The 54,017-nt window shown below is 68.0% G+C and carries 59 protein-coding genes and 2 pseudogenes (2 of these 61 cut by a window edge); 26 read left to right on the forward strand and 35 right to left on the reverse strand.

Annotation, left to right across the window (positions count from 1 at the left end; all coding sequences use genetic code 11):
- Window positions 1-1,260, reverse strand: partial view of an amidohydrolase gene (locus C477_RS17740; protein WP_008895910.1) — the 5' portion only. Its footprint begins 330 nt before the window's first position; 1,260 of the gene's 1,590 nt are visible here — the first part of the coding sequence; the start codon lies at window positions 1,258-1,260; the stop codon falls past the left edge of the window.
- Window positions 1,261-1,641: 381 nt separating this feature from the next.
- On the opposite strand from C477_RS17740, the gene C477_RS17745 reads away from it, so the two are divergent.
- Complete coding sequence (locus C477_RS17745) at window positions 1,642-2,040, forward strand: hypothetical protein (protein ID WP_008895911.1); 399 nt, start codon at window positions 1,642-1,644, stop codon at window positions 2,038-2,040.
- Window positions 2,041-2,097: 57 nt separating this feature from the next.
- Window positions 2,098-3,324, forward strand: a complete 1,227-nt coding sequence (hmgA, locus tag C477_RS17750) for a hydroxymethylglutaryl-CoA reductase (NADPH) (protein ID WP_008895912.1) — start codon at window positions 2,098-2,100, stop codon at window positions 3,322-3,324.
- Between the two features lie 62 nt (window positions 3,325-3,386).
- Here hmgA and C477_RS17755 read toward each other — a convergent pair whose 3' ends face one another.
- Together C477_RS17755 and C477_RS17760 are read right to left on the reverse strand one after the other, a co-directional pair.
- On the reverse strand, window positions 3,387-3,761 hold the full coding sequence (locus C477_RS17755; RefSeq protein ID WP_008895913.1) for a hypothetical protein: 375 nt from the start codon (window positions 3,759-3,761) through the stop codon (window positions 3,387-3,389).
- A gap of 83 nt (window positions 3,762-3,844) precedes the next feature.
- Complete coding sequence (locus C477_RS17760) at window positions 3,845-4,369, reverse strand: DUF5817 domain-containing protein (RefSeq protein WP_008895914.1); 525 nt, start codon at window positions 4,367-4,369, stop codon at window positions 3,845-3,847.
- A 214-nt stretch (window positions 4,370-4,583) separates the two neighbouring features.
- Between C477_RS17760 and C477_RS17765 the strand changes: the two genes are divergently transcribed.
- Window positions 4,584-4,925 (forward strand): cupin domain-containing protein, encoded by a 342-nt coding sequence (locus C477_RS17765; RefSeq protein ID WP_049914656.1) that lies wholly within the window; start codon window positions 4,584-4,586, stop codon window positions 4,923-4,925.
- A 42-nt stretch (window positions 4,926-4,967) separates the two neighbouring features.
- Here C477_RS17765 and C477_RS23865 read toward each other — a convergent pair whose 3' ends face one another.
- Entirely contained in the window at window positions 4,968-5,114 is a 147-nt protein-coding gene (locus C477_RS23865; protein WP_160168026.1) for a hypothetical protein, read from the reverse strand.
- A gap of 134 nt (window positions 5,115-5,248) precedes the next feature.
- Here C477_RS23865 and C477_RS17770 point away from each other — a divergent pair, with 134 nt between their 5' ends.
- The 3 genes and pseudogenes from C477_RS17770 (at window position 5,249) to C477_RS17780 (ending at window position 8,212) form a co-directional block, all read left to right on the forward strand.
- On the forward strand, window positions 5,249-6,622 hold the full coding sequence (locus tag C477_RS17770; RefSeq protein WP_008895916.1) for an NRAMP family divalent metal transporter: 1,374 nt from the start codon (window positions 5,249-5,251) through the stop codon (window positions 6,620-6,622).
- Window positions 6,623-6,685: 63 nt separating this feature from the next.
- Window positions 6,686-7,477 (forward strand): annotated as a pseudogene (locus C477_RS17775) (SDR family oxidoreductase).
- A gap of 69 nt (window positions 7,478-7,546) precedes the next feature.
- Window positions 7,547-8,212, forward strand: coding sequence for an HD domain-containing protein (locus tag C477_RS17780; RefSeq protein ID WP_008895919.1), 666 nt, complete (start codon window positions 7,547-7,549; stop codon window positions 8,210-8,212).
- A gap of 21 nt (window positions 8,213-8,233) precedes the next feature.
- On the opposite strand, the gene C477_RS17785 is transcribed toward C477_RS17780, so the two are convergent.
- The 3 genes from C477_RS17785 to C477_RS17795 form a co-directional block, all read right to left on the reverse strand.
- A complete protein-coding gene (locus C477_RS17785) occupies window positions 8,234-8,689 on the reverse strand; it encodes a GNAT family N-acetyltransferase (protein ID WP_008895920.1) in 456 nt (151 codons plus the stop codon).
- Window positions 8,690-8,857: 168 nt separating this feature from the next.
- Window positions 8,858-9,994, reverse strand: a complete 1,137-nt coding sequence (locus C477_RS17790) for an alpha/beta hydrolase (protein ID WP_008895921.1) — start codon at window positions 9,992-9,994, stop codon at window positions 8,858-8,860.
- 160 nt (window positions 9,995-10,154) lie between these two features.
- Window positions 10,155-10,670: an NUDIX hydrolase gene (locus C477_RS17795; protein ID WP_008895922.1), complete on the reverse strand. Its 516-nt coding sequence runs from the start codon at window positions 10,668-10,670 to the stop codon at window positions 10,155-10,157.
- Between the two features lie 173 nt (window positions 10,671-10,843).
- On the opposite strand from C477_RS17795, the gene C477_RS17800 reads away from it, so the two are divergent.
- Window positions 10,844-12,574 (forward strand): sensor histidine kinase, encoded by a 1,731-nt coding sequence (locus C477_RS17800; protein WP_008895923.1) that lies wholly within the window; start codon window positions 10,844-10,846, stop codon window positions 12,572-12,574.
- A gap of 186 nt (window positions 12,575-12,760) precedes the next feature.
- Here the strand turns inward: C477_RS17800 and icd are convergent, their stop codons facing one another.
- The gene (gene icd / locus C477_RS17805) at window positions 12,761-14,038 is read right to left on the reverse strand and encodes an isocitrate dehydrogenase (NADP(+)) (RefSeq protein WP_008895924.1); all 1,278 of its coding nucleotides are present in this window, start codon (window positions 14,036-14,038) and stop codon (window positions 12,761-12,763) included.
- An 843-nt stretch (window positions 14,039-14,881) separates the two neighbouring features.
- Here icd and map point away from each other — a divergent pair.
- On the forward strand, window positions 14,882-15,784 hold the full coding sequence (gene map, locus C477_RS17810) for a type II methionyl aminopeptidase (RefSeq protein ID WP_008895926.1): 903 nt from the start codon (window positions 14,882-14,884) through the stop codon (window positions 15,782-15,784).
- 129 nt (window positions 15,785-15,913) lie between these two features.
- Here the strand turns inward: map and C477_RS17815 are convergent, their stop codons facing one another.
- Complete coding sequence (locus C477_RS17815; protein ID WP_008895927.1) at window positions 15,914-16,114, reverse strand: DUF7835 family putative zinc beta-ribbon protein; 201 nt, start codon at window positions 16,112-16,114, stop codon at window positions 15,914-15,916.
- Between the two features lie 251 nt (window positions 16,115-16,365).
- On the opposite strand from C477_RS17815, the gene C477_RS17820 reads away from it, so the two are divergent.
- From C477_RS17820 to C477_RS17830, 3 genes are all read left to right on the forward strand, one after another.
- Complete coding sequence (locus C477_RS17820; protein WP_008895928.1) at window positions 16,366-16,911, forward strand: HIT family protein; 546 nt, start codon at window positions 16,366-16,368, stop codon at window positions 16,909-16,911.
- 79 nt (window positions 16,912-16,990) lie between these two features.
- A complete protein-coding gene (locus tag C477_RS17825; RefSeq protein ID WP_008895929.1) occupies window positions 16,991-17,881 on the forward strand; it encodes a mechanosensitive ion channel family protein in 891 nt (296 codons plus the stop codon).
- Between the two features lie 59 nt (window positions 17,882-17,940).
- A complete protein-coding gene (locus C477_RS17830; protein WP_008895930.1) occupies window positions 17,941-18,351 on the forward strand; it encodes a cupin domain-containing protein in 411 nt (136 codons plus the stop codon).
- A gap of 21 nt (window positions 18,352-18,372) precedes the next feature.
- On the opposite strand, the gene C477_RS17835 is transcribed toward C477_RS17830, so the two are convergent.
- Entirely contained in the window at window positions 18,373-18,609 is a 237-nt protein-coding gene (locus tag C477_RS17835) for a glutathione S-transferase N-terminal domain-containing protein (RefSeq protein ID WP_008895931.1), read from the reverse strand.
- 127 nt (window positions 18,610-18,736) lie between these two features.
- On the opposite strand from C477_RS17835, the gene C477_RS17840 reads away from it, so the two are divergent.
- Complete coding sequence (locus C477_RS17840; RefSeq protein ID WP_008895932.1) at window positions 18,737-19,216, forward strand: redoxin domain-containing protein; 480 nt, start codon at window positions 18,737-18,739, stop codon at window positions 19,214-19,216.
- A gap of 22 nt (window positions 19,217-19,238) precedes the next feature.
- Here C477_RS17840 and C477_RS17845 read toward each other — a convergent pair whose 3' ends face one another.
- The 4 genes from C477_RS17845 to C477_RS17855 form a co-directional block, all read right to left on the reverse strand.
- Window positions 19,239-20,492, reverse strand: coding sequence for a tRNA (N(6)-L-threonylcarbamoyladenosine(37)-C(2))-methylthiotransferase (locus C477_RS17845; RefSeq protein WP_008895933.1), 1,254 nt, complete (start codon window positions 20,490-20,492; stop codon window positions 19,239-19,241).
- A gap of 153 nt (window positions 20,493-20,645) precedes the next feature.
- Entirely contained in the window at window positions 20,646-20,792 is a 147-nt protein-coding gene (locus tag C477_RS24215) for a hypothetical protein (protein WP_008895934.1), read from the reverse strand.
- Window positions 20,793-20,903: 111 nt separating this feature from the next.
- Window positions 20,904-21,224, reverse strand: a complete 321-nt coding sequence (locus C477_RS17850; protein WP_008895935.1) for a hypothetical protein — start codon at window positions 21,222-21,224, stop codon at window positions 20,904-20,906.
- A gap of 71 nt (window positions 21,225-21,295) precedes the next feature.
- Entirely contained in the window at window positions 21,296-22,315 is a 1,020-nt protein-coding gene (locus C477_RS17855; protein ID WP_008895936.1) for an AI-2E family transporter, read from the reverse strand.
- A gap of 165 nt (window positions 22,316-22,480) precedes the next feature.
- Between C477_RS17855 and C477_RS17860 the strand changes: the two genes are divergently transcribed.
- Window positions 22,481-23,218 (forward strand): DUF547 domain-containing protein, encoded by a 738-nt coding sequence (locus C477_RS17860; protein WP_008895937.1) that lies wholly within the window; start codon window positions 22,481-22,483, stop codon window positions 23,216-23,218.
- Between the two features lie 26 nt (window positions 23,219-23,244).
- Here C477_RS17860 and C477_RS17865 read toward each other — a convergent pair whose 3' ends face one another.
- Window positions 23,245-23,910 (reverse strand): amphi-Trp domain-containing protein, encoded by a 666-nt coding sequence (locus tag C477_RS17865; RefSeq protein WP_008895938.1) that lies wholly within the window; start codon window positions 23,908-23,910, stop codon window positions 23,245-23,247.
- A 99-nt stretch (window positions 23,911-24,009) separates the two neighbouring features.
- On the opposite strand from C477_RS17865, the gene C477_RS17870 reads away from it, so the two are divergent.
- Entirely contained in the window at window positions 24,010-24,852 is an 843-nt protein-coding gene (locus C477_RS17870; protein ID WP_008895939.1) for a hypothetical protein, read from the forward strand.
- Window position 24,853: 1 nt separating this feature from the next.
- Here C477_RS17870 and C477_RS17875 read toward each other — a convergent pair whose 3' ends face one another.
- Complete coding sequence (locus tag C477_RS17875; RefSeq protein ID WP_008895940.1) at window positions 24,854-25,609, reverse strand: Lrp/AsnC family transcriptional regulator; 756 nt, start codon at window positions 25,607-25,609, stop codon at window positions 24,854-24,856.
- A gap of 257 nt (window positions 25,610-25,866) precedes the next feature.
- Here C477_RS17875 and C477_RS17880 point away from each other — a divergent pair.
- Window positions 25,867-28,258, forward strand: a pseudogene (locus C477_RS17880) (amino acid permease).
- 24 nt (window positions 28,259-28,282) lie between these two features.
- On the opposite strand, the gene C477_RS17885 reads toward C477_RS17880, so the two are convergent.
- From C477_RS17885 to C477_RS17905, 5 genes are all read right to left on the reverse strand, one after another.
- The gene (locus tag C477_RS17885; RefSeq protein WP_008895941.1) at window positions 28,283-29,011 is read right to left on the reverse strand and encodes a nucleoside phosphorylase; all 729 of its coding nucleotides are present in this window, start codon (window positions 29,009-29,011) and stop codon (window positions 28,283-28,285) included.
- Between the two features lie 144 nt (window positions 29,012-29,155).
- Entirely contained in the window at window positions 29,156-29,458 is a 303-nt protein-coding gene (locus C477_RS17890; protein ID WP_008895942.1) for a HalOD1 output domain-containing protein, read from the reverse strand.
- 224 nt (window positions 29,459-29,682) lie between these two features.
- Complete coding sequence (locus tag C477_RS17895; RefSeq protein WP_008895943.1) at window positions 29,683-30,570, reverse strand: carbohydrate kinase family protein; 888 nt, start codon at window positions 30,568-30,570, stop codon at window positions 29,683-29,685.
- A 39-nt stretch (window positions 30,571-30,609) separates the two neighbouring features.
- The gene (locus tag C477_RS17900) at window positions 30,610-31,431 is read right to left on the reverse strand and encodes a DUF63 family protein (RefSeq protein ID WP_008895944.1); all 822 of its coding nucleotides are present in this window, start codon (window positions 31,429-31,431) and stop codon (window positions 30,610-30,612) included.
- Window positions 31,432-31,550: 119 nt separating this feature from the next.
- On the reverse strand, window positions 31,551-32,534 hold the full coding sequence (locus C477_RS17905) for a ribose 1,5-bisphosphate isomerase (RefSeq protein ID WP_008895945.1): 984 nt from the start codon (window positions 32,532-32,534) through the stop codon (window positions 31,551-31,553).
- Between the two features lie 73 nt (window positions 32,535-32,607).
- On the opposite strand from C477_RS17905, the gene deoC reads away from it, so the two are divergent.
- Together deoC and C477_RS17915 are read left to right on the forward strand one after the other, a co-directional pair.
- A complete protein-coding gene (gene deoC / locus C477_RS17910) occupies window positions 32,608-33,243 on the forward strand; it encodes a deoxyribose-phosphate aldolase (protein ID WP_008895946.1) in 636 nt (211 codons plus the stop codon).
- An 82-nt stretch (window positions 33,244-33,325) separates the two neighbouring features.
- Entirely contained in the window at window positions 33,326-34,714 is a 1,389-nt protein-coding gene (locus C477_RS17915; protein ID WP_008895947.1) for a universal stress protein, read from the forward strand.
- A gap of 26 nt (window positions 34,715-34,740) precedes the next feature.
- On the opposite strand, the gene C477_RS17920 is transcribed toward C477_RS17915, so the two are convergent.
- The 4 genes from C477_RS17920 to C477_RS17935 all read right to left on the reverse strand — a co-directional run bounded on the left by C477_RS17920 (window position 34,741) and on the right by C477_RS17935 (window position 37,694).
- Window positions 34,741-35,061 (reverse strand): AzlD family protein, encoded by a 321-nt coding sequence (locus C477_RS17920; protein WP_008895948.1) that lies wholly within the window; start codon window positions 35,059-35,061, stop codon window positions 34,741-34,743.
- Complete coding sequence (locus tag C477_RS17925; RefSeq protein WP_008895949.1) at window positions 35,058-35,906, reverse strand: AzlC family ABC transporter permease; 849 nt, start codon at window positions 35,904-35,906, stop codon at window positions 35,058-35,060. The genes C477_RS17920 and C477_RS17925 overlap by 4 nt, the downstream gene beginning before the upstream one ends.
- Before the next feature lie 119 nt (window positions 35,907-36,025).
- Entirely contained in the window at window positions 36,026-36,451 is a 426-nt protein-coding gene (locus C477_RS17930; protein WP_008895950.1) for a DUF7347 domain-containing protein, read from the reverse strand.
- Window positions 36,452-36,506: 55 nt separating this feature from the next.
- On the reverse strand, window positions 36,507-37,694 hold the full coding sequence (locus tag C477_RS17935) for an NAD-binding protein (protein WP_008895951.1): 1,188 nt from the start codon (window positions 37,692-37,694) through the stop codon (window positions 36,507-36,509).
- A gap of 207 nt (window positions 37,695-37,901) precedes the next feature.
- On the opposite strand from C477_RS17935, the gene C477_RS17940 reads away from it, so the two are divergent.
- Genes C477_RS17940 through C477_RS17950 form a run of 3 tightly spaced genes read left to right on the forward strand, consistent with a single transcriptional unit; the run spans window position 37,902 to window position 40,808 of the window.
- The gene (locus C477_RS17940; RefSeq protein ID WP_008895952.1) at window positions 37,902-39,158 is read left to right on the forward strand and encodes a hypothetical protein; all 1,257 of its coding nucleotides are present in this window, start codon (window positions 37,902-37,904) and stop codon (window positions 39,156-39,158) included.
- Window positions 39,155-40,495 carry a TrkA C-terminal domain-containing protein gene (locus C477_RS17945; protein ID WP_008895953.1) on the forward strand — a complete coding sequence of 447 codons (1,341 nt, stop codon included), beginning with the start codon at window positions 39,155-39,157 and terminating at the stop codon, window positions 40,493-40,495. The genes C477_RS17940 and C477_RS17945 overlap by 4 nt, the downstream gene beginning before the upstream one ends.
- Window positions 40,496-40,526: 31 nt before the next feature.
- Window positions 40,527-40,808 (forward strand): ubiquitin-like small modifier protein 1, encoded by a 282-nt coding sequence (locus tag C477_RS17950; protein WP_008895954.1) that lies wholly within the window; start codon window positions 40,527-40,529, stop codon window positions 40,806-40,808.
- A gap of 7 nt (window positions 40,809-40,815) precedes the next feature.
- On the opposite strand, the gene C477_RS17955 is transcribed toward C477_RS17950, so the two are convergent.
- The 6 genes from C477_RS17955 to C477_RS17980 form a co-directional block, all read right to left on the reverse strand.
- Complete coding sequence (locus C477_RS17955; RefSeq protein ID WP_008895955.1) at window positions 40,816-41,160, reverse strand: hypothetical protein; 345 nt, start codon at window positions 41,158-41,160, stop codon at window positions 40,816-40,818.
- 74 nt (window positions 41,161-41,234) lie between these two features.
- Entirely contained in the window at window positions 41,235-42,221 is a 987-nt protein-coding gene (locus tag C477_RS17960; protein WP_008895956.1) for a GNAT family N-acetyltransferase, read from the reverse strand.
- A gap of 131 nt (window positions 42,222-42,352) precedes the next feature.
- Window positions 42,353-42,562 carry a hypothetical protein gene (locus tag C477_RS17965; protein WP_008895957.1) on the reverse strand — a complete coding sequence of 70 codons (210 nt, stop codon included), beginning with the start codon at window positions 42,560-42,562 and terminating at the stop codon, window positions 42,353-42,355.
- 81 nt (window positions 42,563-42,643) lie between these two features.
- The gene (gene gatD, locus C477_RS17970; protein ID WP_008895958.1) at window positions 42,644-43,918 is read right to left on the reverse strand and encodes a Glu-tRNA(Gln) amidotransferase subunit GatD; all 1,275 of its coding nucleotides are present in this window, start codon (window positions 43,916-43,918) and stop codon (window positions 42,644-42,646) included.
- 389 nt (window positions 43,919-44,307) lie between these two features.
- Complete coding sequence (locus C477_RS17975) at window positions 44,308-44,505, reverse strand: hypothetical protein (RefSeq protein WP_008895959.1); 198 nt, start codon at window positions 44,503-44,505, stop codon at window positions 44,308-44,310.
- Between the two features lie 99 nt (window positions 44,506-44,604).
- Window positions 44,605-44,814 carry a hypothetical protein gene (locus C477_RS17980; protein WP_008895960.1) on the reverse strand — a complete coding sequence of 70 codons (210 nt, stop codon included), beginning with the start codon at window positions 44,812-44,814 and terminating at the stop codon, window positions 44,605-44,607.
- A 113-nt stretch (window positions 44,815-44,927) separates the two neighbouring features.
- On the opposite strand from C477_RS17980, the gene C477_RS17985 reads away from it, so the two are divergent.
- Complete coding sequence (locus tag C477_RS17985) at window positions 44,928-45,566, forward strand: YybS family protein (protein WP_008895961.1); 639 nt, start codon at window positions 44,928-44,930, stop codon at window positions 45,564-45,566.
- A gap of 41 nt (window positions 45,567-45,607) precedes the next feature.
- Here C477_RS17985 and C477_RS17990 read toward each other — a convergent pair whose 3' ends face one another.
- Both C477_RS17990 and C477_RS17995 read right to left on the reverse strand, forming a co-directional pair.
- Window positions 45,608-46,264 (reverse strand): metalloregulator ArsR/SmtB family transcription factor, encoded by a 657-nt coding sequence (locus tag C477_RS17990; protein ID WP_008895962.1) that lies wholly within the window; start codon window positions 46,262-46,264, stop codon window positions 45,608-45,610.
- 102 nt (window positions 46,265-46,366) lie between these two features.
- Window positions 46,367-47,215, reverse strand: coding sequence for a hypothetical protein (locus C477_RS17995; RefSeq protein WP_008895963.1), 849 nt, complete (start codon window positions 47,213-47,215; stop codon window positions 46,367-46,369).
- 430 nt (window positions 47,216-47,645) lie between these two features.
- On the opposite strand from C477_RS17995, the gene C477_RS18000 reads away from it, so the two are divergent.
- The 5 genes from C477_RS18000 to C477_RS18020 all read left to right on the forward strand — a co-directional run bounded on the left by C477_RS18000 (window position 47,646) and on the right by C477_RS18020 (window position 52,865).
- Window positions 47,646-48,035 (forward strand): DUF5802 family protein, encoded by a 390-nt coding sequence (locus C477_RS18000; RefSeq protein ID WP_008895964.1) that lies wholly within the window; start codon window positions 47,646-47,648, stop codon window positions 48,033-48,035.
- Between the two features lie 34 nt (window positions 48,036-48,069).
- Window positions 48,070-49,020 (forward strand): Vms1/Ankzf1 family peptidyl-tRNA hydrolase, encoded by a 951-nt coding sequence (locus tag C477_RS18005; RefSeq protein WP_008895965.1) that lies wholly within the window; start codon window positions 48,070-48,072, stop codon window positions 49,018-49,020.
- Between the two features lie 776 nt (window positions 49,021-49,796).
- Entirely contained in the window at window positions 49,797-50,819 is a 1,023-nt protein-coding gene (locus tag C477_RS18010) for a DUF1611 domain-containing protein (protein WP_008895967.1), read from the forward strand.
- Between the two features lie 6 nt (window positions 50,820-50,825).
- Window positions 50,826-51,863, forward strand: coding sequence for a dipeptide epimerase (locus tag C477_RS18015; protein WP_008895968.1), 1,038 nt, complete (start codon window positions 50,826-50,828; stop codon window positions 51,861-51,863).
- A gap of 90 nt (window positions 51,864-51,953) precedes the next feature.
- Complete coding sequence (locus tag C477_RS18020) at window positions 51,954-52,865, forward strand: hypothetical protein (RefSeq protein ID WP_008895969.1); 912 nt, start codon at window positions 51,954-51,956, stop codon at window positions 52,863-52,865.
- Window positions 52,866-52,907: 42 nt separating this feature from the next.
- On the opposite strand, the gene C477_RS18025 is transcribed toward C477_RS18020, so the two are convergent.
- Together C477_RS18025 and C477_RS18030 are read right to left on the reverse strand one after the other, a co-directional pair.
- A complete protein-coding gene (locus C477_RS18025) occupies window positions 52,908-53,573 on the reverse strand; it encodes a hypothetical protein (RefSeq protein WP_008895970.1) in 666 nt (221 codons plus the stop codon).
- 98 nt (window positions 53,574-53,671) lie between these two features.
- A protein-coding gene (locus C477_RS18030) for an ATP-binding protein (protein ID WP_008895971.1) crosses the window boundary here: on the reverse strand, window positions 53,672-54,017 show its 3' portion. 134 nt of this gene lie beyond the right edge of the window; the window shows 346 of its 480 coding nt (coding positions 135-480); its start codon lies beyond the right edge, outside the window — the gene reads right to left on this strand; the stop codon is at window positions 53,672-53,674.

Consider the following 54,017-nt stretch of genomic DNA (forward strand, 5'->3'; position numbering starts at 1 on the left):
ATTGGTCCGATTCCGCCGCTCGCGTCCCAGCCGCCGATCGTAGAGGCCGCCCTCGTCCGCCCAGCGGTGGAAGTTCGGCTGCATCGACGCGACGATCCCGGCCTCGGCCATGCGCTCGAGCTGGTCGTCGGTCGCCAGCTCCGCGTGTTCGATCCGGTGGCGCCGTCCGCCGGGGTGGGTCGTCGACTCGAGGGCCGACAGCGTCTCCTCGATCGCCGCGTCGCCGATGGCGTGGACGCAGACCTGATACCCGCCGCCGTCGGCGCGCTCGACCAGCGCGGCGAGGTCCTCGGGGTCGACGACCCACTGGCCGCGGTCGTCGCCCTCGTCCGCATCGTGTTCTGCGTCCGCTCCGTCCGCACCGGCGTCGGCGTACGGCTCCCGGAGCCGCGCCGTTCGACTCCCGAAACTCCCGTCGGAGAAGGACTTGATCGCGCCCGTCCGGACGCGGTCGCCGCCCGCGTTCGTCGCCAGCCCGACCTCCTCGAGCGCCTCGAGGTGGTCGCTCCAGTAGTCGATCCGAACGCGAAGGGGCAGGTCGCCGTCGGCGGCCATGTCGCGGTAGACCCGGGGCGCGACCGAGCCGCGGACCTTGTCGTGGACGCCGGTGACGCCCAACTCGACCGCGCGTTCGGTCGCCGCGGCGAGGACCTCGCGCATCTCCTCGCGGCCGGCCGTCAGCTCCCGGCGGACGGCCTCGGCAGCGTCCTCGACGGCGACGCCGGTCGGCTCGCCGCCCACCCGCCGCAGATCGGACGCGGGGAGGTCGTCTGCGAGCCGCTCGAGGGCGACCGAGTTCAGCGAGGCGGTGTGCAGATCGACGCGCATCGCGACGACGGGGCGGTCCCCGCTGACGCGGTCGAGTTCCGCGCTCGTGAGCGGTCGCGTCCACGAGCCGTCCCACGCGCTCTCGTCGTAGCCGAAGCCGAGGACCCACTCGCGGTCCGGTTCGGTATCGGCGTGGGCCGACAGCGTCTCGAGGCAGTCTTCGAGACTCGTCGCTGCCGAGAGATCGGCGTGGACGAGGTGCTGTCCGAGCTGTTCCATGTGCGTGTGGGCGTCGATAAAGCCCGGCAGGACGGTCCGGCCCTCGCAGTCGATCACGTCGGTCTCGACCCCCTCGAGGAACGAGACCTCGTAGGTGTCGCCGAGTCGAACGATCTCGCCGTCGCGGACGGCGACCGCCTCGTGGACGAGGTCGGGCTCCTCGAGGGTGTGGACCGCCGCGTTCACGAGCAGGCGGTCGGCGGCGTCGGTCATGCTCGAGAGGGTGTCGGCGAGGGCCAAAACGGTTCGGGAGAAAGCCCCTCCCGCGCTCGAGGCGGGCCTCGAGCGCGGGAGCCCCTTTCAGTCCCACCCGAAAGCCCCGACTCGCTGGGTGCGGGCGCCCAGCGAGTCGCCCCTTTCAGTCCCGCCCGGGATCGGTTGACTGACCGGCTACTACCGTGACAGTCCCGTTCCGTTCGAACCTCTTCGGATCGTCTGCGAAGTCGGTCAGCCGACGTCCGCGGTTGGATCGAGCACCGAAATTGCGGCGGCGTGTTCGATCGGCTGTGACAGGGCGAACGGAACCGTCGGCTCCGAACCGCTGCGCGTGCAGTCCGGCGCAAGCTTAACCTGCTGGCTCGTGGATCGGCCGGTATGATCGATCGTGACGGCCGCATCGTCTTCGGCTCGCTCCTGGCGTTGATCCTCGTGCTCACCGTATCGATCGTCGTCGAGGAGCAGTTCGGCGTCGGCTTGCGGGAGTATCCGGTCCTGTCGTTTCTGGTCTTCGCCGGCCTCGCACTCGCCGTCCCGCAGCTGTATCTCGCCGCGACAGACGACGAGACCGCGGACGACGACCCGACGCGGAGCCGCGTCCAGTTCGCCGCCGTCGCGACGGCGGTCTTCGCGCTCGCCTTCGCCGACGACGCGTCGGGGATCAGCTACCTCGTGATCGCGGGCATCGGCTCCGGTGCGGTCATCGCGCTGGTCTGTTACGAGGCGCTGCGCTGGCACCACGGCTCGAGCGAGGGGAGCCTCTCGCAGGCGCGGTGATCGGCCTCGCGTACGAAATCAGCAATCCTTAGGACCGACCGCCGTTTTGGGCAACGCATGACAGACCCCGAGGACCTCGTCGAGCGAGTCCGCGACGGCGAGTTGCGCCTGCACGAACTCGAGGACCACGCCGACCACGACACCGCGGCCGAAGCGCGCCGGCTGCTCCTCGAGCGTGAGACGGCAACGGAACTCGAGGCGATCGGCGACTACGCGTTCCCCGCCGAGACCGCGGAGCCGAACATCGAGAACATGATCGGCGCCGCGCAGGTGCCGATGGGCGTCGTCGGTCCCGTGCCGGTTTCGGGCGGCGCGGCCACCGGTGATCACTACCTACCGCTGGCGACGACCGAAGGCGCTCTGCTCGCGTCGGTCAACCGCGGACTCGGCGTGATTCGCTCCGCGGGCGGCGCGGACGCCCGCGTGACGAAAAACGGAATGACTCGTGCGCCGGTGTTTCGAGTTGCCGGCGTCGCTGAGGCGGCCGAGACCGTCGAGTGGGTTGACGAGAACACCGAGGCGCTGGCCGAAGCCGCTGAGTCGACCACCAGCCACGGCGAACTGATCGACGTCGAACCGTACGTCGTCGGCGACTCCGTCTACCTGCGCTTCGCCTACGACACCAAGGACGCGATGGGGATGAACATGGCCACCATCGCGACCGGCGAGGCCTGCGAGATCGTCGAGGCAGAAACCCCGGCCGACCTCGTCGCGCTCTCGGGCAACCTCTGCTCAGACAAGAAACCCGCCGCGATCAACGCCGTCGAGGGCCGCGGGCGCTCGGTGACCGCCGACGCGGTGATCCCCGGCGAACTCGTCGAGGAACGCCTCCACACGACCCCCGAGGCCATCGCCGAGGCGAACACGCGCAAGAACCTCACGGGCAGCGCCAAGGCGGGGAGTCTGGGATTCAACGCCCACGCGGCCAACGTCGTCGCCGCGGCCTTCCTCGCGACCGGCCAGGACGAGGCCCAGGTCGTCGAGGCCGCGAACGCGATCACCACAATGGACGCTCGCGAGAACGAGGGCGGCACCACCGACCTCTACGCCAGCGTCTCGCTGGCCTCCCTCGAGGTCGGAACCGTCGGCGGCGGCACGAAACTGCCGACGCAGGCCGAGGCGCTCGAGGTGCTCGGCCTCCGCGGCGGCGGCGACCCGCCGGGCTCGAACGCCGACGCCTTAGCCGAGATCATCGCCGTCGGCGCGCTGGCCGGCGAACTCTCCCTGCTCGGCGCGCTGTCCTCGCGACACTTGGCGAGCGCACACGAGGACCTCGGTCGGTGAACTGACTCCCGACTCACACTCGTTTTCACTGCGGGTAGAATTCGACCGCCGAGACGGTCCGGCTACGCGTTCTCGGGCGCGGCCTCGCGATCCTCCGTCGCTTCGTTCCGAGCGCGAATCGTCGTTCGCGCGGTGTAACTGCCGGCGCCGACGAGTAGCACGAGTCCGACGAGCATCGGTAGCAGGCTCGAGGCCAACGTGACCAGCCCCAGCCCGACGGCCGAAACCGCGTTCGAGACCGCGAAGTCACGCCGCCCGTACGCGCCGTGGAGGAGGGCGACGGCGGCGAACGTCGCGGCGAAGGCACCCAGCCCCAGCGTCGTCGCGTCGACGCCGAACAGCGTTTCGTTGATGAACCGACCATATGCGACGAGCGCGAGCGCCGCTATCGATCCGGCACCGATCGCCTGCTCCTGGACGTCTATCGTCTCCGCCATTCACTCGCCGTTGGCGCCCGCGGTGCAAAGCAGTGCCGTTCCGGCGCGTCGCTCGTCTCTGGGTCCTCGTCGCCTGAAGGCCGCTACAGCCGTCGATACCGACCGCGGCTCTCGCTTACCTCGCCGCGGCGAACGAGCTTTTCGAGTGCGTCCTGTACGTACTCCGCGGAGACGCCGCGTTCGCCGGCGTAGTCGACGATCTCGTCTTCGGTCGGCCGCTCGAGGTCCTCGAGTGCCCGTTCGACGATCTCCTTCTTGCTGCCGCTGCGAGTCGGGCCCCGCGGGTCGCGCTCGCCGGCGGCCGAGACCTCGTCGACGTCGAGGCCGGATTCCTCGAGGTACTCGTCGTCGTCGACGACGCCGTCGGCGACCTGGTCCTCGAGGGCGTTAAAGGAGTCCAGTTCGGCGAACGCCTCGCCCTCGCCCTGCCGGTTGGCGAGCATCGACGCGCGGACGTCGCGGGCGTGGCCGGCGTCCTCGGTCTCGACGAACTTCTTGCGCTTCTCGTAGGCCTTCCGCGCGCCGCAGCGGGGACACTGGGTCGTCTCGGAGCGACCCTCGATGATCCAGAGGTTCGAACACTCGCTGCAGCCGACGACGGCGTACATGGCTCGCAGTCGGGGCGCCCGGCAGTTCAAGGTTCGGCAAGCGCGGCGGAAGTGAAACGACGAGGCGGCTTCCGATCGTCTCGAGTCGACGGTTCGAATCGACGTGCGAGCGTGGTCTCGAGCCCGTGCTCGCAGTTGACGGTCGGTAGTCGGCGTCCGGCGGCCGATCGCCGGGACCGGCGGACCTATGTGGCTCGTCGCCGGTGCTCTTCGTATGGAACGCGTGTCACTCGACGACTGCGAGCCGTCGGAAGCCGCCGACGGCGTCCACCTGGCGCTGCTGGCCGGCACCGACTCGATGAACCTCCAGCACTTCGAGATCGAACCCGGCGCGACCGTCGACGAGCACAGCCACCCCCACGACCAGACGGGCTACATCGTGCAGGGCGAACTCACGTTTCTCGTCGAAGGAGAGGAGACCGTCTGCGGGCCCGGTGACTCCTACGCAATTCCGGGCGACCAGCCCCACGCGGCCGAGAACCGCGGCGACGAGACCGTCCGCGGCGTCGACATCTTCAGCCCGCCGCGGGAGAATCCAAGCTGGCAGGAGGACTGAGCCGCTCGAGAGGGCACGCTTCGCGACCGCAGAATCCGGTGATCACCACGGCGCGGCAACGACGGTGAGCGCGACACCGACCCGAAGCGGTGTCTCCGCGAGCGGCGCGACGCTCTCCGCGAGCTGCCGCCGTCGGCTCTCGAGACCCTGTCCGAGCCCGACGGCGCGATCTGATTGCTCCGCTGTCATTTAGGCGGAGTACTCGAGCCGAACGGCCATAGTAGTAACAGGCCGGGTCCGCTCGCCGGCTATTCCCTCTCCCCTGCCGATGGTTCACTGCAGAATACCACGGAGTTATACAGTTGAACTCGCAAGGTGGGGCAATGGCAACCGAGTCGACGTCATCGAACTCTCGGGGTATCGGACGCATCGGGACGCATCTCGAGCGATTGGGGCCGACGTGGCTCGCCGGCGCGATCGCGGCGGGGCCGGCGACGATGGGCAGCCTGCTGGTCGCGGGGGCGAGTTTCGAGTACGCGCTGCTGTGGGTCGTCGTCCTCTCGGCGATCCTCGGCACCGTCGGGCAGTACCTCGCGATGCGACTGGGGCTGCTCACCGAGGCGGGGATCGTTTCGGTCGCCGAACGACACCTCGGCTCGTTCTGGGCGTGGGTGCTCGTGGTCGACGCCGTGCTCGCCGCGGGGTTGGCCCAGATCGTGATCATGAAGACGCTCGCGTCGGTCAGCGCGACGATAGCCGCCGAAGCGGGCGTCGGTGTCGCCGCGCTGACCGATCCGCGCCTCTGGGGAGTCGCGTGGGCCGTCCTCCTCGCGCTGGGACTCGCGGGCGGCGGCTACCGCTTCGCGGAGGCCGGGGCCAAGGTGCTCGTCTCGATTGTCGTCGTCGCGTTCCTCGCGGCCGCGTTCGTCGCGCCGATCGATCCCGGCGCGGCGGCGACCGGGCTCGTCCCCGCGATTCCGGCCGGTGTCGACGGCGCCCTCGTCGCCGCAGGCATCCTCGGCGGCGCGGTCCACATTACGCTGCTGACCATGCAGAGCTACACGATGCGCGCCCGCGGCTGGACCGTCCGCGACGCGGACACCGCGCTCGTCGACGTCGCGAGTTCGATGCTCCTCGCGTTCGGCGCCTTCAGCCTCGCGGTCTTTCTCGTCGCGGCGAGCGTCCTCCCGTCGGCCGGCGTCGACCCCGCGACGATCGACGGCGTGGGCGCCGCACAGACGCTGGGCCCGGTCGCCGGCGAGTACGCCACCTGGGTGTTCCTCGCCGGCCTCCTCGGGGCCGCGGTGTCGACCCTCGGCGGGAACACGATCGTCCCGCCGTACCTGCTCGCGGACAAACTCGGCTGGGAGCGCTCCACCGACGACGGCCGCTACCGGGCCGCGATCGCCGGCTTCGCGCTTATCTCCGCCGTCGGAGCCTTCCTCGGCGGGACGTTCTTCCAGCTCCTCGTGCTCACGCTGGCGTTCGGACTCGTCGGAACGCCCTTCGCCATCGCCGTGCTCCTCGTGCTCCTGAACGATCCCGACGTCGTCCCCGAGACGAACTCGCTGCCCGCGAACGTCGGCGGACTCGCGCTGTTCGCCGTCGCCGCCGTCCTCGCGGGCGAGTTCGTCCAGGGCGAACTCGAGACGATCGCCGAACCGGCCTCGGCCTTCGTCGTCGTCTTCGCCGCCGCGATGGCGCTGGCGATCGTCGGCCTGGCCGGCAAGTACGGTCGCGAGCGACTCGCGGCGTAGGACGGATCCCCGTTCGCGTTCCGCGGACCAATTTTCAAGCCGTTCGCGACCGACACTCAGCGCATGCCAGCGTTAGCAGACGACGTCATCGTCGTCACGGGCGCGAGCCGCGGCCTCGGCAGCGCGATGGTCGAACGGTTCGCCGCGGAGGGCGCCCGCGTCGTCCTCACCGCCCGCGACGAGGAGCGCATGACCGAGATCGCCGCTGACCTGTCGGTGAATCGCTCGTCGTTCCCGCGGACGTCCGCGATGCCGACGCCGTCGAACAGGTCGTCGACCGAACGATCGACGAGTTCGGCCGGGTCGACACGTTGGTCAACAACGCCGGCGTCAGCCTGCTCGGGATGTACGACGGCCGAAATCGGCTCGAGGAGATCAGCGAGGACGACTGGGACACGGTCCTCGAGGTCAACCTCAAGGGTGTGTTCCTCTTTACTCGCGCCGCGCTGTCCCACATGGACGAGCAGGGCCACGGTAACGTTATTAACATTTCCTCGGGGCTCGGTCGAAACGCCATCGTCGGCGCGGGCCCCTACGTCAGTTCGAAGTGGGGGACTCGAGGGGAGGGTTGCGGACCAGAGGTCCACAACCTTATAACGTGGCGGCGGAGCCGCCACGCTCCTGACCCGAACGACCGCGCTCGAGGGCGAAGACCGCGGTATCAACGCCAACGCGCTCGATCCGGGCGGGCGGGTCGACACCGACATCTGGGCGCACCTCCCCGACGAGGAACGCGAGGAAATCCTCGATCCCGACGTGATGAACGACGCCGCCGTGCTCCTCGCGGCGCAGGGCCCCGACGGCGTCAGCGGCGAGTCGATGCCCGCCGAGGAGTGGGAGCAGCGGCTCGGATAGCGCGTTTGGCCCTCACTCCTGTCGTCCATCCCACAACTACTATACTGAGGGTCGCTTTCTTTCCACGAGATGGAACGGGAATTAGAAGCGCTCGCTCGAGAGCTATCGATTCCGTACTACGAGGCCGCCCTCCCCGCACACGATAGCTTCCACGCCAATCGCGTCCGCGATCTCTCGCTTCGATTAGCGGACGAGTGCGGGGACGCCGTCGATCGAGACGTGCTATCGGCGGCCGCGTGGTTACACGACATCGGGCGTCCGTTGGAGCGAACGGGCGAGATCGACGATCACGACGAATGGGGTGCAGGCGAAGCGGCGGACCTGCTCGCGGCCGAAGGCGTAGCGACTGACCGAATCGCTGCTATCGAACACTGTATTCGGGCGCACAGTATCCGGGCCAGTTCCCCCGAACCCGAAACCCTCGAGGCGAAGTTGCTCTTCGACGCGGACAAGTTGGACGCGACCGGCGCGGTCGGGATCGTCCGGCTGGCCTGTATCGTCGGCGAGCGATCGGGTCGAACGGGCGAGAAACACGCGGTGATCGACGACTCGTCGGTGCAGCGGCCGGCGACGGCGGACCGTCCGGACGTCTCGCTCCTCCGCGAGTGGGCGAGAGAGCGGCTGGACGAGTTGTACACGGACCCCGGCCGTCGGCTCGGAGCGTCCCGGTGGGAGTTCACGGAGTCGTTTTTCGCCCGCTTCGCCGACGAACTCGGGGTCGAGGGAGAGCGGTAACCGGCTCGAGCGAGACGGCGTCTACTCCGACTCCTCGAGCGATTTCCGCATCTCGACGTGGGGAATCCCGGCCTCCTCGAACTCCTCGCCGTACCGTTCGTAGCCCAGACTGCGGTAGAAGCCGGCCGCCCGCGTTTGCGAGTGCAGTTTCAGCGACTCGAGGCCGTCCGCTCGAGCCCGGTCTTCGACGGCGGTCATCACCGCGCGACCGACGCCGTCCTCCCGGCGGGACTCGAGGACGGCGACGCGTTCGACCTTGCCGACGCCGTCCGCGTACTCCCGGAGGCGGGCGGCGCCGACCGGCTCGTCGCCGTCGTAGGCGACGAAGTGCGTCGCGGTCTCGTCGTGTTCGTCGTACTCGAGTTCCTCGTCGACGCCCTGTTCCTCGACGAACACCGTCTGCCGGACGGTGAAGGCGTCCTCGCGCGTGCGTTCGGTGTCGGCGACGCGCACCTCGAGGTCGTCCGTGTCGTCCATGCGGGGGCCGTAAGCGATCCGTCCGTGAAACCGTTACCGTTACGCGCCACTCGTCGTCGAAATCGCCCCCGACTCGCGTTCGAGCGGATCCTCACCGGACACGCGACGCACACCGGACGGATGCCGGGCCGGGATCCCGGAGGCCCAGCGTTCGGTGCCGTCGGCCGATCAGTACCGCGTCTGGAAGTGATGCACCGCGTCGAAGAACTCCCGGCGTTTGCGCTCGAGGAAGATGAAGTGCGTCCCGCCAGCTATCTCGACGTACCGCTTCCGGTCGTCGGTCGCGCCGACGGCGTCGTACAGGTTCAACGCGCCCTCCCGGGAGATGATGCCGTCGCTCGAGGCGCGGATCACGAGCGTCGGATCGTCGATCTGCCGCGGGTGGTACTCGCTTTCCTGGCGGACTAACGGGGCGATGATCGTCTCCTCGGAGGCGGTTTCACCGCCCTCTCGAGGCGTCTCCGACGCCTCGCCGCCGTCGATCGCCTGGTTCGTCTCGTAGATCGCCCGCCAGACCGCGGCCTGGACCTCGTCGGCGGTGTACTCCGCGCCGCCGATCCAGTAGTCGCGGTCGGCGCCGTCGGGGAGTTCCGCGTTCCACCGTTCGACGAACGCAGAGCGCTCCTGGGTCGCGTACGCGGGCCCCTCGGGATCGGCGCCGATCTCGAGCGTCCCGAACGAGCCGCCCGCGAGCGTGACCGTCGCGTAGTCGGGATCGCCGACTTCGTACACCGCGCGGCCGCGCCAGGTCCCGCCGGAGAGACCGACGTAGTGGACGCGATCGAAGCCGCGCTCGTCCCGGAGCCAGCGGGTCACCTCGAGGATGTCGAGCGCCTCGCGTTCGAACGACAGCGGCGGCGCGTTCGCCTCCGGCGGCTCGTCGTACTCCGCGGGCGGTTCGCTGTGGCCGTAGCCGCGCATATCGGGGGCGAACGTGGCCTGTCCCTGCGCCGCGACGGAGGGGAGCCATCCGAACTCGTCGCCGAGGGGCGGATCGAACATCGAGACGGCGCCGTAGGTCGAACCGTGGACGAAGATGACGGCCTCCTCGGGGTCGTCGACGGTCGTCCGTTCCCAGAGCCGAAGGCGGTGGCCGTCGTCCATCGTCAGATCGTGGGCGGTCGGCAGCCGCGCGTCGGCGCCGCTTCGCTGTCCGTTACAGCCGATACGGTGCTCCCGTTCGTTCTTGCTGGCGTCCCCGTCGTCTCCGACTGCACCCGCGGCGGTCCCGACCAGTGCCGTTCCGACGGTTCCCGCGAGAAACGCTCGTCTGGGCGTCACCGATGGATCGCGATCGTCCGTCATGTGTCAATATCCCAATCTTCCGCGGCGGCGAATAAGGATAGTTGATGGTTTCGGGAACGCCGATTTCGGGTTGTAGAACGGTACTGGTCGGTGAACTGTCTCGACCGCCGTAATCGATCCCGGGGGCCAATCGGCGACCGGGTCGTCCGCCGTCGAGACGCTACTCCGCCGACCGCTCGAGGACCGCCTCGATGTCGGCCGCGATCGCGCCGGACGCGTCCTCGGGGACGCGATCGAGCCAGACGAGGTCCGTCACGTCCTCCCCGGCGACCGTCGGCTCGTCGGCGACCGGCCGGCCCGGAACCGACGCCGTCCGGACGAGCACGTCGTAGGTCGTCCGCTGTTGATCCGCGTCGCCGTCTCGCTCGAACTCGACCCGCCGGACGCGCACCGACTCGGCGATGCCGGCGTCGGCGCCGGTCAGCGACTCGAGGGAGCGGCGGGCGACGGCGTCCCAGTCGTCGTCCGGGCCGACCGGCGCGCCGGGCAGCGTCCAGCCGCGGACGCCGTCGGCGACCAGCAGCACCTCGCCGGCGTCGTTCGCGACGCCGAGGGTCAGGTGGTCCTCGAGGTCGCGGGCGGTCTCGAACTCGGTTCGGGTGAGCGTCCGCATCTCGGTCTGGACGTCGACGTCGTCGCGCTCGCAGAGGGGTTCGGGATCGAGGGTCGGACTCATGGGTAACACGCGTCGACACCGACCCGAAAAGCTACTGATCCCGATCGAACCGGCGCTTCCGACCCGTTCCGGACGGTCGAGTCCGTTCGGTCCCCGTCGGCCGTTGTCAACGGTGGTGGGCGGCGGGCCAGTGCGTCTTTACCTCGGCGCCGTTTCGGGTAGTGTACGCAGCGATGAGCGCCGAGTCACACGCCGACGTCTCCGATCCCTCGGCCGTCGAGTCGGAACGCGGGTCGAGCGCGCCGCTCCGATTGGGACCCCGCCAGTTCCGACTGGCGTGGATCGTCGCGGGACTGTTCGTCTTCGGATCGATCGGCTTGATGCGCCTGATGGGGCCCCGTGGAACCCTCCTCTTCTCGAACGTCGTCCTCGTCGCCAGCGCGGCCGGGGCCGCCGTTGCGCTGGGGCTGCTGGCCCACCGGAGCGAGCCGCCGGACGCGCTCGGCTGGGGACTCACCGCGGTCGGTACCGGCCTGTTCGCGACCGGCGAGTTCGCGTGGATGTGCTACGAGCTGTGGCTGAGCGGCGTCCCGTTCCCCGGCGTGCCGGACCTGTTCTATCTCGCCGACTACCTCTTTCTCGGGGCCGGACTGCTGGTGCTCGCCGCGTCCCAACACCGCCTGGGTTCGATCCTCCGCATCACCCTCGACGGGTTCCTCGTCGCGGCCGCCTTGCTCGCGATCAGTTGGCAGTTCGTGCTCGCTCCGATCCTTGCCCACGGCGCCGCTGGCGGCGCGACGCTGTGGTTGTCCGCCGCGTACCCGTCGCTCGACATCGTCCTCGCCGCGGTCGCGTTCGTCGTCGCGGTCCACGCCCGCGGGTCGCGGCGCGTCCCGATCACGCTCTTCGCCGCGGGCAACCTCGTCTGGGCGTTCGCCGACAGCGCGTTCGCTTACCTGTCGATCACGGGAGGCTACATCTACAGCGAGTTCGACGTGATCTGGCTTGCCGGCAACCTGATCGTCGCGCTCGCCGCGCTCCATCCGTCGGCGGCGACGCCCCCGCCCGAGGTCGACCGACGCCGGTACGCGTTCCGAGAAACGGTCGCTCCCTACGTCCCCTTCCTGCTCGCGATGACCGTCACGGGCTACGCCGCCTCGACCGGGGCCCTCGACCCGATCGGGCTCGCGCTCGGCGCGCTCGTGTTGCTCGCGCTCGTCGCCCGGCAGACCTACGTCTTCTTCGACGCGGCGGCGTTGAGCCGGCGCCTCGAGCGCAACGAGGAAACGCTGTCCCGCCGCAACGAGGAACTGCTGCTCCTGAACCGGATCGTCCGCCACGACATCCGCAACGACATGGCGGTCGTCCTCGGCTGGGGCGAGGAACTGAACGACCGCCTCGACGACGAGGACGAGCGCGCGATGCTCGAGCGAATGCTGGGCACGACGCGACACACGATCGAACTCACCGAGACGCTCCAGGCGTTCACCGAACTCTGGGACGACGACGGCGACCACGGCGCGGAACCGGTCTCGCTCGAGGCGACGCTCGCCGAGACGCTCGAGCGGCGACGCGAGGCGTACGCCGACGCCGAGTTCGTCGTCGACGGGTCGATTCCGACGGCGCCCGTCAGCGCCGGGCCGCTCCTGTCGACCGTGTTTCGGAACCTCCTGAACAATGCGGTCCAGCACAACGACGCGACCGAGCCGCGTGTCGTCGTCACCGCCGACACCGGGCCGGAGATGGCCACCGTCCGCATCGCCGATAACGGCCCGGGCGTTCCGCCCGACCGACGCGACGCCCTCTTCGGCCGCGGCGAGAAGGGCCTCGAGAGCGAGGGTTCGGGAGTCGGTCTCTACCTCGTCGACACGCTCGTCTCGCAGTACGGCGGCGACGTGTGGATCGAATCGAGCGAGCCGGGCGGGGCCGCCGTCGTCGTCGAACTGCAGCGCTATCGGGAGTGAACGCCGAACGACGGACTCGCCGGTCGCCGTGGACTCGAGTCAGTGAAGACGGTCGGCGCGTCGCCGGTTCCGCACTCGATACAGAAGAAAATCGGAAGTGAGAGCCGCGAGAGGACGAGAACCTCGCTTACACGAGTTTCTCGATGTCGTCAGAACGCTACGCGTTCTGACTGCTCGAGAAGCTCTCTACGAGAGCTTCTCGATGGTGTCGACGATCTCGTCGGTGTACTCGCTGGTGCCGAGCTTCTCGGCGTCCTCGAGCTGGCGCTCGAGGTCGTAGGTGACCTTGCCGGAGGAGATGGTCTCCTCGACGGCGTCGCGGATCAGGTCGGCGGCGTCGTCCCAGCCGAGGTAGTCGAACATGAGGCGGCCGGAGAGAATCATCGCGGTCGGGTTGGCCATGTCCTGGCCGGCGCGCTTGGGCGCGGAGCCGTGGACGGGTTCCGCGAGCATGCGGCCCTTGCCGAAGTTGCCACCCGGAGCGATGCCGAGGCCGCCGATCTGGGCGCCGGCGGCGTCGGAGAGGTAGTCGCCGTTGAGGTTCGGCATCGCGAGGACGTCGAACTCGTCGGTGCGTAGCTGCATCCACTGGAGCATCGCGTCGGCGAGGCGCTCCTCGACCATGACGGCGTCCTCAGGGATGTCGACCTCGTCCTGGGTCTCCCACAGCGAGTCGGGCGCGGCGAAGACCTCCTCGTCGGGGTACTCCTCGTCGGCGACCTCCATGCCCCAGTCACCGAACTGCCCCTCGGTGAACTTCATGATGTTGCCCTTGTGGACGAGCGTGACCTTGTCGCGGTCGTGCTCTAAGGCGTAGTCGATGGCCTCGCGAACGAGTCGCTTCGAGCCCTTCTCGGTGATCGGCTTGAGGCCGATACCGATGGGGCCGTCGTGCATCGTCTCGTCGAAGCCCATCTCGTCCTCGACGAAGTTTCGAACCTGCTCGACCTCGTCGGTGCCGGCCTCCCACTCGATGCCGGCGTAGACGTCTTCGGTATTCTCCCGGAAGGTCACCATGTCCATCTCCTCGGGCGCCTTCATCGGCGACGGGACGCCGTCGAGGTAGTAGGTCGGACGGACGTTAGCGTAGAGGTCAAGCGTCTGTCGCAGCGCGACGTTCAGCGAGCGGAAGCCGGCGCCGACGGGGGTCGTCAGCGGACCCTTGATGGCGACGCGGTGTTCCTCGATCGCGTCGACGGTCTCGTCGGGCAGGTTGACGTCCTCACCGTACTCCTCACGGGCGCTCTCGCCGGCGTAAACGCGCATCCAGCTGATCTCGCGACCGGTCGCCTCGGCGGCGGCCTCGAGGACCTTCTGTGCGGCGGGACCGACGTCCTTCCCGATACCGTCGCCGTGGATGATCGGGATGATCGGATTGTCGGGCACCTCGATCTCGTCCTCGGAACCCTCTTTCAGCGTGATCTTCTCCCCCGCGTCAGGGACCTCGATCTTGTCGTAGCTCATCTCGTCTGTACGGTTACTCGATAGGGGTAAAAGGCCTACCATTTCCATCGACGGCCGGCAAAAATTGAACGATTCCCGACAGGGCCTTTCGGCATATCTGCCCTGAGAGACGCTGAACTGGGGGCATGTGTTCGAATCCGGAAATTCGGCGTATATAAACATTCGTCTTATGACGGGTCTATGAGTGGACAAAACGCAATTTTGTCTCGACGGCAGGGGTGACGGGTATCGACGAATGTGGAACTCTCGAGGCGAGGGCATCGCGGCGTACTGCGGATCGCTCGCGGGCGGGAAATCGAGTCGCGAACGCCCTCGAGACCGACGGGTCCACCCGCCGGGTCCGTCGCCGTCGCCTCGAGGGCAGTTCACGACGCTCGTCGACCGTTCCAGTCGACTCGCTCGGCGGTGGCGTCTCTCACGCCGGTGACACGGACGCGAGCGAGGGATAAAACGCCGATGACCGTTTCTGACAACCCACTAATGTTATCGGCGATTTCCGCCGAAATAACAGTCGAGACGGCTCGAGTAGACGGTCGGCGACCGACCGCCGGCCTGCGATCGGGATGGAGGTTCGACGATCGACGTCGAGTAGTTTTATCATCGTCGTTGCCGTGGTCGAACGTATGCTGGAAACACCACACTACGCGGCGCGACACTGCCCTCACTGTGCGACGACGCTGTCGAACGTGCAGGGGGTCGCCGCCTGTCCGGAGTGTCAGTGGATCGATAGCGACTGACGCTCGCCGGTAGCGTCGGGGTCGGCCGTCGTCGCCTCCCGGTCGCGTTCCCGAGTCCCGTCGCCGAGGCGGAACCTCTTTTTGTCGACCGGTACAACCCCGGTGCATGGCCGAATCCGAGGTGGACTTCGAGTCCGAGAAGTACGAGAAGCACCGCGAGGCGGGGAAAATCCTCGCACAGGTGCGCGAAGAGGCAGCCGAGCGCGTCGAGGTCGGCGCGAGTCACCTCGAAGTCGCCGAGTTCGCCGAGGACCGCATTCGGGAACTCGGCGGCGAACCCGCCTTCCCGGTCAACATCTCGATCGACGAGGAGGCGGCCCACGCGACGCCCTCGATCGACGACGACACAACCTTCGGCGAGGAGATGGTCAACTTGGACATCGGCGTCCACGTCGACGGCTGGCTGGCCGACACCGCCATCACCGTCGACCTCTCGGGCAACCCCGAACTCGCCGAGGCCTCTGAACAGGCCCTCGAGGCGGCCCTCGATATCATCGAACCGGGCGTCGACACGGGCGATATCGGCGCCGAGATCGAGGGCGTCATCGACGGCTACGGCTACAACCCCGTCGTCAATCTGACCGGGCACGGACTGGGCCACTGGGAGCAACACACCAGCCCGAACATCCCTAACCGCGCCGTCTCGCAGGGGACGACGCTCGAGGTCGGTGACGTCGTCGCCATCGAACCGTTCGCGACCGACGGCGGCGGCAAGGTCAGCGAGGGCGCCAGCGAGGAAATTTTCGCCCTCGAGCGCGAGGGCTCGGTGCGCAACCGGCAGGCCCGCGACGCGTTGGAACAGATCACCGAGGAGTTCCGCACGCTGCCGTTCGCGACGCGGTGGCTCGAGACCGACCGGCCGGAGATGGCGCTGCGCCGTCTCAAGCGCAACGACATCGTCCACGGCTACCCCGTGTTGAAGGAGGACGACGGCTACCTCGTCAGCCAGAAGGAGCACACGATCATTATCACCGAGGACGGCTGCGAAGTCACGACGGCGTCGGACTGATCGTCGCAGCATCGACTCGAGCGGATCGCTATCACTGACGAGCGGTCGCGTCGAAAAGGGGGGGTGTAGGGGGGTCGCGGGAGACCGGCAACGAGGGCGGTTCGTAGCGCGGTCGTCGGTCGGTCGTTCTCAGGCGTTGTTCATCCGCTGGCTCGAGCGATTACCACACCGCTGACACTCAGCCACGCGGTAGGGTTCGCGCGAGAACTGTGCGTTTTCTTTCTTGAGACTTTCGGTTCGAATCTGGACGGACACTTCGTGGAGCGTCTCGAGGTCGCAGTTGGTGCAGTGCTCGGTCATCCCGTTGAAGGAGTCGTCAGTCGTTGCCATTACCGACCCCTTTCCGTAGTACAAGCTTAAATCCCTGTTTCATTTCGAGAACTGAGTCGAAAAATCGCAAGACGGCGTTATGGTGCTGATAAAACGCTTCGAGAGCGTTCTATATCGTTTATCGGCCTCTCTCGTACGGTTGTGCTGTTCTCCGATCCCTCTTGAAACCGACACGAAGTATTAGACATGAAGATAATCCTGAATAATTGCCGGAGTGAAACCCTTTAGGCTCTCCCACTCTTGTGTCAGGTATGGATCAGGTGTTTGCACCCTGGCGGATCGACTGGATCAAGCGCGACGAGGGAAACCCCGACGTCGAGGACTGCGTCTTCTGTGAACTGCCCGCCCTTGAAACTGACAGGGAGAACCTGATCGTTGCCCGGAGCGAGCACGCGTTCGTGATGTTCAATAATTACCCGTACAACCCGGGTCACGCGATGGTTATTCCTCATATGCATACCGGCGACTACACCGACCTCGACGGCGAGCAACTGCTCGATCACGCCCGCTTGAAACAGCGCACCTTCGACGCGCTCGAGGCCGGCCTCGAGCCGGACGGCTTCAACGCCGGCTTGAACCTCGGCGACGGGGCCGGCGGCTCCATCGACGACCACCTCCACACCCACGTCGTGCCCCGCTGGGAGGGCGACACCAACTTCATGCCCGTCATCAGCGATACCACGGTGATCGTCGAGGCGCTCGAGGATACCTACGAGCGCGTTCGCGAGGCGTTCGCCGAACAGGCGGGTGCCACCGTTCCCGACCAGGACAGCGCCGTCGTCTTCGAGTTCGAGTAGCGCCGTCCGGCTCGTTTTAGGCCCTCCGGTGCGACTGCCGGCCGAATCCTTGTGCGCGTCTCCGTCGAACGTCGAACGCGTGTACGTCCTGACCCGACTCGAGGAACTGATCGCGGCGTATCTCTCCCTGCTGGACAACGTCGCGACCTTCCTGCTAACGTTCGCGCTGGTGTACGCGTTCGGTCGCGTCGTCGTCCGACCGCTCGTGAGCGCCGCGCTGGACTATCGAGACACGGAACGGACCCTCCAGCGGGGCCTCGAGCGCGTCGTGGCATTCGGCGTGATCACCGCGGCGATCGTGGTCGGTCTCTCGATCGCCGGTCTCAGCTTCGTCCTCGATCGCGCGGCGATCCTCGTTGCGGCGCTGACGGTCGCGCTCGGTTTCGCCGCGCAGAACGTCGTTGGCAACTTCGTCAGCGGCGCGTTCATCGTCACCGATCCGAGCTTCAACATCGGCGATTGGATCCGGTGGTCGGATCAGGAAGGGATCATCGAGGACATCAGCTTCCGGTCGACGCGGGTCCGAACGCTCGACAACGAGACCATCACGGTGCCGAATTCGGAACTGACCGCGAACGCGGTTACCAACGCCGTCCTCAACGACCGACTCCGGCTGACCTTCCCGATCGCGGTCAGTTACGACGACGATCTCGACGCCGTCACCCGGATTTTGACCGACGCGGCTGTCGACCACCCCGATATCCTCGCGGACCCGCAGCCGACCGCTCGAATTGCAGCCCTCGACGACGCAGTGCAGGTCGTCGCCTCGTTCTGGATCGCCGATCCCGACAGCAGTACCTACGCTCGCGTTCGCTCGGAGTACGCCCGCGAAATCGTCGATCGGCTCGAGCGCGAGGGGATCGATCTCGCCGCCGCGACCCCGCAGGCGCTCGAGCAGTCCGTCGCCGCGGGGCCGCGATCGGCGAGTCACGCGAGGACGGACGATACCGGCAGCGGAACCGACGAGTAACGGCTCGCACGGCGGGTGGACCGGACACTTTTAGTGGTCGTTGTCGTGCGTTCGGTAGCATGGAGTACGAAGTCGTTCACACCGACGACATCCCGATGACGGATCTCTCCGAGAGCAACGAGGTCCCGCCAGACCTGCGAATCCGCGCGCTCGACGAGGTTCTGGGAACCGACGACGTCCACCTCAAACTCTGGTACTTCGATCCCGGCGAGGAAATTCGGTACCACGCCCACGCCGAACAGGAGGAGCTCTACTACGTCCTCGAGGGCGAGTTCTCGCTGAAACTCGGTCGCTCGGGCGAGGAGGAGTACGTCGAGGCCGGTCCGGGAACGTTCTGGATCGCCAAACCCGAGATCGGCCACGGCCACCGCAACGTCGGCGACGAGGAGGGCGTCGTGCTCGCTATCGGCGCCCCGGCCGTCGAGGATCCGGGGGTGGATCCCCACGGACTCGACGCGGAGGACGGGTAGCAGACCTTACGCCGCGCCAGTTCAGGCGTACGTTTGCTCGAGGTAGTCGACGATCCGTTCGGATTCGGCCATCGTGACGCCGTACTCGTCGTCGACGATGACCGGCACCTGCCGCTGGCCGGAGATCCGCTTGACCTCGTTGCGCTTCGAGTGGAGTCCCTCGACCCAGACGCTGTCGTAGTCGACGTCGAGCTCGTCGAGGCGGTCGGCGACGAGTTCGCAGTACGGACAGCCCTCGAGTTGGTACAGCGTAACCATATCCGCGTATTCGGTGCGGATCGCCAAAAGGGTGGGTGGCGCTCGCTCGCGGTCGCCCCAGGGCCGCTCATCATCGCCGTTCTGCCGGGGCACGGGAACTTTTGTTGCTGCCCGAAGCAGTCCGGGTATGCCACCGACTGAGGGCGACGAACTCCCCGACTTCGAGGCACTGCTGTGCGACGGCGAGACGTTCCGTTCGACGGCGCTGTCCGCGGCGCTCGGCGAGCGCGGCGGCGTCGTGATCTGTACCGGGTTCGCGTTCAGCGCGATCGCGCAGAACTGGTGGAAACGGTTCGTCCGGGCCGGCTGGGGAGCGTTCGAGGACGTCGCGGTGGTGGGCGTCAGCCGAGACGGTCCCTACGCGCAGAACGCGTTCCTGCGCTGGCTGGACGAGCCCGCGTTTCGCTTCTTCGCAGACGTCAACGGTGAGGTGAGCGAGTCGCTCGGTTTACTGGCCGACCGTGATCACATGGCTAACGTCTCAACGCCGTGGCGTTCAGCATTCGTCGTCGACGCCGATCGAGACGTTCGGTACGCGTTCGTCGCGGACGACTGGATCTCGCCGTTACCGCGCGAGGAGATCGAGGACGCAGCCGCGAGTCTCTAGACCGGACGCCGAGGGCGAAAAATCAGACCGGCTCGCCGAACGCGTACATCGTCTCGTGGGCCGTTACCTCGAGGTCGACGAAGTCGCCGGGCTCGAGGCCGTACTCGCTCGCGTTCTGGACGATAACCTGCCGGTAGGCGGAGTCGCGACACTTCACGGAGTCGGCGGTCCCCTGCTCGACGACGAGACAGTCCTCGCGGACCTCGCCGACCATGTCGGCGTAGGCCTCGCGGACGATCTCGCGCTTGGCTTCGCTCATCTCCTTGGAGCGTTCCTTCTTGACCGTGCCGCCCAGCCCCTTCATCTCGGCGGCGTCCGTGCCGGGGCGCTTCGAGAAGCGGGTGACGTTGATCTTTTCGGGCCGGGTCTCGCGCAGCAGCGCCATCGACTGGGCGTGATCGCGGTCGGTCTCGGTGGGGAAGCCGACGATGAAGTCCGTCGAGAGCGTCCAGTAGTCCAGGGCGTCGTCAAAGGTCTCGACGACCTCGACGTACTCGTCGACCTGGTGCTGGCGGCGCATGTCCCCGAGCACGTCGTTCGAGCCGGACTGGACGGGCGCGTGCAGGAAGTCGTAGAGCTCCTCGTTTTCGGCGAAGACCTCGGCGAGTTCCTCGCGGATGCCGTGGACGCCCTTCGGATTGGCCATCCCCACGCGCACGCGGAAGTCGCCCTCGATCTCGCAGATTTCAGAGAGCAGTCGGTGGAGCTTCCGATCGCCCTCGTCCCAGCCGTAGACGCCGGTGTCCTGACCCGTAATCCGAATTTCCTTCGCGCCGGCGTGGATCAGCGCACGGGCCTTCTCGACGTTCTCCTCGATCGGGGGCGAGTCGATCTTGCCCGTCGCTTGCTTGGTGATGCAGTACGAACAGTCGGACATGCAGCCCCGGGCGATGGGGAGAATGCCGACGACGCCGTCCAGAATCGGCTCGGCGTCGGGGGTCGTCGTCGGACACTCGCCGTTGGTGACCGCCTCCGGCACCTCGTCCCAGTGGAGCACCTGACCGTCGACGTCGGCCGCGCGGAACTCCTCGCCCTGCGCGAGGGCCATACAGCCGGTGATAAAGAGGTCCGCGGTCTCCTCGGAGAGCTCCTCGGCCCGCCGGAGCATGTTCCGCTCGGTCTTCTCGACGACGGTACAGGTGTTGAGGATGGCGACGTCGGCTTCGTCCGCACCGTCGACGCGGTAATGGCCCGCATCGCGGAGCCGGCGCTCGATCTCGCGGCTTTCCCCGCGGTTGGACGTACAGCCGTAGGTTTCGATGTGATACCGGGCCATTCGCTTGCACGTGTTTCGGGCCTGGGACGGCAAAAGCGCGACGAATCCGGCCCGTCCCGTTCGTGCCATTCGCTCTCGAGGCTCGGTCGCGAACGGCGTCTCCCAGTAGCGCGGGGCGAATCGCGTCGTTTCCGAGGAGCGAACGTCCGCTGTTTACAGCCGTCGGCGGCGCAGACTGTCGATCGCGAGTTCGACGTACTCGGTGAACGAGACGGTGGGCGTTCCGGGCAGGTAGACCGGGAGGTCGGGCTCCTCGAGTCGAACGTCGGTGATGGGGTCTCTGGGTTCGGTTGCGTCCATGTCTCGGTTTCGAGTCGAAGCGGTTTAACGAATTCGAAAATATTGTTCTCCTCTCCCTGAATAACGATCGTTATTGAGCAACCATCGCACGGTAGCGGACGCCGCGGAATCTCAGGGCTCGTCCTCGGCGAGCGCCTCGAGCGCCTCCCGGCCGACGTGAATCGTCCGGCGGCCGGTCGGCGCCGCCGTGATGAGGACGCCGGGAGCAAAGTCGGGCTCGCCGTTGTCGTCGTAGAGTTCGTCGGGAGCCGTCCCGATCCGAACCGACTCACGGATCGCGAACATCGCCTCCCGGACGGCGTCGCTCCGATCGTCCGCGTCGGCGACGTCTAGGGACTCGAACTCCTCGTCGCGGGTCGCGAGTCGCTCGCGGACGCGGTCGACGTGGTCGGCGGGAGCCGCGGAATCGTAGATGTAGGATTGGACGCGCATACTCGCGGTACGGCCCGGACGGCCTTGAACGCTGGCGAACGCCCGGACGCAGCCGCGAAGGTCGAGCCGACTCAGCCGCCGAACCGCTCTCTCTCGAGGCGTTCGTAATTGTCGTGGAAGACGGTCAGCGTGGCCCGGAGCGCGCCGAGGATCACCGGCCCGAAGAACAGCCCCATGAAGCCGAAGGCGTAGGCGCCGCCGAGAACGCCGACGATGATGACCGCGGGGTTCAGTTCGGCGTAGCGGTCGACGACGACCGGCCGCAGGTAGTCGTCCGAGAGGCCGACGATGACGGTGCTGTAGACGAACAGCCCCACGGCCAGCAGCGGTTCGCCGGTCGCCAGTAGGAAGACGACGGCGGGCCCCCAGACGAGGAAGGTGCCGATGATCGGAATCAGCGCGAGGACGACCATGATGACCGTCCAGAACGCGGCGTTCGGGATTCCGGTGGCGATCAGCCCGATCCCCGCGAGCAGTCCCTGCACGAGGGCGATGAGGACGTGGCCGATGAGGACGGCCTGCATGACCTCGTCGAGTTCTTCGTAGAGGTCGTCCTGTACGTCGTCCGGGAGCGGCGTCCGCTTCCGGATCCAGCCGATGAGATTGTTCCCGTCCTTGAGCAGGTAGTACAGCAGGAACAGCGCCAGTCCGAAGCCGATCAGCGCGTGGGTGAGCGCGCTCAACCACGCGGTCGACTGCTCGAGTACCATCTGTCCGCCCTGCCGGGCCGCGTCCATCAGCGAGGACATCAGATCGACGCTCACCCCCGTCTGCTCCTGGATGAACGATTCGACCTCCGTGAGGCTGACGGAGTCGGTGTTGAGGTTTTCCACGATCCTCGTGGCGTCCTGGATGACGACCGTGAGGACGATCGCGAGCGGGATCACGAAGCCGGTGATCGTCAGTAAGACGAGCGCCATCGCGGCGATCGTCGGCGAGGTCCGCTGCTCGAGGCGGCGCTGGAGCGGGCGGAGAATGTACGCGAGGAGCACGGCGATGAGGGCGTACTGGAGAAACGGCGCGATGAGCAGCCACGAGAGGAAGGCCAAAACCGCGACGAGTGCCAGGAGAAATCCCTTACTGATGTTCACATGAATAGTTTCCGCGAACGCCGAAATAAAGGTAGGGGCAAATCACTGGCACGCGCAACGGACTCTGCCGTTCGCGCGAGGGACCGAGCCGACCTATTCGCGCCGCGGACAGTCGCGCTCGCTCTCACACGGCTTCAAGGTGCTGGTTCGCTTACGTCGGAGGGAATGTCGACCCAGCTCGATCCCCTCTCCCTCTCTGCCGATCTGCTCTACGCGGTCAAGACCGAGGGCGATACCGACTGGTTGCGAGACCACCTCGCGACGCTCGAGCGATCGCGCCTCGACCGGGCCCTCGAGCGCCGGACCGCGAAATTGGCGTTCTGGCTCAACTGTTACAACGCCTACACCCAGTTGCTCCTCGAGGAGGGGGACGAACTCGACGGCGAGGCGGGTCGCCTCGAGCGCTGGAAGTTCGTCTCCCGGGATCGGATCCCGATCAGCGGCGTTCGCCTCAGCCTCGCGGACATCGAACACGGCATGCTTCGGCGGTCGAAACATCCCTGGGGGCTCGGCTACGTCCCGCGGCCGTTTCCCTCGTCGTTCGAACGGCGGTACCGCCTCCCCGAGTGCGACCCGCGGATCCACTTCGCCATCAGCCACTGCGCCGAGCCCTCGCCGCCGATCACGACCTACTCGCCGCCCGACGTGGACGCGGAACTGGACGTCGCCGTCGAGTGGTTCATAGAGGAGACCGTCACGTACGACGCCGACGCCAACGCCGCCACCGTCCCGCGACTCTTCCGTCGCTACCGCGGCGATTTCGGCGGCAAGCGCGGGATCGTCTCGTTTCTCAGGACCTACGACGCGATCCCGGCGGAGCGACGCCCGTCGCTCGAGTACGAATCGGCGACCCGGACGCCGGACGTCGACTTCGACGCCGATTCGGACGCGTTTCGGCCGTAGCCGCGACGCGACGGTCGGGCTCGAACTCAGTCCTCCCGATCCTCGACGGTCGCGGTCGGCGCCGCCCGCATGACGCTTCGGGCCGCCCGCTTCGCGTTCGACCGCGAGGTGTACCCTTCGCCGCTGTCGGCGACGATGTTCCCGTTCCAGTGGACGAGCCGCCAGCGCCACTCGCCGCCGCGGTCCTCGTAGACTTCGAACCGGCTGGTTCGGCCGTCCTGCTCTTGCCGAGCGTCCGGGTCGGCGTCCGCGGGCGCCGACTCCGACTCCGAGCGCGAGTCGCCGTCCGTCGACGCGTCGTCAGCGTCCGGGCCGCCGGAAACGGCCTCCGGCGGCATCGTCGCCGCCGCGGGATCGGTCTCGGGTTCGCCTTCGGCGGCTGCATCGGCGCCGACGACGCCGGGCGTTCCGCGCTCGCTGTCGCCGAGCCGTATCGTCGAGCCGTCCGGATCGTCCCACTCGAGTTCCAGTTCCAGCTCGGCGACGGGCGGTTCGTCGTCCTCGCGTTCGGCCTCCAACTCGGCGACGACCCGCTCCGGAATCGACACCGTCGCGGTCCGCTCGCCGTCGTCGATTTTCAGCGGTCGGTCCTCGGCCAGGGCCGCCCCGAACTCTCGGAAGACGGCGGCGAGTTCATCGCGGTCGTACGCGCGCTCGAGTTCGAACTCGATGTCGGTCGGTGAGTCGTCCATACCCCTCCTACGTCGTCCAGCGAGTTAGGGGTTGGTCGGATTCCGACCGAGACCCGGGGAGCCGGTGCGTTTTTGTCGCCGCGCTGTCTTCGCTCGCCCGTGACTTCCCGCGACTGGCAGGCCGACCGGTGCGCCGTCTTCGACCGCGACGATCACGCGTGTCGCAATTGCGAGACGACCGGCGACGACGCCGACTCGACCGCCCTCCGAACGTATCCCGTCGGCGCCGTCCCCCTCGAGGGAACGGTCCACGAGAGTTCCCTCGCGACCGTCTGTCCCGACTGTTTCGAGACGCTGCAGTTCGCTTCCGACGCCCCCGATTCGACCCCCGAATCGGTCTCGAGCGAGGAGCTGTTCCGGCTCGTCCGCGAGACGACCCGCGTGCAGGGCGGCGCCATCTCCGACGTCGCCTCCTTCGCCTCGCTCGCGACGTCGCTGCCGACGACGCTCGCGGCCGTCGGAACGGCCGCCGACGCGGGGGACGACTCCGAGTCGACGGTCGCCGAGACCGCTGCGGCGTACCGCGACGGCCGCCGCGAGGCCCTGCTCGCGCTCGATGTCGCCGACGCGCGCCTCGAGCGCGTCCGGGCGGTCGACGGAACGGCGTTCGACGCCGACGTCCGCTCGTCGCTGTCGACGGTCGCCGAGACCGCGACCGACCTGCAGTCGACGCTGCGCGAGGCCGTCGTCCGCTCCGAGATCGTTCCCGTCTGCCTCGAGCGCTGTCACGGCTGTTTCGAGCCGCTCGAGGGCGAGGACGAGACCTGTTCGACCTGCGGCCTCGAGGCCCGCGAGACGGGCGACTGGCGCGGCGGTGAGGGCGAGATCGCGTTCGAACGACTGTTCTCGTCGATCAACGACAGCCTCCAGGGTGCCTCGACGACAACGGAGACGCTGACCGATCGCACGATGACGCTGGCGAGCCAGTTGACGGAGTCCTGACTTACTCCGCCGCGTCGTCGGCGTGGAACACGTCGATCGTCTCGTCGGCCACGCCGTCGCGAGCGAACAGCGTGACGATGTCGTCGGGGCGGATCACGGTGTCGCCGTGGGGCGTCACGACGGCGTCGTCCCGCTCGATCGCGACGACGAGGGAATCGTCGTCGAGCACGTCGCGCTGGGCCGCCTCCTGCAGGCTCATGCCGGCGATCCGGGCGTCCCGGTCGACCGTCACCTCGGCGACCTCGGCGTCGCCGGAGAGGCTGATGAAGTCCGTTAGCATCGCCTCGTGGGTTTCGTCCGTGGGACCGAACGGCGAGTACGGGCGCGCGGTCTCGTTCTGGACTAACACTTCGTCCTCGATCTCGATGCCGAGATCCGAGAGCGCCCGCGCGATGCGCCGCAGATCGGCGGTGTCTTCGCCCACCGCGAGCACGTGCAGGTTCCGCCGGCCGGTCAGCAACTCGCGGACGTTGATGACGCCGGGGATCACCTGCGCCCGCTGGGCCATCGATTCGCGCTCCGAAACCGGCGCGTTGCACATGAAGAGGTTCGCGAGGTGTCCCGCCGCCCGTTCGAAGTCCACGTTCGCGTGGTAGCCGGTGATGATTCCCCGCTCCTCGAGTTGGTCGATCCGGTTTCGAACCGTTCCGGGAGAAACGCTCACGTCCGCGGCGATCGTCGGAGCCGAAACGTTTCGGGCGTCGTCCATCAGCGCGTAGATGATTCGACGATCGATCTCGTCGAGCCGGTGATCCATGCCGCCTCGTATTACGTCATCGATATACACAGTTCTGATCTTCCGCGGCTAGAACAATAACTGAACCATCATTTCTGCCGATGCGGCAATTCTCCTCCACCTAAAATGAGTAATCAGCAATAGCTTCGGATCATTTATGGTCTAGTCGGGGAAAGGCGCCAGATAATGACCGAGCAATCGTTTGGGGAAGGGACGCGCAGTTCCTGCGATCGACCGCCAACATGCGCGCGCTGGCGATCGCCGACGGAGGGATGCCCATGAGCGACGAAGAGCTCGCCAAGGACCTCGGACTGCTGTCGGCGCTGGCGATCGGCATGGGGACGATGATCGGCGCCGGCATCTTCGTGCTGCCCGGCGTCGCGGCCCAGGAGGCCGGACCGATCGTCGTCGTCTCGTTCGTCATCGGCGGCCTCATCGCGATGGTCAACGCCTTAGCGGTGAGCGAACTCGGGACGGCGATGCCGAAAGCCGGCGGCGGCTACTACTACATCAACCGCGGGCTCGGGCCGCTGTTCGGTTCGATCGCGGGGATGGGCGACTGGATGGGGCTGGCCTTCGCCTCCGCGTTCTACTGCATCGGGTTCGGCGGCTACCTCACCGACCTCCTGGCGGGGACGATGCTCGCCCTCCCGACCCTCGAGCTCGGCCTGCTCACGCTGACGGACGTCCAACTCGGCGCGCTGATCGCCGGGCTCCTGTTCGTCGGCGTCAACTACATGGGCGCGAAGGAAACCGGCGGTGTCCAGACGGTGATCGTCGCGATTCTGCTTTGCATTCTGACCGTCTTCGCGGCCTCCGGCTTCCTCCACTTCGAGTGGTCGACGCTGACGACCGACGGCCTCGCGCCGACCGACGCGGGCTACGGCGCGATCCTGCCGGGGACCGCCCTCGTGTTCGTCTCCTTCCTCGGCTACGCGAAGATCGCGACCGTCGCGGAGGAACTGAAGAACCCCGGGCGGAACCTGCCGATCGCGGTCATCGGCAGCGTCGGCGTCGTGACGGCGATCTACGCCGTGCTCGTCGGGACGATGGTCGGGATCGTCCCGTGGCACTCGCTGGACGACAGCGTCCCCGTCTCGCAGGTCGCCGAGATCACGTTCGCCGGCATCCCCGTCCTCGACGCCGTCGGCGTGACGCTGATCTCGCTGGCCGCGATGCTGGCGACGGCCTCGAGCGCGAACGCGTCGATCCTCTCCTCGGCCCGGATCAACTTCGCGATGGGCCGCGATAAGATCGTCACGGACAAGCTCAACGAAATTCACCCGCGATACGCGACGCCCTACCGATCGATCATGCTGACGGGCGCGGTCATCATCGTCTTCATCGCCGCGCTCGGGCAGGACCTCGAGATCCTCTCGAAGGCCGCCAGCGTCCTCCACCTGATCGTCTACGCGTTGATGAACGTCGCGCTGATCGCGTTTCGGGAGGCCGACGTTCCCGAGTACGACCCCGACTTCCGGGTCCCCTTCTACCCGGTGACGCCGATCCTCGGCGCGGTGCTCTCCTTCGGGCTCGTCGCCTTCATGGAGACGATCGAGATCGCGCTGAGCCTCGCGTTCGTCGCCGTCGCGGTGCTGTGGTACGCCTTCTACGCCCGCACGAAGACGCCCCGACAGGGCGTCCTCGGCGAGTACATCCTCGACCGCTCCGAGTCGATGCCCGACGTCGCGGTCTCGGCGGCCAGTGCGGCCCGGCCCGACGGCTCGAGCGAGTACCGCGTCATGGTGCCGCTGGCCAACCCGCGCACCGAACAGCACCTGATCGAACTGGCCAGCACGCTCGCGGCCGCAAACGACGGCGTCGTCCACGCGGTCCACATCGTCGAGGTCCCCGACCAGACGCCGCTGGACCGCGGCGCCGACCAGATCGATCAGTTCGACGACGAGTCCGCGAAGCTACTCGAGCGGGCCCGCGACCACGCCGAAGATCACGGCGCCGAGATCGAGACGACGACGATCGTCTCCCACCGCTCGTTCGAGGAGGTGTTCGACGCGGCCCGCCAGCACGACGTCGATCAGGTCGTGATGGGCNACGATCGTCTCCCACCGCTCGTTCGAGGAGGTGTTCGACGCGGCCCGCCAGCACGACGTCGATCAGGTCGTGATGGGCTGGGGCGGCGACCGACCGTGGTCCGCGGGTCGGGCCGAGCGTCCGCTCGACGAACTCGCCCACGACCTCCCGTGTGACTTCCTGGTCCTGAAGGATCGCGACTACGACCCGTCTCGAATCCTCCTGCCGACCGCCGGCGGCCCGGATTCGGATCTCAGCGCCGAGGTCGCGAAGACGCTGCGCTCGGCGACCGGGTCGTCGATTCAGTTGCTCTACGTCGTCGACGACGAGCGCGAGCGCGAATCGGGCGAGCAGTTCCTCGCGAACTGGGCGGCAGAACACGGGTTCGGCGACGCCGTGCTGACCGTCGACGACTCCGGCGACGTCGAGGGTGCGATCGCCAGCGAGGCCGAAGACAGGACGCTCGTCGTCATCGGGGCGACCGAACGCGGCCTGCTCTCGCGGCTCGTCCGCGGCTCGCTGGTCTTCGACGTGGTCGACGAGGTCGACTGTTCGGTCCTGCTCGCCGAGCGTCCGACGAAGCGGTCGCTCCGCGAACGGCTGTTCGGATCGGGATCTGACGAGCAGAACCGAGAGTGACGAACTGAACGTCCCTCGAGGCCGTTACAGTCGGGTCGCGGCCTCGAGCGAGATGTCGATCGCGCGACCGACGTTGTTCTTCGCTTTCTCCGGCAGTTCGTCGTCCTCGGTGTCGGTTCCCTTCTGGGTGCCCTCGACGAGGTTGCCGTCGACGGTGCAGATCGCGCCGGCGCGCAGGCCCTTGCGGCGGGCCAGCGAGAAGATGGCGGCGGCTTCCATCTCGACGGCGAGGAGGCCGGCGGCCTCCCAGTCGACGACGTGCTCGTCGGTCTCCGCGTAGTAGGCGTCGTCGGAGACGATCGGGCCGACGTGGACGTCTTCGTCGTTAGCTTCGGCCGAGTCGACCAGCGCCGACAGCACGTCGTAGTCCGGTACGGCGGGGTATTCGGCGGCTTCGTACCGCTTCGACGTCCCCTCCTCTTTCGCGGCGCCGGTCGCGACGACCATGTCGCCGATCTCGATGCCCGACTGGAGGGCGCCGGTCGTGCCGACGCGGATGATCGTCTCGACGCCGACGTTGGCCAGTTCCTCGACGGCGATCGCCGCCGACGGACAGCCGATACCGGTCGAGCAGATCGTCAGCTCCTGTCCCTCGTAGGTCGCATTGACGACCTTGTACTCGCGGTTCTGGGCGACGGTCTTGGCGTCGTCGCAGTGGTCGGCGATGCGATCGACGCGACCGGGATCGCCGGGGACGAGCACGCGATCGGTCAGGTCACCGTCGTCGACCAGCAGGTGTGGCTGCGTTGCCATACCCGCCGATTCTAGTGGCGGCGAGAAAAAAGATTCGAGGACGGGTCCCGAGCATCCGTCAGTTCGGCGACCTGCGACCATCCCCGTCCCCACCCCACCGCCGAGTGCGATCGGCCGCGGAGTCTGTTCGACCCGGTCGTTCAGTCAGCAGTCGGGGGAAACCTCCACTCGTTCGGGCGTGACCGTCACCGTCGCGTCCTCGACGCTGAATTCGACGGTCCCCTCGGCCCGACTCGTCCCTCGGTGCGTGTCCGCAAAGAGGGAGTCGAGTGCGTCCGGGTCGATGTAGTCGTACAGCCGGGTGCTGGTGGAACCGGTATCGTCGTCGAAGTACTGCGCTAGTGCGGTTGCAGTGGCTATACTCGGCGGTTCGTCCGTGTCTCGATCGTACTGAATGCAGCGTTTAAACTCGCATCCAGATGAGTCTCTGATCCTTCGTTCCGTCATGTCTCTCCGTCACGTCTCCGTGACCGTCTAGCTGAGTGACCAACGTCCCAGCCCATATACTTACCGTCAGACAACACCGGGTGAAAACTGCACGACGGCGGCCGGATCGACCGATCACGATTCACCCCATTAGACCGCCTTTGGTGGAGCGATCACTACCCCGTTCGAGCACCGAGCGCCGACCGGACTCGAGCGCGGACCAGCGCCGATCGTAGATCCTCGATTCAGTCCACGCGCCCGTCCAGAAATCGTTCGACCTCGGTCGCCGTCGGCGCGCTGCGTGCACCCTCCCGGCTCGCCGTCAGCGCGCCGCAGGCGTTGGCGTACTCGAGGGCGTCCTCGATCGGCGCGCCCTCGAGTCGGCTCGCGAGAAAGCCCGCCGCAAAGGAGTCGCCGGCGCCGGCCGTGTCGACCGAGTCGACGTCGAACCCGGGGTGTGCGTAGCTGCCGTCGGGGGTCCGGATCTCGGCGCCGTCGCCGCCGGACGTGATCGCGACGATCCGATCGGTCGGCTCGGAACCGACCCCGGCCGCGTCGGCCAGCGCCGCGGCTTCGTGCTCGGTGACGAACAGAACGTCGGCGGCGGCGACGGTCTCGTCGTACGCGCGGTCGCCGAATCGACGCCCGGGATCGAAACTGACTGTGACGTCGGCCGCCGCGGCGATCGAAGCGATCCGCGCGGCGGTCTCCGGGCGCTGGCTCGTGAGGTGGACGTGATCGGCCGCCCGAACCCGGTCGGCGTCGATATCCGCCGGCCGAACGGCCTCGTTGACGCCGTCGTTGCCCAGAATGGAGACCGCGCCGTCGTCGTCGACCAGCAGGTACTTGACCGCCGTCTCGGCGCCATCGACGACCCGGACCCCCGACAGCGAGACGCCGGTTTCCTCGAGGCCGCGCCTGGCCAGCAGGCCGTTGTCGTCGTCGCCGACGCTGCCGATCAGTTCGGCGTCGACCTCGAGGCCGGCGAGCGCGGCGGCGACGTTGGCTGCGCTGCCGCCGCCGGACTGGCGCTGTGAGCGAATCGTCGCCTCGCCGTCGGCGACGGGGAGTCGGTCGACGCGCAGCGTCACGTCCCAGTTGACGTGGCCGGCGGTGAGTACGGTGGGGGACATCCGATACGACCGGGAAGAAGGTACCGTCGGAAAAAAAACCTAGGTGGCGATGAAGAGCAAGACGTTGTGGACGCCGGGGCCGAGCCCGATCGCGGCGATCCCGGCGAGGACGATCCGCGCCTGCTGGGGAGCGTCCTCGACGTACTCCTTGAAGAGCCCGAGGATCACCAGCGCCAGCGCGGCCTTCACGAGGACGAACAGCCAGCCGGCGCCGACGTACTCGGCGGTCGGGAGCGACTCGCCGGCCTCGAGCAGCAGCGCCGACAGGGGAACCGTCTCCTCGACGCCGATGACGTCGTAGCCGACGGCCGTCGAGACGCCGTCCAGTGTGTGTCCGAAGACGACCAGCGCGCCGGTGTAACTCGTCGTCTTCGCGATGTCAGTAACCCACAGGCTCAGCGCGACCCACGCGATCGCGGTGACGATCCCGGCGGCGATGACGGCGATGACCGGCCAGAAGAGGTTGAACGTCTCTTCGCTCCAGCTCACGTTGAGGATGATCGACGCGAAGACGGCGAAGAAGGCGGTCCCGGCGATGCCGAAGAACCGCGAAATCGTCGGCTGGAGTCCCCCGGCGTACAGGAAGACCGCGACGATCCAGGCGGCGCCCGCGACGGCCGCCGCGACCAGGTAGACGGTCGGCGTCGCGAACAGCGTCTCGACGTTCTCGGGATAGGCGTCGAGTTGATAGAGGACGTGCAGGGCGGAGCCGAACATCATCCACGGCGCGAACGCCAGCACGGTCCGATCGGTTACCGGCGGCTCGAGAACCCACAGCAATGCGACGATCCCCGCCAGTATCACTAGCAGCGGGACGAGGAGGTACCACGGTGGGAGCACGAACCCCTCGGGTAATACCATATCCGTACTCGCACACACCAGCGACAAACACTTTCCGATTGCTAATCATTCGCGGAAATGACGGTTTTCCTTCGCCGTCTCGTTCGACGAGAAACGTCGCGGCGCTATCCCGTCATTTCCTACAGCTCCCAGGGTTCGTCGACCGTCTCGCCGAACAGTTCTCGCATCAGCGTGACGATAGTTTCCGGCGGGAACTGGCCGTGCTCGGTGACGATCGCGTCGACGTACCGCGGCGGGGTGACGTCGAAGGCCGGGTTTTCGGCCGTCAGTCCGTCGTCGACGCCGTCGACGCCGTCGGTGATCGCGGCCCGCGCCTCCTCGTCGAGCACCTCCCGCTCGTCGCGGCGTTCGATCTCGACGGTGTGGCCCGTCATGGTGTCGGGGTGGAGCTTGATCGTCTGGGCGGCGACGGTCACCGGCACGCCGCGCTCGCGGGCGAGCACCGCCAGCCCGCTGGTGCCGATCTTATTGATCACGCTCCCGTCGGCCGCGATACTGTCGGCCCCGACCAGGACGTGGTCCGCCCGATCGAGGTACCGGCGGGCCGCCCCGTCGACGATCACCGTGACCGGGACGCCCCACTCGCGCAATTGGCCGGCCGTGATGTGGCCCTGCATTCTGGGCCGGGTCTCCTTGACGATCGCCTCGATCTCGGTGCCGTCCTCGACGGCGGCCTCGAGACAGGCCAGCGCGTCCGTCGAGTGGCAGTGGGTCATCACGACGTCGCCGTCTCGCAACCGGTTCGCGCCGACCGATCCCAGCTTCGACTGCGCCCGGTCCAGATCGCGGCGGAACTCCCCGGCGCGGTCGACGATCGAGGCGCGCAACTTCGCGACGGTCTCGCCGTCCATTCCGGCGAGGACGTACCGGAGCGCGTTGGGCAGACTCACCGCCGTCGGGCGCGTCTCGTAGAGCGCCTTCGCGGCCGCTCGCAACTGCCGCTCGAACGCGTCGGGACGGTCCGCGTCGGAGCGTTGGGCCTGGATCGCCAGCGCCTCGGCGGCCGCGTCGGCGATCGTCGCGGCTCCGCGAATCTCCATCGCGGCGATCTCGTCGGCGGTCGTTTCGACGGCCGGCGCGACGTCGTGCCCACGGTCGTCCATGCTAACACGTTGCCCGCCGGACGGCAAAAGTAATCGGGCGGGGTTTTTGCCTGTCGGGCGATTCCCTCCCCGTATGGACCGCAGCGAACTTGCCCCCCTGATCGATCACACCGTGCTCGGCCCCGAGACGTCGATCGCCGACGTCCGCCGCGTCCTCGACGAGGCCCGGGAGTACGGCATGAACGCCTGTATCCCGCCGTTCGCGCTCGAGTCGGCCGCCGACTACGCGCCCGACGTGACTCTCGCGACGGTGATCGGCTTTCCCCACGGCCAGCACAGCGCCGCGGCGAAGCGACGGGAGGGCGTCCTCGCTTGGAAGGCCGGCGCCGACGAACTCGACGTCGTGATCAACGTCGGCCGGCTGCAAGCCGGCGAGGACGACGTCGTCCGGGCCGAACTCGCGGAGCTCACGGCCGCGGTTCCGATCCCCGTCAAGGTGATCATCGAGACGGTGCTCCTGACCGACGAGGAGAAACGCCGCGCCTGCGAGGCCGCGGACGCGGCCGACGCGGCGATGGTCAAGACCTCGACCGGCTTTGCGGAGGGCGGGGCAACCGTCGCCGATGTCGAACTCATGAGCGACTACCTCCCCGTCAAGGCCAGCGGCGGCGTCGGCAGCTACGACGAGGCGATGGCCATGCTCGAGGCCGGCGCCGAGCGGATCGGCGCCTCGAGCGGCGTCGCGATCCTCGAGGGCGCGCCGGAGTAACGCGGCGCGCCGGGTTTCGGTAGCGCGGCGATCACCGTCACGAACGCGAACACTTTTCGTCGGGGGTCGTCCAACGGAGCCTGTGCTCGAGTCGGTGCTGGCGCGGCTCCGCGCGACGCGACGGCGACTGCGGCGGCTGGAGCGACGCGAATTCGACGCCTTCGTCCGCTGGATCGAACGCACCGGGAACCTAATTCACCTCTCGGTGTTGCTCTTCGTTCCGCTGCTCATCGCCGCGGTGACCTGGCTGGCGAACGCGACGGCCGCCGTCTCCTTCCTCCTGTTTCCCCCGCTGGCCTCCGGCACGTACACTCTCTTCGCCGATCCCGAGGGTCGGTACTCGACGCCGACGAAGTTCGTCGGCGGGATGACCGCCGGAGCGCTCTGCGGGTGGCTCTCGATCGCCCTCGTCGACGCCGCGGGCGTCGACGGCGCCGCCGGCGTCAGCGCGACCGGCGCGGCGCTCGGCATCTTCCTCACCGGCGCCGTCACCTGGGCGCTCGATCTGGAGGAACCCACCGCGTTCTCGACCGCGCTGCTCGTACTCGTCACCGGCAACGCGCAGGTCGTCTACGTGCTCGGAATCGTCGTCTCGAGTTCGTTCGTCGCGGCCGTCTTCGTCGTCTGGCGGAACCGATTCTACGAGCGCCGGGCCCAGTACCTCTACCGGACCACGGACGGCGACGACCGCGTGCTCGTACCGCTGGACGGCTGGGGCGAGGACGACGACGCGGGGACGGTCGCCCGCTTCGCCGCCGAACTCGCGAGCGCTCACGACGCCGGGAAGATCGTCCTCCTCGACGCCATCGACGACGCCGCCGACATCGCCGAGGACGAACCGGGGCCCGCGGCTCGCCGCCTCGAGTCCTTCGCGGCCGATCTCTCGTCGGCGTACGACATTCCCTGCGAGGTCGTCGTCGCGGCCGGCGACCGCACGTCGTCGCTGGTGCTCCGGACGGCCAGAGAGCACAACTGCGATCTGATCGTCACGCCGTACGCCGAGCGCGAGGGGGGTGGCCTCTCGCCGTTCATCGTCGGCCTGTTCGACAGCGAGATCGACGTCATCGCCTTCCGGTCCGCCGAGAACCGCCAGCGCTGGCAGCACGCGCTGGTCCCAGTTCGGGGCGCCGGCGACACCGCCCGCGCGATGGTCGACTTCGCCCAGCGGATCACCGGCTCCTGGACGCCGACCAGCGTCTGTACCTGCATCGACCGCGAGTCCGAGCGCCGCTCCGCGGAGACCACTGTCGCCGACCTCGTCGACGCCTTCGACGGCCGCTTCGAGACCCACGTCGTCACCGAACCCGTCGAGTCCTACCTCGAGCGCGTCTCGTCCCAGTACGACGTGATCTTCGTCGGCTCGAGCACCGATCGCTCGGCCGCCTCGCGGTTCGTCTCGCCGCCGACGTTCGAGCGGCTCAGCGACCTCGAGACCGACGTGGCGATCGTCCACCGCGGTCGCCATCAGTAGTACCCGATTTTCGCTGTCCCACCGGCTCAGACGCTCCCGCGGAGCAGCACGACCGTCCCGATGCCGGCGACCAGCGCCAGCGGGAGCCGCTCCGTCTTCCGGGCGACGAGCGCGACCACGGCCGCTCCGAGCCACTCTTCCGGACCGCCCTCGACCAGTTCGCCGGCGACGATCGAAACGACGATCACGCCGGGGAGCACCTCGAGGGCGGTTTCGGCCCGTTCGGTGAGTTCGAGCCGTCCAACCAGCCACAGTCCGCCGGCCTTCGTCGCGTAGGTGACGACGGCCATCGCGAGGACGACGCCGACGGTCGTCGGCTCGAGCGCTGTCGCGGGGCTCGAACTCATCCGCCCACCTCGCGCGAGTCGACCCCGACGTCGGCGCGGCGGACGCCGATCAGACCGCCCGCCAGCGCGCCGGCGAGCAGATACCAGCGCCCGGGCACGGCGACGGCGGTCGTCAGCGCAGCGACGAAGGCGGCCGTCCACGGCAGCAGGTCGGTCCGCCCGTCCCAGAGATCGACGGCGATCGCGACGAAGACGGCGAGGAACGCGGCGTCGAGGCCGTACCGTGCCGGATCGGCGACGCCGTCGCTCGCGAGCGTCCCGACGACCGTCGCGGCGACCCAGAGGAGCCAGATCGCGAGGCCGCTTCCGAGGAGGTACGCGGCGTCGGTCGGTTCGCTTCCGTCCGCGCCGTCGGTAGCGCCGGCGTCGGCGAACGCGCGCATCGTCAGCGCCCAGTTCTCGTCGGCGGTGAAGAAGGCGCTCCCGTAGGTCTCGAGCGCGGATCGGTCGGCGAACCACGGGCGGAGCGTCGCACCCAGGAGCAGGTAGCGGAGGTTGACCGCCGCCGTCGCGAGGACGATCGTCGCGACCGAGGCCGACGCCGCCCAGAGGTCGACCGCGAGCAACTGCGCGGCCCCGGCCAGCACCGTCGCGCTCATCAGCGTCGCCTCCGCGGCGCTCAACCCCGCCTGCGACGCGAGCACGCCGAAGGCGACGCCGTAGCCCGCCACGCCGACCGCGACCGGGAGACAGTCCCGAAACCCCCGCCGCGCGCCCGATCGCGAGAAGGCTACCCGGCGCGTCGACGTCGCGTCCGCGGTCGGTCGTCCGTCGGCCTCGCTCTCGTCTCCGCCCGCGGTCGTGGCGCTCCGGCCGCGGTCGCCGCTCGAGTCCGTTTCCGTCATCGTCAACTCGACAGCGCGGGCTCTATACCCCTAAAATCTCGGAGAACGCGAGTTCTCTACGCGCGATGATACGACGAGACGACGGCGCGGTTAGCGGGTGCCGACGGGCTCGGCTGCCGTCACGAGAGCGACAGTCGGTCCAGCAACCGCCGACCGCAAGGCGTCAGTTCGTAGCCGGAACCGCCATCGCCGCCGGAACCGCCATCGCCGTCGGCACCGTCGTCGTTACCGCCACTACCGTTCTCGTCGTCGTTACCGTCGCCGCCGGAGACGTACGGCTCGAGTCGCCGGAGGTGATAATTGAGCTTGCCGTTGTCGTCGATCGACGTCGCCGCCCGGAGGTCGGTGTAGCGCAGCGGCGTCTCCCGGTCGGCCAGCGCCAGCAGGATCTCGAGTCGGATCGAGTTCGCGAGCAGTTCGAACTCGTCGGCGGTCCGCGACAGATCCGCCGCGGTCTCGCGGTCGTCCGTCTGCTCGTCGGCGCCGACGACAGCCAGCGATCCCTCCCGCGCGCGTTCGGCCCACGTCCACGTCGGAATCGCCATCGCTGGCGACTTCGCGTCGGCGATCCAAAATGATTCCGACGCTCGAGTCTCGAGGTCAGTCGCTGCCCATGATGTGCTCGATCAGCGGACTCTCGTCCTCGCCGAGCGCCGACTGGACCAGCAGGTGTCCGCCGAGCACCGACGGGCTGATCACCGCGTCTGCGCCGGCGTGCTCGAGCTTTCGCGTGTTCTCGCGATCGGTCGCGGCCGAGACGATGCGGGCCTCGGGCGCGAGTTGGCGCGCGGTGAGGATCGCCAGCGCGTCTTCGGCGTCGTGGTTCGTGGCGACGAGGACCGCGCTCGCGCGGTCGATCTTCGCCCGCTGGAGCGGCCCCTCGTCGCTGGGGTTGCCCCGTATCACCGACAGGCCGCGATCGGTCAGCGTCTCAGCGGCTCCGCGGTCGCCGGTCACGACGACGAACTCCCGGTTGTTGGCCGCGAGTTCGTCGACGATCGGTTCCGTCAGCTCGCCGTAGCCGAGCACGAGGACGTGGTCCTCGAGCAGCTCGAGTTGTGAGTCGGTCATCTTTCCGAGTGTCTTCGTGATGCGCGATTGGATCGCCGGGCCGACGAGCGCCCCGATGGCGATACCGAAACTGGCCACGCCGAGCACGAGCACGGACATGGTGAACAGCATCGCCTCCGTCGACGTCTGGTCCGGCGTGATGTCGCCGTAGCCGACCGTGCTCGAGGTGATCAGCGTGAAGTAGAACGCGTCGAGGATGTTCGTGATCCCCTCGAAGTCCTCGCGGAGCGCGTAGGCGCCGATGGTGCCGTAGAACTGGACCCCCAGCAGCGCGAAGCCGGCGGCGATCTGGGTCGTGCTCAGCGAGAGGGACTTGTCGAACCGCCGGCGGCTGAACAGCAGTACGGGAATCGTCAGCAGCGACACGGCGACCAGCGGCAGCGAGTACCGGCTCGACTGGAGCAGTCCCTGGGCGGCGGTCAGCGGGAGCAACAGCAGCGTCGCCCACCAACCCGCCCGCAGCCCCCGCCGAAGTGCGAGCGCGCTGCCGACCATCAGAAAGCCGGTGAGCGCGCCGGTGAAGCCGGCGGTATCCTGAACGGGCTCGGGGACGTACTCCGCGAGCGGCCCGCCGACGAAGTCGAACCCGATGTTGACGATCGCCGTCGCGACCGAGAGCCCGGCGACGAGCAGCGCCAGCGCGACGGCTGCCCGCATCGAGAGGACCCGATGCCAGTTGTCGGGCAGCCGCGATCGAAGCGACCGGCCGTCGGCCATACGCCTCGATGTGCGACCGCAGTAGTTAACGCCACCGTCTCGAGGAATCGTTGAACTCGGACGACTGACACCTGAGAGCCGTCCGTTCGCGCCGCGGTTGATCGATCCCGCTACTCGAGGGCGCGGACGCGAATAATCGCACTCGGAGATCCGGAGCAACCTCGGCGTGTCGGTACTCCTTTGTCGCTCCCGGCCCTGCGGCCACCAATGACGCCCGGCGGAAGTCTCCCGGTCGAAATCCTGCTCGGCATCTACCTCGGTCTCCTGACGGGCATCGTCCCCGCGTTCGTCGCCGGTTCGCTCGGCTTTCTCGTCCGCTACTTCACCGGCGTGACGCTGCCCGGCTTCGGTGTTGTCGTCCTCGCGCTGTCGATCGCCAGCGTGCAGGGCGGCCTGCTCGGCCTCATCGAGCCCACCATCGCCCAGTCGCCGCGGCTGCTGGTCGCCGTCCTCGTCGTTCTCATGCTCGCGCTCTACGCCCACAACCAGGGCGACAAGCTCGGCGCCGAACTCCCCCGGCGGCTCTCGCTCACCTCGATCCGCCAGCGGACGCTGTCGACCGACGTCGTCGAACTCGTCGGCACCGTGGGTCGGGTCACGGTCCGTCCGACCGGCGAGATTCACGACATGGAGGGCTACCCGCCGCTGTCGCCCGACCTCCGCCGGTCGCTGAAGACCGGCTCGTGGCGGCTCCCCGCGGACCTGCCGCTGTCGGAACTCGAGTCCCGCCTCGAGGAGCGCCTGCGGACCGACCACGATCTGGCCGACGTCACCGTGACGATCGACGAACGGGCCCGCGCGACGATCACCGCGGCCCCGCCCTCGGGCGGCCTCTCGAAGCGGATTCCCGACGGCCGCCGCGCCGTCTCGATCGCGACGCTGGTCCCGACCGGCCTCGCGAGAGGCGACGAGGTGTCGATCCGCGCCGGCGAGCGAACGGTCTCCGGGACGGTGCTTGGCGCCCGGACGGAGATCGACGGCGAACACGCGGCCGCGGCCGACGAGCCGCCCGCCGACGACGAGACGCCGGTCCCCGACGGCGGCGATCCGGCGGCCGACGCCGTCCCCGCTCCCAAACCGAGCGCGGCCAGCGCCGGCGGAATCGGCCGCGTCACCGTCGCCGTCGCCCGCCGAGACGTGAAGGCGCTGCTCGAGACCGAGACGCCGAAGTTGGTCGTCCGATCCAGGGGGACCAGCCGGGAGTTCGAGGCCTTCTCGCTGGTCAGGCGGGCCGGGCACGCGATCCGGCGGCTCACCGTCGGCTCGAGCGCGGACGCCGACGCCCGCAACGCGGCGAACGTGACGGTGCTGGCCGCCCGCCGACAGGGCAGCGAGACCGGCGGCCGTCGCAGCGGCTGGGTGTTCGCCCCCGGCATCGAGCGGTCGCTCGAGCCCGGCGACGAGGTGTTCGTCGCGGGGCCGGAGACCGCGACCGACGAGTTCGTGGAGGCGATCGCCAGATGACGCTGCCGGCCGCCCTCGGACTCGAGCCGATCCTCGCGCAGGCGGCTTCCACGGAGGCGCTGTTCGACGCGTTCGTCGGAATCGTCGGCTTCGCGTTGCTGGCGGGCGGGACCGCCGCCGGTATCGCCTTCGTCTTCCGCTGGTACAGCGCCGACGGGATCCCCGAAGGGGTCGCGATCTTACTCGGCGTGTCGATGGTCGCGATCTGGCTCAACGCCCAATCGGCACTCCAGCAGGTGATCAGCGGCGACGCGGAACTACTCGAGCTGAGTACGGTCGCATTCACCGTCGCCGCGTTCGTCGCGAGCGCGATCGCCGCCGACGGCGGCCGGCGACTGGGCGATCACCTCGCGACGGACGTCTTCGCCGTCGCGACGCCGCGGACGATCACCGAGGTCGGACAGCTGGTCCGATCGGCCGGCCGCGTCGTAGCCGTCGAACTCCCCGAGGAGATCGCGGACGTCGACGGCTACGACCCCGTCGAGGAGTCGACCAAGACCGAACTGGCCGGCCACACGCTGCTGTTCCCGCGCCGGCTGTCGACCGACGACCTCCGCGAGCGACTGATCGCCCGCCTCGAGCGCGACTACGGGATCGGCCACGTCGACGTCGAGTTCGGGGCCGATCGGACGATCGACTACCTGGCCCTCGGGAGCCGGCCGGCGGGCATCGGATCGACGCTCGCGCCGGGCACCGTCGCCGTCGCGATCCGGGGCGATCCGGCGCCCGACGCCAGCCCCGGCGACGCCGTCCGAATCTGGCGCTGCGACGACGACTCGCTCCGGCGGGCCGCGAGCGGGGAACTCCGCGGGGTCGCCGACGACGTGGCCACCGTCGCCGTCGACGCCGACGACGCGGGGACGCTCTCGACCGACGAGGAGTACCGACTCGTCACGCTCCCCCGCGACCCCGGCGCCGAGCGGGACCTCGTCTCGCTGCTCCGGGCGGCCGACGAAACCGTGACCACCCTCCCCGTCGACGCGGGCGATCCGCTCGAGAGCGCGGCCGTCGGCTCGCTGCCGGTGTTCGTCCTCGCGGTCGACCGCGGCGCGGCCGGCGCCGACCCGCTCGCGCTGCCGTCGGGCGAGACGCGACTCGAGGCCGGCGACGTCGCCTACGTGCTCGGCCGCCCGGACGCCCTGCGGCGGATCAGCGACCTCGAGCGGCCGCTGACGGCCGATCTCGAGTCGGATTCGAACGTGGCCGCGGCTGCGGGTGCGAGTGCGGGTTCCGAGGTGGATCCGGACGCAGACTCGGATCCGGAGACCGATCCGACCGCGGACGACGATGCGGAGTCGGTCGACGACGCCTCGCCCGAACGCACCCGGGAGCGGTAGCTACTTGCCGTCGGCACCGATACCGCCACGTATGGCCACCGAGTGGAAGCTCTTCGCCGACCTCGCCGAACGCGCGGGCGACAAACACGTCACCGTCGACGCCGACGCCGGCGACACCGTCGGGGACGCCCTCGAGCAACTCGTCGCCGGCCGGCCCGACCTCGAGGCGCGGGTCCTCGAGGACGGCGACCTGCGCTCGCAGATCAACGTGCTCCGCAACGGGACGAACGTCTTAGTCGAGGAGGAGGGCCTAGAGACGGTTCTCGAAGAGGGAGACGAACTGGCGCTGTTCCCGCCGGTCAGCGGCGGCTAACGGACCGTCACGCGGTGCTCGGTGTTCTGCGATCCCGCTCGACGGGGTCCCGGCGCTCGTCGACGACGCGATACCGGTAGGCGACGGTCGCACCTTTCGGGTGAATCAGCACGGTATCGTCGTCGCAGTAGGGTTCCTGGAACCACTCCGCGGCGGCCGGATAGCACTCGAGCAGCGACGTGTCTTCGGTGACCGCGTCTACGGGCCTTACGTGGCGGCGGACGTCCGGAGCGACGACGACGAGGATGCCTTCGAAGCCGACGTATCGCTCGGGCGTCTCGAGACCGTCGTCAGTGAACGCGAGGTCGCCGTCGTCGACGACCTCTCCGGATTCGTACGAGGGATTGTACATGAGTTCTTCACCTGACTATTCTCGGATACGAATATGAACGCTCGGGAGGATGTTCTGATCCGGAAAACGCGCCGTCACTCGCCCGTCAGGTCGATCCCGAGCACGAAGTCCGGCTCCTCGGAGATACCGACACCGGCGTAGGGCGCGTCGGTGACGTGACGGGGCGTCTCGGGGATCAGCACGCGCGTTTCGTCGGCCCCGAGATCGGCGGCGTCGCGGGCGATCGCCGCGAACAGCGCGCGGGCGGCGTCGACGCTCTCCCACGCGCCGACGCCGTATTCGGCCCACGTCTCGGTTTCCGTCTCGGATTCCGTTCCGGTCTCGTCGTCGCTCGAGTCGCCGTCGCCCTCGCGCTCGTACGTCCGCGATCGATACGCCATTCCGGCCAGCCCGTTGGGCCCCGTCACTGCGAAGACGGCTGTCTCGTCGGCTGTGAGGTCAGCGCGCGTCAGTTCTCGGACGGCCCACGACTCCTCGGGGGCCATCGTGAGGCCGTCGAGGTGCTCGCGCGCGTCGCTGTGGGTCCAGTAGCGCCACGCCGCGGTGGGATCGCTCGAGACGCGGTAGGCGTCGTCGACGTCGGCCTCGAGGCCCGCGGCGGCGTCGGGATCGGGGTCCGGATGCGCGAAGCGGAACTCGGTGAGCGGCTCGAAGCCGCTGGTCCGCGCGGCGCCGAAGGAGGCGGCGTTCCACGAGAAGATCATCACCCGGCCGACCGTCGCACCCTGCTCGCGGGCCCACTCGAAGGTCGCCTCGTTGAGTCGCCGACTGACGCCTCGTCGCCGATAGTCAGCCGCGACGCGCAGGCTCTGGAACCAGGCTTCGTCGTCGGTGAGCATGACACCCTGCACGATGCCCGCCGGTTCGCCGTCGACCTCCGCGAGAAACGTCTTCTTTTCCTGTCCGGGTTCGTCCTCGAGCCACTCGTGGTAGACCCGCGGGATGTAGTCGCCGCCGCGATCCGGCCAGATATCACTCGTGAAGTCGGCCACGGCCGCGTAATCGTCGTGGGTCGCCCGTCGGATCTCGAGGCCGAAATCGGAGACTGAGTCGAGTACCATCGTCGATCGAACAGGGCTATCTCACGCGGTGGCGGGGGAAAGCGTTTCGCAGACGCGGTCGCCCCCGCGGTGGCGTCCGGACTCGGACTCGAGTCTGCGTAGAGAGTCGCTTCCGAAAGACGAGTCCGGCACTACCGCCCGTAGTACCAGTACGAAATCGCGAGGAACGCGAGCAGCGCGCCGCCGACCGTCCCGATCCCGCCGCCGAACGGAACCTCGAGCATCTGTAACGTCATTGCGCCGACCGTCCCCGCCAGCGAGAGGGCGAAAAGCAGGGCGAGGCCGAGCTGCCACTGCTGGAAGCTATCGAGCATGGGGTCGTCGGTCCGTTCGTTGGCCATACAACTCAATCGGACAGCTATCTGATAAGTACTCGGTCGAACTACTCGGCGCGCTATCGAACGGTCGAGCGCGTCGTGGCCTCACTCCCAGGGAACTGACCGCTCCTGGATCTCGCCGGCCAGCGACGTGCCCATCGCCTCTTCGACGTCGTCGCTGTTCTCGAGGGCCCACATCAGCTTGACCTTGGCCGTCCCCGGTAACGTGTCGCCGGCCTCGATCACGCCGGCCTCGAGCAGGTCTCGACCCGTGTCGTAGACCCGGTCGCAGACCCGTCCCTCGAGGCACTGGCTGGTCATGACGACCGTCGTCCCGTCCTCGACGAGCTCCTCGATGCGGGGGATCAGATCGGTGTGGACGTGGCCGAGTCCGGTGCCCTCGAGGATCAGCCCCTCGCTGCCCTCGACGACGTCGAGGAACGCGGGATCCATCCCCGGCGTGAACTTGAGCAGTTCGACGTCGTCCGCGAGGTCCTCGCGGAGCTCGAGATCGGCCTCGCCGCGCTGCTGGTAGTCGCGGCGGAACTCGATCTCCTCGGTGTCGTAGTCGATTTCGCCCAGCGGCTCTGCACCGACCGTCTCGAAGGCGTCCCGGCGCGAGGTGTGGTTCTTCCGGACCCGCGTCCCGCGGTGGAGCGCGCAGACGTCATCCGATTCGGAGCCGTGCATGCAGACCATGACTTCCGCGCAGTCGCTCTTGGCGGCCTCGACGGCCGAGACGGCGTTCATCACGTTATCGGAGGACGGTCGATCCGCCGAGCGCTGCGAGCCGGTGAAGACGATCGGCACGGGCGTCTCGAGCATGAACGAGAGCGCCGACGCGGAGTACTGCATCGTGTCGGTGCCGTGCATGACGACGACGCCGTCGGCGCCGGCCTCGATCTCCTCGTACACGGCGCGGGCGAGGTCCTGCCACAGCGGCGGCTCCATGTTCTCCGAGAGGATGTTCGCGACGACGCGGCCGCGGTAGTTCGCGCGACCCGCCAGATCGGGCACCGCGCGCAGGACGTCCTCGGCGTCGAACTGCGCCGTCACCGCGCCCGTGCGGTAGTCGACCGTCGAGGCGATCGTTCCGCCCGTCGAGAGCAGCGAGATCGTCGGCAGGTCGTCGTCGAACTCGATCTCGGAGTCGGCGCCCTCGTCGCTGGCGTCGTCATCTTCCGGCCCCGTCGCGTCGGTGCCGTCGATCTCGTAGACGTCCTCCTCGAGCGTCTCGATCTCGGCCTCGGCCCGGTCGACGCCGACGTTGTAGCCGCCCTCGAGTTTCACGACGAGGTGGTCGTCCGTACTCGAGGGGAGCAACACGCCTTCGTACGTGCGATCCGCGCGGTCGACGCGAACGCGATCGCCTGGATTCATGCGTGGGCGTTGCGCGGCGGCGGACTTGAAGGCACGCTTTCCGTGATCGATCCGTCGCCAGTGGATCCGCAAGCTGTGGTCGACGACGCTACCGGACGCTCGCGTTCGCTGCGACCGTGGCAACGGGGAGTGCCACACCCTCCCCAGCCGATTCACTCAGTCTCTCCGGTCCCTCGTTCATCCACCGGAAGACGCGATGCGTCTTCCAAGCCATTCGTTCGTAAACTCACGAAGACCTCGCGCATCTTCGTGTCGTGGCTCGTTTCCACTCGCCATGACACAGCGCGCGCCACCGATAGAGCCGTCGGCCGGCTATCAACAGCACCATCCCCCGCGCACCGGCGTTCCATCTGAGATGGCCGTGCGAAACCGGCGTCGACCCTCGAGGCTCAGGTGAACAGTCCGACCAGAACCAGTCCCAGCCCGGTCAGCAACAGTACGCCCGCGATCATCGCGGTCAGCAACTGCAGCGTCGACTCGGCGTCGGCGGGAACGTCGAGTCGCGGATAGAGTCGTCGACCGGCTATCAGTACCCCAATCCCTAGGGCGAGCGCACTGACGCCGAACGCGACCAGCTCGGTGCTCATCCATGGGTGGTACCGCGGCCAGCGTGAAAAGGGAGGGCCCCGCGACTCGAGGGTCGAGAACGTCCGTTGCGGTCCGAGCAGCGAAGCTAATCGACCGATTCAGGCGACGTACGCGCTCGCAGCGGCCCGCAGGAAGACGGCACCGATCGCGAGTCCACAGAGCGCGATCCCAAATCCGAGCAGCCGGACCAGGTCGGTCATCAGCTCGGGATACTCCGGCTGGGGCTCGATGTTCGCGACGAGCACGTAACAGAAGACGCCGCCGCCGGCCGCGATGAGGCCGAACGTCGCGGGCGCGAGCCAGCTCATACCCCCGATGGGCGGCCCGCGGTGGTATATCCTGTGGCCGGTGACATCCTCGAGGTACCCGCCTCGTGTACCGATGGGAAAGACCCATGCTGTCGGCTGCCCAAGGAGATCGCATGAGCGACCGCTCGGACGAGGTCACCGAGAGCCGGGACACCGACGACCTCTTAGAGGAGACCGAGAGCCTGCTCTCGGGGTCGGACGTCGAGACCGATTCCGGGACCGGAACGGCGGCGACGCCGGAGGATCGGCCGGAGGCTGGCGGAGACGTCGGGGCGATCGACGACCCGCTCGGCTCCGGCACGCTGCAGTCGTCCGACGAGCCCGCGCCGTCGACGGCCGCGCCCGCGGAGTCGTCGGACTCGCGGCTCGGACGATTGCGTGACCGGCTTACACCGGGGCGCTCGCCGGGCGACTACTTCTCGCCGCGGGCGTTTCTCGCGCTGGTGCTCCTCGTCGGCGCCGGGCTGGTCGGCGGCGGGATGCTGATCCCGTTCGCCGGCCGAATGCTCGGCATGCTCGGCGTCGCCTTCGTCGTCGGCCTGCTCACCTCGAAACGGCGCTACCTCGAGATGGGCGCCGCCGGGACCGCCGTCGGCGGCGTGTCGGCCGTGCTCAGCAACGCCGTCCTCGCGATCGCCGGCTCCACGCAGGCCGTCCTCGCCGTCGGCGTGACGATCGGGCTGGTCGGCTGTCTGCTGGGCTACTACTTCGGACGCGATCTGCGAAACGGGCTCACTCAGGATATCGAATAATTGCGTTCGGCGGCCTCCCTCGTCGATTTCTCGGCCGACGTCTAACTCGTCGTCAGCTCCCAGCCGCGTTCGGTGCGGCGGACGATCCCTTCGTCGGCCATCGACTCGAGGAGGTCGGCGACGACCTCGCGGGGCGCGTCGACGTCCTCGCTGAGTTCCCCGACGGATTTCGGTTCCGTTCGGATGCTCGCCAGTAGATCGGCGTAGATTCGGCTCTCGGGACCGGTGCCGACGGTCTCGGAGATCCGATCGAGGACGTCGCAGAGTCGCCCCTGCACCCACCGTTGGGCGAGCGAGAGCTCGTTCTCGAGCTGTTCTAAGTCCTCGAGGGCCCGCAGGAGGTCGTCGAGTTCGTCGGCGTCCTCCCAGGCGACGTCCAACGAGAGGTGGCGACAGGTCGTCAAGTCGAAGCTGCTGCTGGCGGGATAGGCGCTCTTGCTCGCGAAGCCGTACGGCGAGACGTTCACCTCGAGGCGGACGTTGCGGGCGATATGAAAGTACTTCCGGCGCTGGTCGTCGACTCGGCTCTCGATCAGTCCCGCCTCCTCGAGTTTGCGCAAGTGTTCGATGACCGCCTTCGGACTCACGCCGAGGTAATCAGAGATTTCCGTGACGTAACAGGGTTTGCGGGCGAGCAACCGGAGAATACGTCTCCGATTTTCGTTCCCCAGCAAATCCAGTAATGCGGCGGAGTCCATCGAGCGATGATTGGGGGTCGCCGCTGAAAAGCGTGTCTGCTCGGTACGACGATGTCAGACGGATCCGTCCCCGCGCGGAACTGTGTCCCGTGTTCCCGGTCGCTACGCCGACTCCGACCCCGTGTCAGCGTCGCTTCCCGTTTCGTCGTTCGGTGGATCGGCGTCCGTATCCGAGCCGGTATCGGCGTTTCCGGACCGGTCGGCCGGCGTGCCGCTCTCGCCCGGCGGCCCGGGATCGGAATCCGAGCCGTCGGCCTCGTCGGACGGACCGCGCTCGGTTCCGTCCGGCGCCCGCTCGTTACCTTGGCCCTGCCCGTTATCCGGCGTCTCGGCGTCGCGATCGGCTGGCGGGCCGTTTCCGGGTCGGTCATCGGATTGCCCGTTTCCGGGGCGATCCTCGGGTGGTCCCCGTCCCGGGACGTTGTCGGGGCCGCCGAGTTGGCGGACGGTTTCCGCCACTTCTTGGTCGCTGAGATTCGCGGCGCCGGTTCCGAGCTCGTCGAGACGATCGGTGTCGGCGCCGGTCTCGTTTGCCCGCTGTCGGGTCCGTTCGATCTCGCGCTCGAGGGAGCGGATTTCGACGGTGAACTTCGCCATCCGCGCCCGGTACGCGCCGCGGTCGAGTTCGTCCTGGCGCTCGCGCAGTTCCTCGCGTTCGGCCTCGAGCGTCTCGAGGCGTTCGCCGAGGTCGTCCGTCCGATCGAGGACGAGCGCTTCGCGGCTCTCGTTGCCGGCCGCCTCGTACTGCTTGCTGAACAGTTCGGCGTCGACCGTGTTCTCGGTGTCGGCCGCACTGGATTGCATGTGCGTCGAAACTGAGGCGGTGCTGTTCGATTCGGCCCCGTTCTCGTCGGCGGCGAAGGTGGTGATGACGGCGCCGCTTGCGATCGGGGCGATCGTGAGCCCGAGGAGGGCGACCAGTGCGAAGAGCGCAACCGACCGGGAGGTCATCACTGCCTCCGTTCGAACGAATGTCCTAAAAAGACAGACCTTCGTTCGAACCGTTCAATCCCGTCCGTGACCGGCGGAGCAACGGCTCGAACGTTTACGCCCGACAGAAACGCTATTAGCACAGTTCAACTACCGTTTGAACTGCGTGAACTGTTGATTCCGGCCGGCGGCCCCGAACCACTGCCCGTCGGCGGGAGTCAGACGAGCGCCGTGTTATCTCGCCGCGCGAGGATCGTTTTGTGTTCCGTAACCGAAGCGGTTCCCGACGCTAACAACAGTTGATGGCTGTGCATTCAATGGAAAACAACTCTTACCGCGAACCGTCTGTTCACCTGCGAACGGGCCTGAGTTTGTATTCTTCACTGAAAGTCCGACGACTTAAATCTATCCGAAAATAGTTATATCCCGCCAGCCCTTGTGTATTAGTACCATGTTCGAGGTCTTCTCGCGAAGCTACTATCTCGGACGACTCTACGTGACCCCCATCGACGGGGACCGCGCCCTCATGCACAGCGACCAGCACGAGCGGATCAACGAGGAGGTGTACGCGACCGGAAACGGGCTCGAGCGCCTCGACGCGCCGCTCGTGATGAAACTCGAGTCCGGGCACTTCCCGGTCCACGGCGACGACGCCGTGCCGACGAACACGCTCGCCGTGCCCGAACCGATGCTCGAGGACACCGACGTGCGCAACCCGCCCTCCCTGCGCGAGGTCCTGCTCGCCCGCCGCGAGCGCGCCGAGCAATTGCTCTCGTGGACCGGCGGCTGGCCCGGCTCCGACGCCGGTTCAGGCGACGACTACCCCGCTGCCGGAACCTAAAAGTAGCCGCGCTGCCCCCTTCCGTTCGGACCAGATGCTGGACGCGTTACTCGGCCGCGCCTCGCTCAAGGAGCGCATCGACGAACTCGAGGAGAAAAACGAGCGGCTGCGAAACCGGTACGAGGCCGAATCCGAGCGCCGATCGGAGGCGGCCACCGCCCGACAGGACGCCGAGGAGCGGGTCAACCGCCTCGAGGACCGCATCGCCCAGCTCGAGGGGGAACTCGAGCAACTCGAAGGCGACGAGGCCGGCCTCTCCGTCCGCCGTCGCGAACGGCTTCGGGGGAGCCGACTCGAAGCGGTCGTCGACCGCCTGGCGTCGTTTCACACCGGCCCGGAGGGCGCGCTGACGGCGGTTCTCCGCGAGGACGAGGGTAGCGAGACGCTCGCCGAGGAGTTCGACGTCGACCTCGAGACGCCGCTCGGCGACCGCGCCGCGCTCGTCGACGAGGCCGCCCCGTGCGTGCTCTGTCTCGACGACGCCGGGCTGATCGCCGCCGCGCTCGAGCCGCCGGCGATGCCCGACCGCGCCCTCGAGGACGACTCGCGGGTCGCCTGGGACGACCGCTTTCGGTTCGAGCGCGAGTGGTTCCTGCCGACCGGCCGGTACGCGCTCGCGCTCGTCCGGACCGACCTCTTCGCCCTCGGCACCTACGAGGACGGCGACCGCGTCGACTACCGCGGCTTCGAGAGCGACGTCAAGGGGAACCACTCGAAGGGCGGCTTCTCGCAGGCCCGCTTCGAGCGCATCCGCGACGATCAGATCGACGACCACCTCGAGCGCTGCCGAGAAGCGCTGTCCGAGCGCGTCGACGACGGGGATCGGTTGTACCTCGCCGGCCAGCGCGGCGTCGTCGAGACGCTCGCCGAGGACGCGAGCCTCGAGCCGGCCGGGACCGCCGCCGTCGACGCGACCGGCGATCCAAAATCGGCCCTCGAGGACGCCCACCGGTCGTTCTGGACGGCCGAGTTTCGGGCGTTCTGAGGCGTCATCGGCGCCGCTTTGCGTTTGAGCCGGGTTTCGCGTCGACGTTCGAACTGCCGTCGCTCGAGCCGAACTGCGGACATTTTTGGTCGATGCGGACGACTCTTCGAACGAGCTATGTCCGACTTCGAAACCGTCAGCTGCAGCAGCTGTGGTGACGAATTCAAGGCGTATCCGGACGCGAACGCGGCCCAGCGCGGGTTCTGTTCGCCCGCGTGCGCACTCAAGGAGAACTGACAGGCGCGACCCCCGATCGCGATCCGGACGTTGCGCTCGAGGGCGTGACTCGAGCGCGTTCGAGGACGACTTTTTGCGCGGGCGGACAAGTCGCTGACCGAGTGGGTAGACTGCAGTCTCTCCGCTCCACCGCGTTCTGTGGAAGACCAGTCGTTTGTCCTCCGCATGCTGGCAACGAGGAATTGCCACTCCCTCCCCAGCCGATTTCTGCTCGCGGGCCAACGGCCCGCTCGCATGGTTCGCGGAACCTTCGGTTCCGCGCTAACGCTCATTCGCTTCGCTCACTCGCTCATCCACTGTCAGAACAAGTTCTGACACGCCTTCGTTCACTCCGTTCACGAAGACCTCGCGCAGCGTCGTCGATCGGTCTTTCGTCTTCGCTCACGGGTCACTTCGTTCCCGTTCGCATCGAGGAGCTCCCTCCAGTCGCCCCTCGTCTCGCTCGGACCGATCGACAGTGCGCGCCACCGCGTGTCGGTGGAGTGATCGCTTCGGCCTCGATATCGACCGCTTAAGTACTCCCTCGGCGATGATCCGGTATGCGCGTCGCGATTCTCGCCCACGAGAAGTTTCCCGACCGAGCCAAGACCGCCCTCGGCGTCCTCCGGTACGCCGACTACGAAGCCGCGGCCGTCCTCGACCGCGAGTCGGCCGGCCGCCGCGTGAACGACTTCGTCCCTGACGTCCAGGACGCACCGATCGTCGACGGAATGGCCGACCTCGCGGCCGACGACGTCGACGCCCTGCTGATCGGCATCTCCCCCATCGGCGGGGCGTTCGACGAGAGTTGGCGAGACGACGTTCGGACGGCCCTCGAGTACGGCTGCGACGTCGTCTCGGGACTGCACTACTTCCTCGCCGAGGACGAGGAGTTCGCCCGCCTCGCGGCCGAGAACGACTGCGAACTGCGGGACGTCCGCAAGCCGCCCGAAGACCTGTCCGTCGCCGAAGGCGTCGCCGGCGAGGTCGACGCCGAGATCGTCCTCACCGTCGGCACCGACTGTTCGGTCGGCAAGATGACGACGACGATGGAACTCGCGCGGGCGGCAGAAGAAGCCGGCCACGACGCGGCCGTGATCCCGACCGGCCAGACGGGGATCATGATCGAGGGCTGGGGGAACCCGATCGACCGCGTCGTCAGCGACTTCACCGCGGGCGCGGTCGAGGAGATGATCGTCGAGAAGGGCGACGACCACGACTACCTCTTCGTCGAGGGCCAGGGCTGTATCGTCCACCCGGCGTACTCGGCGGTCACCTGCGGGATCCTCCACGGGTCGATGCCCGACAAGCTCGTCCTCTGTCACAACGCCGGCCAGGGGACAATCCACGGCTACGAATCGTTCGCGCTCCCCGACCCCGCGACCTACGTAGATCTCTACGAGTCGCTGTCAGCCCCAGTTTCGGGCGGCGAAATCGTCGCCGGCGCGCTGAACACCAGCGACCTCGAGACCGACCCCGACGCGCGCGAGGCCGTCGAGGAGTACGCGAGCGAGATCGACGCGCCCGCGACCGACGTGATTCGCTTCGGGGCCGAGGACGTCCTCGAGGCCATCGTCGAGTGATCGTCGATGGCACTCGAGACCAGTTTCGAACGCCGCGCGCTGCCCCTCGAGTACCCGTTCGGAATCGCCCGCGGGACGACGACCGAGCGGGACGTCGTGACGGTCCGAATCGAAGACGACGACGCCGTCGGCGTCGGCGGCGCCGCGCCCGCATCTCACTACGGCGAGACCGTCGAGACGGTGACGGCCGTCCTGCCGGACCTGCTCGCGGTCGTCGAGGAAACGAGTGATCCCCACCGACTCGAGCGCATCGAACGCGAGATGCGCGAGACCGTCCGGCGGAATCCGGCCGCCCGCTGTGCGGTTAGCATCGCGCTCCACGACCTCGCCGCCAAGCGGTTCGACGTCCCGCTCTACCGCTACTGGGGGCTCGATCCGACGGAGACGCTCGAGACCTCATACACTATCGGGCTCGACGACACGGAGACCATGCGCGAGAAGACCGAGACCGCTCTCGAGCGCGGTTACGGAACGCTGAAGGTCAAACTCGGGACGGACCGGGACCTCGAGATCGTCGAGGCGATTCGGTCGGTCGCGCCCGACGTCCGCCTGTTCGTCGACGCCAACGAGGCCTGGGCGCCGAAGGAGGCCGTCAGCAAGATCGAGCGACTGGCGGCGCACGACCTCGCGTTCGTCGAACAGCCCGTTCCCGCCGAGAATCCCGAGGGATTGCGATACGTCTCCGAGCGCTCGCCGCTCCCGATCGCCGCCGACGAGTCCTGTGTGACGCTCGCGGACATTCCACAGATTGCAGACCGCTGTGACATCGCGAACCTGAAACTGATGAAGTGCGGCGGCCTGCTCGAGGCGAAACGGATGATCCACGCCGCCCGCGCCCACGGTCTCGAAGTCATGCTGGGCTGTATGACCGAGTCGAACGCTTCGATCGCGGCCGCTTGCCACCTCGCGCCGCTGCTCGACTACGCCGACCTGGACGGCTCGCTGCTGCTCGCCGACGACCCCTACGACGGCGTCCCGATGCCCGGCGGTCGGATCGATCTGGCGGGCCTCGAGCGGCCGGGGACGGGCGCGGTTCGCGAGTAGTCGTCCGGTCGGTTGATCGATCACGCGCGCCGACTGTCACGCCGGTCGGCAACGGGGGTTTACAACGGTCGTCGGTGGAGAACTGCTGGTATGTACGACGGTGACGATAACGTGACCGTCTCTCGGCGAACGCTCTTGCGAGCGTCGGCGGGGACGGCCGCGTTTTCGACGATCGGTGTCGGGTCGGCGGGAGCGAGCGGGAGCGACGCCGCGGGAACGCCGTGGTTCGACGACCGCTGTCCCGACGCGACCCTCGAGCCGAACATGGGCCACTGCGTCGAGGACGGGATGGAGGGCTGTGCGGACGACCACCCGACGACGGTCGAACTCCGATCGGAGGTGCAAGCGGTCCTCGAAGAGCACTACCCCGACGTCGGCGCGCTCGTCGATGCGGGATACCAACCGTACTTCGACGCGCTCGAGCGGGAGGACGCCAGCTACTCCCACTGGATCAACCCGGAGTACGTCGGCGACGACGCGGTGCTCGACCCCGAGCGACCCGAGTCGGTGCTGGTCGACGACGAGTCCTGGCGATCGATCGGCGTGATGTTCGTCGCGACGCGGAACGGCGAGGAGATCGATCCGCCGGCGGTCTACGGCGGCGAAGCGAGCGACGCCGAGCCGGCGGACGACGCCCCCATCGGCGCCACCGCGGACCCGGAGACGCCCTGTTCCCCCTGGCACTACCACTCCGGGCTCCCCGGCCGGTTCGCGTGGTGGTACTACAAGCAGGCCTACGAACACGACTTCGCCGACGGGGATATCGACCTCCCCTGTCGGACGCCCTGCATGCTCCACGTCTGGGCGATCGACCACCCCGAAAGCGTCTACGCCCACGACGCGCCGCCGGCGGAGTTCCGGGAACAGGAGCCGGCCGCCGAAGCCGGCTTCGAGACCGACGCCGAGCCCGGGGCCGACGAACTCGGCTGGGACGTGCTGCCCGACGACCTGCAACCGGAACAGCGGCCCGAGGATCTCGCGGCGCTGGTCCCTGGGTTATAGTATCGCGTTGGCGCGTCTCCGTCGTCACTGACGGGACGGATCTCACGACGCGCTCGCGGCCAGCCGCCGAAACGGGCGCCCGACTCGCCGCGGGAGCCACCCCAGAAGCCGGACGACGGGAGTCAGTTGTCCCCATCGGTGTGAAATCGCGCGATATCGGTCGCCGACCCGTTCGACGTGGCCCTTGTAGGCCAAGTACTCGAGCGTGCTCTCGACGCGCGATTCGGTGAGATCGACCTCGGTAGCGAGCGCCGCGACCGTTCGAGGACCGGAAGCGTCTCGGAGCGCCTGAGACACCACGTTCGCCGTCTGAACGCGGAGCATCGTCTCGCCGGCGTCGTCCTCGAGGTCGGACACGTACTCGTGGCGCGTTCGAGCCGGCCCGTATCGAACGGTCACCGCGCCGTCGAGGACGAACCAGAGGCCGGCGAGCACCACGAGCGCACCGAGCGACGCGCTCGAGAGGAACGCCAGACAGCCGCCTGCGGCGGCGAGTCCGGTTCCGTAGATGAGCCAGTTCGTCCCGGCTGGGAGGTCGTAGATGTCGTCCGCGACCTCGTGGACCGTCGAGGACGCGAAGATGACGAATACCGGGGCGATCTCTCCGAGCGTCATTCCGCTGAGTCTGAGTACGGCGATCAAGGCGGCGGTACCGACGATCGATCGGAGGGGCTCGCTCTCGCGGAGCGACGCGAGCCGGCGGAACATGGACGTTTCAACTGACGGTTCGCTTCCATATATCTGTTACGTGTCCGAAAGTTCAACGGTCGCGTCGTTCCTCAGAAAGGCGAGCGCTCGGTTCGGACTCACTCGGCGCGGTCGGTCAGCCAGCCCCACGACTCGAGCGCGCCGACGATTCGATCGACCGCGTCACCGACGTTCGTCTCGTCGGTATCGATCTCGAGGGCGTCCTCGGGTGCGTCGAACTCTCGGTAAACTACCTGGACGCCCTGTTCCCCGATCGGGTTTGCGCGCGTCCGATTGCGCTCGAGGCAGGTCTCGAGGCCCGCGGTAACGGTGACGAAGCGGATCTCCTCGCGGAAGCCGAGCGTCCGGAACTGCGTCTGCCACTCGCGCTCGTAGAAGGTGCCGTCGACGATCGTGAGCGCCTCGCGGAGATCGTCGCGGACTCGCTCGAACAACTGCTCGTAG

Source organism: Haloterrigena salina JCM 13891 (genome assembly GCF_000337495.1).
Taxonomy (GTDB): domain Archaea; phylum Halobacteriota; class Halobacteria; order Halobacteriales; family Natrialbaceae; genus Haloterrigena; species Haloterrigena salina.

Coding starts and splice junctions, on each gene's coding strand:
- C477_RS17745 (WP_008895911.1), top strand. CDS start 1,642: ATGATCGATCGTGACGGCCGCATCGTCTTCGGCTCGCTCCTGGCGTTG.
- hmgA (WP_008895912.1), top strand. CDS start 2,098: ATGACAGACCCCGAGGACCTCGTCGAGCGAGTCCGCGACGGCGAGTTG.
- C477_RS17755 (WP_008895913.1), bottom strand. CDS start 3,761: ATGGCGGAGACGATAGACGTCCAGGAGCAGGCGATCGGTGCCGGATCG.
- C477_RS17760 (WP_008895914.1), bottom strand. CDS start 4,369: ATGTACGCCGTCGTCGGCTGCAGCGAGTGTTCGAACCTCTGGATCATC.
- C477_RS17765 (WP_049914656.1), top strand. CDS start 4,584: ATGGAACGCGTGTCACTCGACGACTGCGAGCCGTCGGAAGCCGCCGAC.
- C477_RS23865 (WP_160168026.1), bottom strand. CDS start 5,114: ATGACAGCGGAGCAATCAGATCGCGCCGTCGGGCTCGGACAGGGTCTC.
- C477_RS17770 (WP_008895916.1), top strand. CDS start 5,249: ATGGCAACCGAGTCGACGTCATCGAACTCTCGGGGTATCGGACGCATC.
- C477_RS17780 (WP_008895919.1), top strand. CDS start 7,547: ATGGAACGGGAATTAGAAGCGCTCGCTCGAGAGCTATCGATTCCGTAC.
- C477_RS17785 (WP_008895920.1), bottom strand. CDS start 8,689: ATGGACGACACGGACGACCTCGAGGTGCGCGTCGCCGACACCGAACGC.
- C477_RS17790 (WP_008895921.1), bottom strand. CDS start 9,994: ATGACGGACGATCGCGATCCATCGGTGACGCCCAGACGAGCGTTTCTC.
- C477_RS17795 (WP_008895922.1), bottom strand. CDS start 10,670: ATGAGTCCGACCCTCGATCCCGAACCCCTCTGCGAGCGCGACGACGTC.
- C477_RS17800 (WP_008895923.1), top strand. CDS start 10,844: ATGAGCGCCGAGTCACACGCCGACGTCTCCGATCCCTCGGCCGTCGAG.
- icd (WP_008895924.1), bottom strand. CDS start 14,038: ATGAGCTACGACAAGATCGAGGTCCCTGACGCGGGGGAGAAGATCACG.
- map (WP_008895926.1), top strand. CDS start 14,882: ATGGCCGAATCCGAGGTGGACTTCGAGTCCGAGAAGTACGAGAAGCAC.
- C477_RS17815 (WP_008895927.1), bottom strand. CDS start 16,114: ATGGCAACGACTGACGACTCCTTCAACGGGATGACCGAGCACTGCACC.
- C477_RS17820 (WP_008895928.1), top strand. CDS start 16,366: ATGGATCAGGTGTTTGCACCCTGGCGGATCGACTGGATCAAGCGCGAC.
- C477_RS17830 (WP_008895930.1), top strand. CDS start 17,941: ATGGAGTACGAAGTCGTTCACACCGACGACATCCCGATGACGGATCTC.
- C477_RS17835 (WP_008895931.1), bottom strand. CDS start 18,609: ATGGTTACGCTGTACCAACTCGAGGGCTGTCCGTACTGCGAACTCGTC.
- C477_RS17840 (WP_008895932.1), top strand. CDS start 18,737: ATGCCACCGACTGAGGGCGACGAACTCCCCGACTTCGAGGCACTGCTG.
- C477_RS17845 (WP_008895933.1), bottom strand. CDS start 20,492: ATGGCCCGGTATCACATCGAAACCTACGGCTGTACGTCCAACCGCGGG.
- C477_RS24215 (WP_008895934.1), bottom strand. CDS start 20,792: ATGGACGCAACCGAACCCAGAGACCCCATCACCGACGTTCGACTCGAG.
- C477_RS17850 (WP_008895935.1), bottom strand. CDS start 21,224: ATGCGCGTCCAATCCTACATCTACGATTCCGCGGCTCCCGCCGACCAC.
- C477_RS17860 (WP_008895937.1), top strand. CDS start 22,481: ATGTCGACCCAGCTCGATCCCCTCTCCCTCTCTGCCGATCTGCTCTAC.
- C477_RS17865 (WP_008895938.1), bottom strand. CDS start 23,910: ATGGACGACTCACCGACCGACATCGAGTTCGAACTCGAGCGCGCGTAC.
- C477_RS17875 (WP_008895940.1), bottom strand. CDS start 25,609: ATGGATCACCGGCTCGACGAGATCGATCGTCGAATCATCTACGCGCTG.
- C477_RS17885 (WP_008895941.1), bottom strand. CDS start 29,011: ATGGCAACGCAGCCACACCTGCTGGTCGACGACGGTGACCTGACCGAT.
- C477_RS17890 (WP_008895942.1), bottom strand. CDS start 29,458: ATGACGGAACGAAGGATCAGAGACTCATCTGGATGCGAGTTTAAACGC.
- C477_RS17895 (WP_008895943.1), bottom strand. CDS start 30,570: ATGTCCCCCACCGTACTCACCGCCGGCCACGTCAACTGGGACGTGACG.
- C477_RS17900 (WP_008895944.1), bottom strand. CDS start 31,431: ATGGTATTACCCGAGGGGTTCGTGCTCCCACCGTGGTACCTCCTCGTC.
- C477_RS17905 (WP_008895945.1), bottom strand. CDS start 32,534: ATGGACGACCGTGGGCACGACGTCGCGCCGGCCGTCGAAACGACCGCC.
- deoC (WP_008895946.1), top strand. CDS start 32,608: ATGGACCGCAGCGAACTTGCCCCCCTGATCGATCACACCGTGCTCGGC.
- C477_RS17920 (WP_008895948.1), bottom strand. CDS start 35,061: ATGAGTTCGAGCCCCGCGACAGCGCTCGAGCCGACGACCGTCGGCGTC.
- C477_RS17925 (WP_008895949.1), bottom strand. CDS start 35,906: ATGACGGAAACGGACTCGAGCGGCGACCGCGGCCGGAGCGCCACGACC.
- C477_RS17930 (WP_008895950.1), bottom strand. CDS start 36,451: ATGGCGATTCCGACGTGGACGTGGGCCGAACGCGCGCGGGAGGGATCG.
- C477_RS17935 (WP_008895951.1), bottom strand. CDS start 37,694: ATGGCCGACGGCCGGTCGCTTCGATCGCGGCTGCCCGACAACTGGCAT.
- C477_RS17940 (WP_008895952.1), top strand. CDS start 37,902: ATGACGCCCGGCGGAAGTCTCCCGGTCGAAATCCTGCTCGGCATCTAC.
- C477_RS17945 (WP_008895953.1), top strand. CDS start 39,155: ATGACGCTGCCGGCCGCCCTCGGACTCGAGCCGATCCTCGCGCAGGCG.
- C477_RS17950 (WP_008895954.1), top strand. CDS start 40,527: ATGGCCACCGAGTGGAAGCTCTTCGCCGACCTCGCCGAACGCGCGGGC.
- C477_RS17955 (WP_008895955.1), bottom strand. CDS start 41,160: ATGTACAATCCCTCGTACGAATCCGGAGAGGTCGTCGACGACGGCGAC.
- C477_RS17960 (WP_008895956.1), bottom strand. CDS start 42,221: ATGGTACTCGACTCAGTCTCCGATTTCGGCCTCGAGATCCGACGGGCG.
- C477_RS17965 (WP_008895957.1), bottom strand. CDS start 42,562: ATGGCCAACGAACGGACCGACGACCCCATGCTCGATAGCTTCCAGCAG.
- gatD (WP_008895958.1), bottom strand. CDS start 43,918: ATGAATCCAGGCGATCGCGTTCGCGTCGACCGCGCGGATCGCACGTAC.
- C477_RS17975 (WP_008895959.1), bottom strand. CDS start 44,505: ATGAGCACCGAGCTGGTCGCGTTCGGCGTCAGTGCGCTCGCCCTAGGG.
- C477_RS17980 (WP_008895960.1), bottom strand. CDS start 44,814: ATGAGCTGGCTCGCGCCCGCGACGTTCGGCCTCATCGCGGCCGGCGGC.
- C477_RS17985 (WP_008895961.1), top strand. CDS start 44,928: ATGAGCGACCGCTCGGACGAGGTCACCGAGAGCCGGGACACCGACGAC.
- C477_RS17990 (WP_008895962.1), bottom strand. CDS start 46,264: ATGGACTCCGCCGCATTACTGGATTTGCTGGGGAACGAAAATCGGAGA.
- C477_RS17995 (WP_008895963.1), bottom strand. CDS start 47,215: ATGACCTCCCGGTCGGTTGCGCTCTTCGCACTGGTCGCCCTCCTCGGG.
- C477_RS18000 (WP_008895964.1), top strand. CDS start 47,646: ATGTTCGAGGTCTTCTCGCGAAGCTACTATCTCGGACGACTCTACGTG.
- C477_RS18005 (WP_008895965.1), top strand. CDS start 48,070: ATGCTGGACGCGTTACTCGGCCGCGCCTCGCTCAAGGAGCGCATCGAC.
- C477_RS18010 (WP_008895967.1), top strand. CDS start 49,797: ATGCGCGTCGCGATTCTCGCCCACGAGAAGTTTCCCGACCGAGCCAAG.
- C477_RS18015 (WP_008895968.1), top strand. CDS start 50,826: ATGGCACTCGAGACCAGTTTCGAACGCCGCGCGCTGCCCCTCGAGTAC.
- C477_RS18020 (WP_008895969.1), top strand. CDS start 51,954: ATGTACGACGGTGACGATAACGTGACCGTCTCTCGGCGAACGCTCTTG.
- C477_RS18025 (WP_008895970.1), bottom strand. CDS start 53,573: ATGTTCCGCCGGCTCGCGTCGCTCCGCGAGAGCGAGCCCCTCCGATCG.